This is a genomic window from Pedobacter sp. BS3, assembly GCF_008274585.1.
Lineage (GTDB): Bacteria > Bacteroidota > Bacteroidia > Sphingobacteriales > Sphingobacteriaceae > Hufsiella_A.
Map to the genome: position 1 here is coordinate 922,743 of NZ_VTRT01000001.1, position 57,671 is coordinate 980,413.

General features: G+C 44.0%; 45 protein-coding genes (2 of these 45 cut by a window edge). 14 read left to right on the forward strand and 31 right to left on the reverse strand.

Annotation, left to right across the window (positions count from 1 at the left end):
* The 5 genes from FW774_RS04015 to FW774_RS04035 all read left to right on the forward strand — a co-directional run.
* On the forward strand, nt 1-849 hold the 3' portion of the coding sequence (locus FW774_RS04015; RefSeq protein WP_149346839.1) for a formimidoylglutamase. 333 nt of this gene lie to the left of the window's left edge; the window shows 849 of its 1,182 coding nt (coding positions 334-1,182); its start codon lies beyond the left edge, outside the window; its stop codon occupies nt 847-849.
* 1 nt (nt 850) lies between these two features.
* The gene (locus FW774_RS04020; protein ID WP_149346840.1) at nt 851-1,966 is read left to right on the forward strand and encodes a TlpA disulfide reductase family protein; all 1,116 of its coding nucleotides are present in this window, start codon (nt 851-853) and stop codon (nt 1,964-1,966) included.
* 415 nt (nt 1,967-2,381) lie between these two features.
* The gene (gene ileS, locus FW774_RS04025; protein WP_149346841.1) at nt 2,382-5,861 is read left to right on the forward strand and encodes an isoleucine--tRNA ligase; all 3,480 of its coding nucleotides are present in this window, start codon (nt 2,382-2,384) and stop codon (nt 5,859-5,861) included.
* Nucleotides 5,862-5,870: 9 nt separating this feature from the next.
* On the forward strand, nt 5,871-6,257 hold the full coding sequence (locus tag FW774_RS04030; RefSeq protein ID WP_149346842.1) for a TraR/DksA family transcriptional regulator: 387 nt from the start codon (nt 5,871-5,873) through the stop codon (nt 6,255-6,257).
* Nucleotides 6,257-6,907 carry a lipoprotein signal peptidase gene (locus tag FW774_RS04035; RefSeq protein ID WP_149346843.1) on the forward strand — a complete coding sequence of 217 codons (651 nt, stop codon included), beginning with the start codon at nt 6,257-6,259 and terminating at the stop codon, nt 6,905-6,907. Before FW774_RS04030 ends, FW774_RS04035 begins: the two co-directional genes overlap by 1 nt.
* A gap of 214 nt (nt 6,908-7,121) precedes the next feature.
* Here the strand turns inward: FW774_RS04035 and FW774_RS04040 are convergent, their stop codons facing one another.
* The gene (locus FW774_RS04040; RefSeq protein ID WP_149346844.1) at nt 7,122-7,532 is read right to left on the reverse strand and encodes a BrxA/BrxB family bacilliredoxin; all 411 of its coding nucleotides are present in this window, start codon (nt 7,530-7,532) and stop codon (nt 7,122-7,124) included.
* Between the two features lie 179 nt (nt 7,533-7,711).
* Between FW774_RS04040 and FW774_RS20785 the strand changes: the two genes are divergently transcribed.
* Both FW774_RS20785 and FW774_RS04050 read left to right on the forward strand, forming a co-directional pair.
* Nucleotides 7,712-8,557 carry a M23 family metallopeptidase gene (locus FW774_RS20785; RefSeq protein WP_149346845.1) on the forward strand — a complete coding sequence of 282 codons (846 nt, stop codon included), beginning with the start codon at nt 7,712-7,714 and terminating at the stop codon, nt 8,555-8,557.
* An 82-nt stretch (nt 8,558-8,639) separates the two neighbouring features.
* A complete protein-coding gene (locus FW774_RS04050) occupies nt 8,640-9,044 on the forward strand; it encodes a polymer-forming cytoskeletal protein (RefSeq protein ID WP_149346846.1) in 405 nt (134 codons plus the stop codon).
* Nucleotides 9,045-9,098: 54 nt separating this feature from the next.
* On the opposite strand, the gene FW774_RS04055 is transcribed toward FW774_RS04050, so the two are convergent.
* Complete coding sequence (locus tag FW774_RS04055; RefSeq protein ID WP_242457709.1) at nt 9,099-9,521, reverse strand: DUF2442 domain-containing protein; 423 nt, start codon at nt 9,519-9,521, stop codon at nt 9,099-9,101.
* 228 nt (nt 9,522-9,749) lie between these two features.
* Nucleotides 9,750-9,905, reverse strand: coding sequence for a DUF4160 domain-containing protein (locus tag FW774_RS04065; protein ID WP_242457711.1), 156 nt, complete (start codon nt 9,903-9,905; stop codon nt 9,750-9,752).
* 192 nt (nt 9,906-10,097) lie between these two features.
* On the opposite strand from FW774_RS04065, the gene ahcY reads away from it, so the two are divergent.
* On the forward strand, nt 10,098-11,414 hold the full coding sequence (gene ahcY / locus FW774_RS04070) for an adenosylhomocysteinase (RefSeq protein WP_149346847.1): 1,317 nt from the start codon (nt 10,098-10,100) through the stop codon (nt 11,412-11,414).
* A 717-nt stretch (nt 11,415-12,131) separates the two neighbouring features.
* Here ahcY and FW774_RS04075 read toward each other — a convergent pair.
* The 5 genes from FW774_RS04075 to FW774_RS04095 form a co-directional block, all read right to left on the reverse strand.
* A complete protein-coding gene (locus FW774_RS04075) occupies nt 12,132-13,199 on the reverse strand; it encodes a branched-chain amino acid aminotransferase (RefSeq protein ID WP_149346848.1) in 1,068 nt (355 codons plus the stop codon).
* A 137-nt stretch (nt 13,200-13,336) separates the two neighbouring features.
* On the reverse strand, nt 13,337-13,807 hold the full coding sequence (locus tag FW774_RS04080) for a gliding motility lipoprotein GldH (RefSeq protein ID WP_149346849.1): 471 nt from the start codon (nt 13,805-13,807) through the stop codon (nt 13,337-13,339).
* A complete protein-coding gene (locus FW774_RS04085) occupies nt 13,800-15,119 on the reverse strand; it encodes a stage 0 sporulation family protein (protein ID WP_149346850.1) in 1,320 nt (439 codons plus the stop codon). Before FW774_RS04085 ends, FW774_RS04080 begins: the two co-directional genes overlap by 8 nt.
* 2 nt (nt 15,120-15,121) lie before the next feature.
* The gene (locus FW774_RS04090) at nt 15,122-16,273 is read right to left on the reverse strand and encodes an ATP-binding protein (RefSeq protein ID WP_149346851.1); all 1,152 of its coding nucleotides are present in this window, start codon (nt 16,271-16,273) and stop codon (nt 15,122-15,124) included.
* 288 nt (nt 16,274-16,561) lie between these two features.
* The gene (locus tag FW774_RS04095; RefSeq protein ID WP_242457713.1) at nt 16,562-17,476 is read right to left on the reverse strand and encodes an Rpn family recombination-promoting nuclease/putative transposase; all 915 of its coding nucleotides are present in this window, start codon (nt 17,474-17,476) and stop codon (nt 16,562-16,564) included.
* A 308-nt stretch (nt 17,477-17,784) separates the two neighbouring features.
* Here FW774_RS04095 and ruvX point away from each other — a divergent pair, with 308 nt between their 5' ends.
* Nucleotides 17,785-18,201, forward strand: a complete 417-nt coding sequence (ruvX, locus tag FW774_RS04100) for a Holliday junction resolvase RuvX (RefSeq protein WP_149346852.1) — start codon at nt 17,785-17,787, stop codon at nt 18,199-18,201.
* A 171-nt stretch (nt 18,202-18,372) separates the two neighbouring features.
* Here ruvX and FW774_RS04105 read toward each other — a convergent pair whose 3' ends face one another.
* The 3 genes from FW774_RS04105 to FW774_RS04115 all read right to left on the reverse strand — a co-directional run bounded on the left by FW774_RS04105 (nt 18,373) and on the right by FW774_RS04115 (nt 21,150).
* A complete protein-coding gene (locus FW774_RS04105) occupies nt 18,373-18,597 on the reverse strand; it encodes a hypothetical protein (protein WP_149346853.1) in 225 nt (74 codons plus the stop codon).
* Between the two features lie 308 nt (nt 18,598-18,905).
* Nucleotides 18,906-19,964, reverse strand: a complete 1,059-nt coding sequence (locus FW774_RS04110; protein ID WP_149346854.1) for a response regulator — start codon at nt 19,962-19,964, stop codon at nt 18,906-18,908.
* Nucleotides 19,939-21,150 (reverse strand): PAS domain-containing sensor histidine kinase, encoded by a 1,212-nt coding sequence (locus FW774_RS04115; RefSeq protein ID WP_149346855.1) that lies wholly within the window; start codon nt 21,148-21,150, stop codon nt 19,939-19,941. Before FW774_RS04115 ends, FW774_RS04110 begins: the two co-directional genes overlap by 26 nt.
* Before the next feature lie 345 nt (nt 21,151-21,495).
* On the opposite strand from FW774_RS04115, the gene FW774_RS04120 reads away from it, so the two are divergent.
* Nucleotides 21,496-22,770: an acetyl-CoA hydrolase/transferase family protein gene (locus FW774_RS04120; protein ID WP_149346856.1), complete on the forward strand. Its 1,275-nt coding sequence runs from the start codon at nt 21,496-21,498 to the stop codon at nt 22,768-22,770.
* A gap of 21 nt (nt 22,771-22,791) precedes the next feature.
* Nucleotides 22,792-24,582 carry a hypothetical protein gene (locus FW774_RS04125; protein WP_149346857.1) on the forward strand — a complete coding sequence of 597 codons (1,791 nt, stop codon included), beginning with the start codon at nt 22,792-22,794 and terminating at the stop codon, nt 24,580-24,582.
* Nucleotides 24,583-24,914: 332 nt separating this feature from the next.
* Here the strand turns inward: FW774_RS04125 and FW774_RS04130 are convergent, their stop codons facing one another.
* The 3 genes from FW774_RS04130 to FW774_RS04140 form a co-directional block, all read right to left on the reverse strand.
* The gene (locus tag FW774_RS04130; protein ID WP_149346858.1) at nt 24,915-25,514 is read right to left on the reverse strand and encodes a YceI family protein; all 600 of its coding nucleotides are present in this window, start codon (nt 25,512-25,514) and stop codon (nt 24,915-24,917) included.
* Nucleotides 25,515-25,583: 69 nt separating this feature from the next.
* The gene (locus FW774_RS04135; protein WP_149346859.1) at nt 25,584-26,930 is read right to left on the reverse strand and encodes a hypothetical protein; all 1,347 of its coding nucleotides are present in this window, start codon (nt 26,928-26,930) and stop codon (nt 25,584-25,586) included.
* 30 nt (nt 26,931-26,960) lie between these two features.
* Nucleotides 26,961-27,545, reverse strand: coding sequence for a YceI family protein (locus tag FW774_RS04140; RefSeq protein ID WP_149346860.1), 585 nt, complete (start codon nt 27,543-27,545; stop codon nt 26,961-26,963).
* 489 nt (nt 27,546-28,034) lie between these two features.
* Between FW774_RS04140 and radA the strand changes: the two genes are divergently transcribed.
* Nucleotides 28,035-29,420 carry a DNA repair protein RadA gene (radA, locus tag FW774_RS04145; protein ID WP_149346861.1) on the forward strand — a complete coding sequence of 462 codons (1,386 nt, stop codon included), beginning with the start codon at nt 28,035-28,037 and terminating at the stop codon, nt 29,418-29,420.
* A gap of 549 nt (nt 29,421-29,969) precedes the next feature.
* Entirely contained in the window at nt 29,970-30,977 is a 1,008-nt protein-coding gene (locus FW774_RS04150) for an IS110 family transposase (RefSeq protein WP_149346862.1), read from the forward strand.
* Nucleotides 30,978-31,216: 239 nt separating this feature from the next.
* Here FW774_RS04150 and FW774_RS04155 read toward each other — a convergent pair whose 3' ends face one another.
* The 13 genes from FW774_RS04155 to FW774_RS04215 form a co-directional block, all read right to left on the reverse strand.
* Nucleotides 31,217-33,211, reverse strand: coding sequence for a right-handed parallel beta-helix repeat-containing protein (locus FW774_RS04155; RefSeq protein WP_149346863.1), 1,995 nt, complete (start codon nt 33,209-33,211; stop codon nt 31,217-31,219).
* Nucleotides 33,212-33,261: 50 nt separating this feature from the next.
* Entirely contained in the window at nt 33,262-34,521 is a 1,260-nt protein-coding gene (locus tag FW774_RS04160; RefSeq protein ID WP_149346864.1) for a BACON domain-containing protein, read from the reverse strand.
* 26 nt (nt 34,522-34,547) lie between these two features.
* Nucleotides 34,548-35,378 carry a class I fructose-bisphosphate aldolase gene (locus tag FW774_RS04165; protein ID WP_149346865.1) on the reverse strand — a complete coding sequence of 277 codons (831 nt, stop codon included), beginning with the start codon at nt 35,376-35,378 and terminating at the stop codon, nt 34,548-34,550.
* A gap of 7 nt (nt 35,379-35,385) precedes the next feature.
* A complete protein-coding gene (locus tag FW774_RS04170) occupies nt 35,386-36,183 on the reverse strand; it encodes a hypothetical protein (protein WP_149346866.1) in 798 nt (265 codons plus the stop codon).
* Between the two features lie 33 nt (nt 36,184-36,216).
* Entirely contained in the window at nt 36,217-37,953 is a 1,737-nt protein-coding gene (locus FW774_RS04175) for a RagB/SusD family nutrient uptake outer membrane protein (protein ID WP_149346867.1), read from the reverse strand.
* Between the two features lie 11 nt (nt 37,954-37,964).
* Nucleotides 37,965-41,285 carry a SusC/RagA family TonB-linked outer membrane protein gene (locus FW774_RS04180; protein ID WP_149346868.1) on the reverse strand — a complete coding sequence of 1,107 codons (3,321 nt, stop codon included), beginning with the start codon at nt 41,283-41,285 and terminating at the stop codon, nt 37,965-37,967.
* A gap of 176 nt (nt 41,286-41,461) precedes the next feature.
* On the reverse strand, nt 41,462-42,601 hold the full coding sequence (locus tag FW774_RS04185) for a glycerate kinase (protein WP_149346869.1): 1,140 nt from the start codon (nt 42,599-42,601) through the stop codon (nt 41,462-41,464).
* A 1-nt stretch (nt 42,602) separates the two neighbouring features.
* Complete coding sequence (locus FW774_RS04190) at nt 42,603-44,015, reverse strand: GH39 family glycosyl hydrolase (RefSeq protein WP_149346870.1); 1,413 nt, start codon at nt 44,013-44,015, stop codon at nt 42,603-42,605.
* 12 nt (nt 44,016-44,027) lie between these two features.
* Nucleotides 44,028-45,461, reverse strand: coding sequence for a hypothetical protein (locus tag FW774_RS04195; RefSeq protein WP_149346871.1), 1,434 nt, complete (start codon nt 45,459-45,461; stop codon nt 44,028-44,030).
* Between the two features lie 11 nt (nt 45,462-45,472).
* Nucleotides 45,473-46,735 (reverse strand): aspartate aminotransferase family protein, encoded by a 1,263-nt coding sequence (locus FW774_RS04200; protein ID WP_187774803.1) that lies wholly within the window; start codon nt 46,733-46,735, stop codon nt 45,473-45,475.
* A 141-nt stretch (nt 46,736-46,876) separates the two neighbouring features.
* A complete protein-coding gene (locus FW774_RS04205) occupies nt 46,877-48,004 on the reverse strand; it encodes a carbohydrate kinase family protein (RefSeq protein ID WP_149346873.1) in 1,128 nt (375 codons plus the stop codon).
* A 7-nt stretch (nt 48,005-48,011) separates the two neighbouring features.
* Nucleotides 48,012-49,379, reverse strand: coding sequence for a hypothetical protein (locus FW774_RS04210; RefSeq protein WP_149346874.1), 1,368 nt, complete (start codon nt 49,377-49,379; stop codon nt 48,012-48,014).
* A gap of 6 nt (nt 49,380-49,385) precedes the next feature.
* On the reverse strand, nt 49,386-50,744 hold the full coding sequence (locus FW774_RS04215) for a sugar porter family MFS transporter (RefSeq protein WP_149346875.1): 1,359 nt from the start codon (nt 50,742-50,744) through the stop codon (nt 49,386-49,388).
* Nucleotides 50,745-50,981: 237 nt separating this feature from the next.
* Here FW774_RS04215 and FW774_RS04220 point away from each other — a divergent pair, with 237 nt between their 5' ends.
* Nucleotides 50,982-51,851: an AraC family transcriptional regulator gene (locus FW774_RS04220; RefSeq protein ID WP_149346876.1), complete on the forward strand. Its 870-nt coding sequence runs from the start codon at nt 50,982-50,984 to the stop codon at nt 51,849-51,851.
* Nucleotides 51,852-52,256: 405 nt separating this feature from the next.
* On the opposite strand, the gene purD is transcribed toward FW774_RS04220, so the two are convergent.
* The 4 genes from purD to FW774_RS04240 all read right to left on the reverse strand — a co-directional run.
* Nucleotides 52,257-53,531, reverse strand: coding sequence for a phosphoribosylamine--glycine ligase (gene purD / locus FW774_RS04225; protein WP_149346877.1), 1,275 nt, complete (start codon nt 53,529-53,531; stop codon nt 52,257-52,259).
* Between the two features lie 100 nt (nt 53,532-53,631).
* Nucleotides 53,632-56,145, reverse strand: a complete 2,514-nt coding sequence (locus tag FW774_RS04230) for a DEAD/DEAH box helicase (protein WP_149346878.1) — start codon at nt 56,143-56,145, stop codon at nt 53,632-53,634.
* An 89-nt stretch (nt 56,146-56,234) separates the two neighbouring features.
* Nucleotides 56,235-56,663, reverse strand: a complete 429-nt coding sequence (locus FW774_RS04235; RefSeq protein WP_149346879.1) for a GxxExxY protein — start codon at nt 56,661-56,663, stop codon at nt 56,235-56,237.
* Between the two features lie 30 nt (nt 56,664-56,693).
* A protein-coding gene (locus tag FW774_RS04240; RefSeq protein WP_149346880.1) for a site-specific DNA-methyltransferase crosses the window boundary here: on the reverse strand, nt 56,694-57,671 show its 3' portion. 702 nt of this gene lie beyond the right edge of the window; the window shows 978 of its 1,680 coding nt (coding positions 703-1,680); its start codon lies beyond the right edge, outside the window — the gene reads right to left on this strand; it ends in the stop codon at nt 56,694-56,696.

Sequence of the window (57,671 nt, forward strand, 5' to 3'; positions counted from 1 at the left end):
GAGCTGGTAAAAAAGAATATCCTGCCGGTAATTTTAGGTGGGGGACAGGATATTACGTATGCTCAATATATGGCTTACGAAGAACTGGAGCAAAAGGTTGATCTGGTAGTTATCGATTCACATTTTGACCTGGATGAATCCGAAGAAAATACCGTTGCTACAAAGTCTACCGCCTATCTTAACAAGATATTTTTGCACGAACCCAACTACCTGTTTAACTTCAGCAATATAGGTTATCAAACCTATTTTGTAAGCCAGGATAGCCTGCGGGTGATGGAAAAGCTCTATTTTGACGTGAATCGCCTGGGCGATTTCACGGGTAATATGAGCGTTGCCGAACCCATTATCCGGAATGCCAACATGATCAGCTTTGACATTTCGGCCATACGCTCTGCCGATGCCTGCGCCAACGGTAATGCCACTCCCAACGGGTTTTACGGCGAAGAAGCCTGCCAGCTTTGCCGTTATGCCGGTATGAACGATAAGCTGACATCCATAGGCTTTTACGAGTTTAATCCGGCGTATGATCAGAATGGGCAGACGGCGGTACTGCTCAGCCAGATGCTCTGGTATTTTGTAGATGGCTTTTATAACCGGAAAAAAGATTTTCCGTTACAGCCTAAATCGCAATACCTTATTTACCGGGCATCGTTAAAAGATAATACACATGAGCTTATCTTCGTTAAAAGTAAAAAAACAGACCGTTGGTGGATGCAGGTTCCTTATCCTTCGGGCTTATCCGGTAATGAGCGTTATCATTTAGTGCCCTGCCGTTACGAGGATTACCAGGTGGCTGTTGCCGGCGAAATGCCCGATCTATGGTGGAAAACCTATCAGAAACTGAGCTAACATGAAGAAATACCTTATTTTGTCTTTTTTATTATCCCAGGCTTGCTTCGTGTTAGCGCAGGATAAGTTCACCGTGAACGGAAAAATAGAGAATACCGCGGGTCACGATAAGCTGTATGTTATACGCACTTCCCTGAGCAACGGCGAAGAAAAAAGGGACAGTATGGCCGTTAAGCCCCGGTTCAGCTTTAGCGGAACGCTGGCCGAGCCCGAGCAATGTATTATAGCCTGGACAGCAAATCCGCAGAAAGAGAAAGACGATTACTGTATGTTTTTCCTCGATAAAGGAATCATAACTGTAGTCGTTAAGAACAAATTGAGCGATGCTCTTGTAAGCGGCTCAAAGGCCGATGTTGCGTTTAAGGCATACAATAAAAATGCAGCCGCGTTATACAATAAAGCCGGCCAGATTGTAGCAGATTTTAACAAGCTGAAAGGTACATCGGCCAATCTCGATTCGGCAGCGCAGGCGGCACAGCATAATTATGAGCTTGTTTTAACGCAGCTCGAAGAGTTGCAGAAGAAAACCATCTTATCACAACGCGATGAGTTCTTAAGCCTGCTGCTCATCTCGCAGCTGGCCCAGCATAGCGGCAATTATGTGCAGGCCGATAGCCTGTTCGGAACGCTGAGCAATAACATCAGGCAAATGCCTACGGCTGCAGTGATAAAGAAAAAGATCGGTGAAGAAAAGAAATTTTCTGTGGGAGCCGTCGCTCCCGATTTCAGTTTGCCCGATACAACATCCACACCGGTAAAATTATCATCCCTGCGGGGAAAATATGTACTGCTGGACTTCTGGGCATCGTGGTGCGGCCCCTGTCGCCAGGAAAATCCAACCGTGGTTGAGGCTTACAACAAATATAAATCAAAAGGCTTTACCGTGTTAGGCGTGTCGTTAGACCGCGACCGTAAAAACTGGTTGCAGGCTATAAAAGACGATCACCTTACCTGGACACATATCTCAGACCTCAAATTCTGGAACAGCGAGGCCGCACGATTGTATAATGTTACTTCAATTCCGCACAATTTTTTGCTCAGTCCCGAAGGTAAGATCATTGCGAAAAACCTGCGTGGCCAGGAGCTGCTGGATAAGCTGGGGAAATTGCTGGATTAATCCGGAAAGGCGTTTGTAGCCTTATTTAAGAGGCTATCTAAGAAGCTGGAAACCATGTTACCCTATTCATTGCTACGGGCTTTAGTTTGGCCGGGTCATTTAACACCATATATTGATGTGCCCGTTTGCAAACAGGCGCAGGCAGACTATTAACCATGAACCCATCTATTCCACTGTCCACTGTCCACTCTCCATTATCCATTATCAGCCGTCCACTGTCCACTCTCCACTGTCCACTCTCCATTATCCATTATCCATTATCCATTGTCCATTCTCCATTATCCATTATCCATTATCCATTGTCCATTGTCCATTCTCCACTCTCCACTCTCCACTGTCCATTATCCCCCCTCTACCTTTATTACCTTAAAATTGCTAACTTTGCAGCCTCAAAAATTTTTGGTTTAAAGCGCTGATGTACAAAGAATATAAGCAACTTAATTTATCGCAAACAGGAAAAGAAATACTTAATTACTGGAAATCGAACAGGATTTTCGAAAAAAGTATTACAAACCGTCCTGAGTCAAAGCCATACACCTTTTACGAAGGTCCGCCATCGGCTAACGGAATGCCCGGCATTCACCACGTCATGGCACGGACTATTAAAGATATTTTTTGCCGTTACAAAACCCTGAAAGGCTATCGCGTAAAGCGCAAAGGAGGCTGGGATACCCACGGTTTGCCCATTGAGCTTGCGGTAGAAAAAACATTAGGCATCACCAAAGACGATATCGGTAAAAAGATCTCGGTAGAGGCATACAACGCCGCCTGCCGCAAAGAGGTTATGAAATACACCGACGTGTGGAACGACCTGACCGAGAAAATGGGCTATTGGGTAGACCTCGATCATCCCTATATTACCTACGAAAACAATTACATAGAAAGCCTCTGGTGGATATTAAAACAACTGTATAACAAAGGTTTCCTGTATAAAGGCTACACCATACAGCCCTATTCGCCCGCTGCCGGAACCGGCTTAAGCTCGCACGAGCTGAACCAGCCGGGAACCTACCGCGATGTAAGCGACACCACCATTGTGGCACAGTTTAAAAGCCTCCTAACCCCCAAAGGGGGAACTGAAAATTCCATATTGAAGGCTTTTAACTCGCCTCCTTTGGAGGGGTCGGGGGAGGCTTTTTTCCTGGCATGGACAACCACCCCGTGGACACTTCCGAGCAATACCGCATTAACCGTTGGCCCCAAAATAGATTATGTATTGGTAAAAACTTTTAACCAATATACTTTTGAGCCAATTAATGTAGTATTGGCAAAAAATTTAGTTGGCAAAATCTTCGATAAAAAGTTTAAACAAACGGATAACGACGAAGATTTTAAAACTCCCCCCTCGGGGGCTGGGGGGCTTCCTTATCAAATCTTAGCAGAATGTAAAGGCGAAGATTTAGTTGGCATAAAATATGAGCAGTTGCTGCCGCTGGCATTACCCTATCAAAACCCCGAAAACGCGTTCAGGGTAATTGCCGGCGATTTTGTTACCACCGAAGACGGTACCGGTATCGTGCACACGGCACCCACCTTTGGCGCCGACGACGCCCGTGTAGCAAAAGCCGCGAAACCGGAAGTACCGCCCATGCTGGTACTGGATGAGCAGGGCAACCCGGTTCCCCTGGTTGATCTGCAGGGAAAATTCATCGCGTCCTTAGGCGGTGGTCTGGGCGGCAAGTATGTTAAAAACGAATACTATGCCCAGGATGCACCCGAAAAATCGGTAGACGTAGAAATCGCCATCCGGCTGAAAGAAGAAAATAAAGCCTTTAAAGTTGAAAAATACGTGCACAGCTATCCGCACTGCTGGCGCACCGATAAACCGGTACTTTACTATCCCTTAGATAGCTGGTTCATCCGCACAACGGCAGTAAAAGACAAGCTGGTTGAGCTTAACAAAACCATTAACTGGAAACCCGAAGCCACCGGAACAGGCCGCTTTGGCAACTGGCTGGAGAACCTGGTGGACTGGAACCTGTCACGTTCCCGGTACTGGGGCACACCGCTACCCATCTGGCGTACCGAAGACGGTTCCGAAGAAATCTGCATCGGTTCCATTCAGGAGCTCAAAGCCGGACTGGAAAAATCGCTGGCAGGCAATTCGCTGAGCGAGGCCGAGAAAGAAAAAAACCGGGCGTTCGCCGAATCGTTGGGCAGCGACACGTTCGACTTACACCGCCCGTATGTAGATGACATTACCCTGGTATCGCCGGCAGGCAAAAAAATGTTCCGCGAACCCGACCTCATCGATGTATGGTTTGATTCCGGCTCTATGCCGTATGCCCAGTGGCATTTCCCGTTCGAGAATAAAGACGAATTTGCACACGCTTACCCGGCCGATTTCATTGCCGAAGGGGTTGACCAGACACGAGGCTGGTTTTTCACGCTTCACGCCATAGCCGTTATGCTGAGCGAAGCCAGCGACGACATTAAAGCCGTTAACCAACAGGTAGGCAATGCCGGCATCGCGTTTAAAAACGTGGTATCAAACGGGCTGGTGCTCGATAAAAACGGCAACAAAATGTCCAAACGCCTGGGCAATGCCGTCGACCCGTTCGAGACCATCGAGCAATACAGCGCCGATGCCACCCGCTGGTACATGATCAGCAACGCGGCGCCCTGGGACAACCTGAAATTCAACATCGAAGGTCTGGACGAAGTGCGGCGTAAGTTCTTCGGTACGTTGTATAACACCTACGCATTTTTTGCACTGTATGCCAACATCGATAAATTCTCGTATGCCGAGCCCGAAATTGCCATCGCCAGCCGTCCCGAAATTGACCGCTGGATCATCTCGCTGCTCAATTCTTTAAGCAAAGAGGTAGACGGATATTACGCCGACTTTGAGCCCACCAAAGCTACGAGGGCCATACAAAACTTTGTGGATGAGCATCTGAGCAACTGGTATGTACGCCTGTGCCGTCGCCGTTTCTGGAAAGGCGATTATACTGAAGACAAAATTTCGGCTTACCAAACGCTGTACACCTGCCTGGTTACGGTAGCCAAGCTGATGTCGCCGGTGGCGCCGTTCTTCAGCGAACGTCTGTTCCTTGATTTAAATGCCGCTACCGGCAAAGAGCAGGTTGAATCTGTGCATTTAGCCGATTTTCCCGCCTATCAGCCGCAACTGGTAGATAAAGTATTGGAAGAACGGATGGCTTTGGCCCAGGATATTTCATCGCTGGTATTGTCCCTGCGGAAAAAAACCGGGCTCAATGTAAGGCAGCCGCTGAATAAGATCCTGCTTCCGGTATTGGACGCATCGTTTCAGCAGCAGGTAGAAACGGTAAAAGACCTGATACTCTCCGAAACCAACATCAAAACCATTGAATACATTACCGATACGGCCGGAATCATCAAGAAGAAGGTAAAGCCCAACTTTAAGGCCCTGGGAGCCAAGGTAGGAAAAGATATGAAAGCCGTTGCCGCCGCCATAACCGCGTTCGGTCAGCAGGACATCAGCCGTATTGAAGCTGATGGGCAGCTGCAAATTACCGTACAGCATAGCGGACAGGAGGTATCGTACACCATTCTGGATACCGACGTGGAAATCATTGCCGAAGATGTACCTGGCTGGCAGGTTGCTTCGTTAGGCCGCCTGACCGTTGCGCTCGATGTAACCGTAACACCGGAGCTCAAGCAGGAAGGCATTTCCCGCGAAGTTGTAAACCGTATTCAAACATTACGCAAGGAAATGGGTTTAGAGGTTACTGATAAGATTAACGTACAACTCTCAGGCAGCCCGTTGATAGCTGAATCTGTGGAAAATAATTTATCTTATATTTGCGCCGAAATTCTGGCACAGTCGTTAGCATTTAACAACGATCTGTCCGGAGGCCAAACGGTAGAAGTAGACGAAACCGAATTGAAAATAGTGATAACTAAAGCATAATATCGTAAAATGGAAAATACTAACGAAAAGACCCGTTATTCTGATGCGGAATTACAGGAGTTCAAAGAGATCATCCTCGATAAATTACGCAGTGCCCGCGAAGAGCTGGCCTCGTTAACACAAGCGCTCAGCAGCCCTAACTCCAACGGCACCGACGATACCGCCGGAACCTATAAAACGCTGGAAGATGGTTCGGCAACGCTCGAAAAAGAGCAAACCAACCAGTTGGCTGCCCGTCAGAAAAAGTTTATTGAAAACCTCGAAGCCGCTTTGGTGCGCATTGAAAATAAAACGTATGGCATTTGCCGCGAAACCGGTAAACTCATCCAGAAGGAACGCCTGCGTGCCGTGCCGCACACTACGCTGAGTATGGAAGCTAAACTGAAGCAGTCCTGATGAAAGCTTATACCAAGCCGGTACTGGCTGTTTTCTTGATCCTGCTGGCCGACCAGGTGCTCAAGTTCTGGATCAAGCTGCACATGACCCTGGGTCAGGAATATAACATTGCAGGGAAGTGGTTTATCATCCATTTTACCGAAAACAACGGGATGGCGTTCGGGATGGAATTTGGCGGTGAGGCCGGCAAGCTGTTTCTCACCCTGTTCCGTATCGCGGCCGTGTGTGCCATTGGTTACGGCGTAATTTACCTGATCAAAAAGAAATACCACCGTGGCCTTATCCTGAACGTATCGCTGATTTTTGCCGGCGCTTTAGGCAATATTATCGATTCAACCTTTTACGGGATGATATTCAGCGAAAGCACCTATTTCGCTCCCGCAAAGCTGTTTCCGCCGGGCGGTGGCTATGCCAGCCTGTTTCATGGACGCGTGGTAGACATGTTCTACTTTCCGCTTATCGAGGGCATTTTTCCCCAATGGGTTCCCGTATGGGGCGGCCAGGATTTTGTATTCTTCCGGCCGGTGTTCAACATTGCCGATGCGGCCATTTCGGTAGGCGTTATCCTGATACTGGTTTTCCAGAAACATTATTTTAAAGAAGAAAAAAAGGAGATCAGTAACCCGAACAGCGAGGTGGTAGAAGAGTAAAAGGCTTTAACACCCGAAGATATACACAAAACCCCGTAGTTAATTGAAGCTACGGGGTTTTGTATTATAATCCTTTTTCATGCTGATCCCGAGTAATTCGGGAGAAGCATCTCATCATATTCTGGCTGATGCATAGTTTAATAGCTCAACACTTTACAGAGATGCTTCACTTCTCCGCCAGTTGGCGGATCAGCATAACAGCATTTCAACTTAATTAACAATACTGCTCAAAAGCAGCAGTTAAGTTATCAGCGATCATCTGTGCACCACGGCCTTCTATCTGGTGACGCTCGATCATGTGCACCAGCCTGCCATCTTTGAACAGGGCCATTGACGGTGATGATGGCGGATAAGGCAGCATGTACGAACGGGCTTTATCAACCGCAGCTTTTTCCATACCGGCAAATACAGTAACCAGTCTGTCGGGACGCTTCTCATGCGATGCAGCTATCTTAGCAGCCGGACGGGCATTGGCTGCTGCACAGCCACAAACAGAATTTACTACAACAAATACAGTTCCCTCGCTGCTAATGGCGGCATCTACTTCCTCAGGGGTTTTTAACTCTTCAAAACCGGCGCCGGTTAAATCCTTGCGCATGGGCTCTACCAAATATTCCGGATACATAATTTAAAATCTTTGAATAATTTCAGCACAAAAATAATAAATCGCCAAAGTATTTGTTTTAATATCTGGAATATAACATTTAACTGACTATGCAGATTATCAGCTAAATATCTTGTTTATTCCGCAAGGAGTATTATATTTACACTCCCGTTTGAGTTTAGAAACCTTATCTTATTATTATGAGCAAAAGTAAACGTGATATCAGCACGGTTATAATTGTGAGCAGGGATCAACAGCAAAGCCGGTCTTTACGTATTCCCACAAAACACATATACCGGCTAAAGCATTACATAGCGTTTGTTGTACTGCTTATTGTTTCATTAAGCTGTGCGGTGTTTTACCTGCACCGGCAAAACCAGCACCATGAAGAGGAACGGCAAAGATTGTTACGGCAGGTATTATCGTTAAAGCAGCAGATACCCGAGCCGGATACGGTGAACAGGGCACAGGTTTATATTCAGGGCATTGAAGCGAAGCTGAAAAAAATAAACAGCTATCTAACTAAACGTGGATTAAAAGGATTTTCCGTTAAATCGGTAGGTGGAGTGGCCGCAGATACCTCACTTTCAGAGGAAGAATTATACTCATCGTACGATGATTACCTGGCCCGGGTATTAACCGGCGTTGCGTTTACGCCAATGGGCTATCCAAAAGTAAGCGATCTGACCTCTTTCTTCGGTTATCGCGGCGATCCGTTCGATTCCGGCCGGGGTGAGTTTCACCCGGGTATTGATTTCAGGGGACACCGTGGCGATAAGGTAACCTGCACCGCTAACGGAACAGTAATCAGCGCCGGTTGGATGGGCGGCTACGGGAACTGTATCCGTATACGGCACGCCAATAATTACGAGACCTTATACGGGCATCTTTCAAAAATCAATGTTAAAGTAGGGCAGAAAGTAAAGGTAGGCGATAAGATCGGGGCAATTGGCTCAACAGGTCGCTCTACCGGTAACCACCTGCATTACGAGGTAAGGAAAAACGGTAAAGCGGTTAACCCGATAAGCTATTTGCGGTTAAATTAATCTGATGGCAAACTTTAAACCCCGAACAATCGGGGTTTCACTATGTTCAACTTTTCACCTTCAACCTTAACTTAACAACGTTATGTTTCAGAAATCGCGAAAAATGAATCTTGATGAACAGAAAATAACCTCGCTGATCAGCGAAGGTTGCGTTCTGGACGGGCAATTAAAAGCGCCCGGGTTTATCCGTATTGACGGTACGGTGCATGGCAACGTAACGGTTGAGCAAGGGCTGATATTGGGCGAAAAGGCATCGGTTAACGGCGACGTGGTTACTAAAGACATGATAGTTTACGGTACGGTAAATGGCAATATCAGTGCCCAGATATTAGAAATTAAACAAACCGGCAAGGTAAATGGCGATATCTCTACCCGCCAGCTACAGGTTGAACTGGGAGCCGTATATAATGGCAAGCTGAATATGTCGTACAAAAATACACCGGAGCTGCTGCCTAAAGCAACGGAAAAGGATGCTGCATTAGTATAAATATAGTATCACAAAAACCTAACTCCAGCTTCAACATCCGCCTTTTAACGGTACTTAGAAAGAGATTTCTATAAGTTCTTGTCCGATACGGTGTAACTCCTTTTCTATCTCTTTTTTGCGTTTTTCACCTGGTGATTTACTTCCATTTAGATAAGCTGCCATTAATGGCTGAGATATGCCTAATCTTCTTGCAAAAGCAGAAATATTTAATTCGTGCAACTTTCTGAACGTTTTTACTATTTCCGTTGGTTCAGGTTTCGGTCTAAAAAATCCTCCAAAGCTTAAATCTTCATCCAAATCTGGCCAATGTATTCCGAATGGAGATGTAATATATTTTTCTCTTTGTCCGGGAGTTGCATTTTTGAGACTTGGATAATCAGTAAAATACTCTTTCCCTGTTTTTCCGTCTTTGGTTTCTATACATACAGCTTCATCTGTAAGCCATATTCTTTTAATGTTTTCTATTGTAAGTTCCATATCACTTATTGTTAAAAAATTCTACCCACCTTTCTACAATTACTTCTTTATTTTCTTCTATTATGGTTTCTATTATCCTTATTTCAGATTTCTTAAAGCCATAATTTCTTACCAATTTTATATTGCGGAACAAAGGGTGCAACTTCAAATTGTCGCCGGTTGGTGGAGACACCAACCGGGGCGGAAGCCGTGGGCGGTGTCCCCACCGCCCACACGAAGCAAGTAATGCTACAATTTGAAATGCACCCGGAACAAATTGAATTTAGCGTGAGAACCATCTTTGTCGATGTGGATGTGTATAGGCTCATGGTCATTAGCAAAGAAATAAAATCTGAACCCTAAAAATATAACACCGTTGGCATTGCTTTGATTGTTGCTACACAAATATAGGTTATAAAATTATAACCAAAAAATTTCAAGTAGCTATTTCACCTGCTGCCTAAAGCAACGGAAAAGGATGCAGTAGCTATCTGATCTCGGCCCCTTCTCTTCTAATCCTTTTGTCATTACAGTGGCAGCCCTTGCTATTCACCGGGTAATGCGGTAATTTTGCATCTCATTAAAAAACAAAAATTTATGTCATCAGTAGAGACAACCTATGTGCCTTACAAAGTTAAGGACATTTCACTGGCGGAATGGGGCCGCAAAGAGATCCAATTGGCAGAGGCCGAGATGCCCGGCTTAATGTCGTTACGCAAAGAATTTGGACCGTCAAAACCCCTTAAAGGCGCACGTATTGCAGGCTGCCTGCACATGACCATTCAGACGGCAGTGCTGATCGAGACGCTGATTGAGCTGGGAGCCGAAGTTACCTGGTCGTCATGTAACATTTTCTCAACCCAGGATCATGCCGCTGCTGCTATTGCTGCTGCAGGTATTTCAGTATATGCCTGGAAAGGTATGAACGCCGAAGAGTTTGACTGGTGTATCGAGCAAACCTTGTTCTTCGGTGAAGAACGGAAACCGTTAAATATGATTTTAGATGATGGCGGCGACCTGACCAATATGGTATTTGATAAATTCCCCGAATTAATTGCAGGTATTAAAGGTTTATCTGAAGAAACCACTACCGGCGTGCATCGCTTGTACGAGCGTATGAAAAACGGAACCTTGCATTTACCGGCCATCAACGTCAACGATTCGGTTACCAAATCAAAATTTGATAATAAATATGGCTGCCGCGAATCGCTGGTTGATGCCATTCGTCGTGCTACCGATTTAATGCTGGCTGGTAAAGTTGCCGTTGTTGCGGGGTATGGCGATGTGGGCAAAGGTTCGGCAGAATCATTAAGTAGCGCCGGTGTACGTGTAATTGTTACCGAAATTGACCCGATCTGTGCCTTACAGGCTGCTATGGAAGGTTACGAAGTGAAAAAGTTTGCCAACGCCGTAAAGGAGGCTGATATTATTGTGACCACCACCGGTAACTGTGATATTGTACGTGCCGAGCACTTCAAAACAATGAAGGATAAAGCCGTGGTATGTAACATCGGGCATTTTGATAACGAAATTGACGTAGCCTGGCTGAACAACAACTACGGACATACCAAAATAGAGATCAAACCACAGGTTGATAAATACACTATTGACGGTAAAGATATTATCCTGCTGGCCGAAGGTCGTTTAGTAAACTTAGGATGCGCTACAGGTCACCCAAGTTTTGTAATGAGCAACTCGTTTACCAACCAGACACTGGCGCAAATAGAGCTTTGGACGAACTCGGATAAATACGAGAATAAAGTATACACTTTGCCCAAGCACCTGGACGAAAAAGTTGCCCGTTTACACCTGGAAAAGATCGGTGTAGAACTGGATGTTTTAGATCCGCATCAGGCCGAATATATCGGCGTACCGGTAGATGGCCCCTATAAACCGGAACATTATCGCTATTAATAGTTTCGATAAAAGGTTATAAAAAAAGCGCTGGATCAGTACTGATCCAGTGCTTTTTTTATCTTTCTATATAAGCCAGAGGCTTTAGAGTCTACAGGCGAAGCCGGAGCTTCGCCCGATCAGCTCGTTGATAAAGCATCAGGAAAATGTGCCGTAGGCACAACCGCTTTGTAAAAATACCTGCAAACGATATTTTGCTCCGTAGGAGCAACCCACGATAAAGATGGCGTACGGTCACGCTTATCTGTATACTCCGGCCTGTTTACAAAGCGCCTGTCCCGATGGGACAAAAAGGATGTTGTTTGAAGTATCGATCGGGTAGACCCCAGCTTCGTCCGAATTATTTTTATGAAGATACGAAGCCCGGCCTGGTGGTTGCGGCGTTACAAACGCCGGACAGTAATGCACTCGTTTCGCAAACGAGCGCAAGCAGGTTCCAGCGCTTTTTTTATCTTTCTATATAAGCCAGAGGCTTTAGAGTCTACAGGCGAAGCTCCAGCTTCGCCCGATCAGCTCGTTGATTAAAGCATCAGGAAAATGTGCCGTAGGCACAACCGCTTTGTAAAAATACCTGCAAACGATATTTTGCTCCGTAGGAGCAACCCACGATAAAGATGGCGTACGGTCACGCTTATCTGTATACTCCGGCCTGTTTACAAAGCGCCTGTCCCGATTGGGACAAAAAAGACGTTGTTGGTTGAAGTGCCGATCGGTACATTAACCAACGATATAATTCCAGCCGAATTCATCCGGAATGACACCATAGCGGATATCATTCAGCGTTTTTAACGTTTTGTTTGAAAATTCGCGGGTCGATGGGTCGCTGAGCTGGTATAGTTGACCTTCGTGACCAATTTCTGTAATAGGCGCTATAGTAGCGGCCGTACCTACACCAAAAGCCTCGGTAAGCTGCCCGTTTTTGATAGCTTGAATAATTTCAGCTACAGCCACGCGGCGCTCTTCAACTTCTATGCCCCAATGTTTGGCCAACGCAATTACAGTATCGCGGGTAACGCCTTTTAAAATGGTATCGCGGGTTGAAGGGGTGATCAGCCTGCCGTTAATGATAAACATGATATTAGCGGCACCCAACTCCTCGATATATTCGTGATTTTTGGCATCAGTCCAGATAAGCTGGTCAAAGCCTTCTTTCATTGCTTCAGCAGATGGCAGCAGCGAACCGGCATAATTACCGGCAGCCTTGGCATAGCCGAACCCACCTTCGCAGGAGCGGGAATAATTTGTTTCGATTTTTACCTTCAGGTTTTTAGAAAAATAAGCGCCTACCGGGCCGGTTAGTACCATAAACTTATACGTTGATGATGGCTGTACACCCAGGGCGGCATCGGTGGCAAACATAAATGGCCTGATATACAGCGAATGATTTGCTTTATCAGGAACCCAGTTGCGGTCAAGGTCTACCAATGCGGCAATACTTTGCACAAAGATATCTTCGGGAATGGCGGGCATGCTTAACCGTTGTGCCGAGTGATTTGCCCGCTCAGCATTTTTGTAGGGCCTGAAAATACCGACGTTTCCATTGACGTGCTTATACGCTTTTAATCCTTCAAAAAAAGTTTGTCCGTAATGTAAGGCAGAAATTGCCGGACTTAAAGAAAGGTTGCCATAAGGCACAATGCGTAAGTTTTTCCATTCGCCGCCTTCGTAATCGGCAATAAACATGTGGTCGGCAAAATGCTTCCCAAACGGCAGGTTATTAAAATCTGTTTCTGATAACCTTGAAGCCGTTGTTTTAGTGATTTGGATGTCAATAGTCGCTGTCACGGGTATTCAAGTTTGGAATATATAGATACAAAGAAACGCTTTTTGTTTCAATGTTGAAATGTAATTGGCAAATAAAAGCCTAAGGATCTACGGTTTATTGCCGCTACCTGACATTTGTAGTTTCCTTGCTGCCCTGTTTATTCTACCGGCTCAACCCTTAATCCAACGTCGCTGATTTCTTTCAGCGGATTGTCACGCATATTCTGCTCTAACTCAAAGATATATTTTCCCTTTTCGGGGAACTTATATCCCGTTTTAACGGGAAGCTGGTAACTGTATAAATTCCCCGAACCGCTGCCCAGCCATTCACCATCGGGATAAGCCAGTTGAAATTCTTTGCGGACGGTATCCAGCTTACCGTCGGGGTTACGCTGCCGGATAAGCACAAACAGGTTTGAATATTTATAATCGGCCGTATGGCGCAAATTCATGTAAATATTATAGCGTTTGCCGGCATCGGTTATGGTTACAGGAACCGTAATTTTTTTGATATAGCTCCAGTTGCGATGAGGAACCGGCTGATTTACATCTACTATTGCCGTATCGGAGCAGGCCTGCAAACCCAAAACAAAAAGCAATCCTGCAACAACACTTATCCACTTACCCATTATCAGAATTTTTAGGCCTGTTACCTTTAAAGCGCCGCTTATTTTTGTTCCTGTTCTGCTGTCCGTTCTGCGGAGCACTTTCTTTTTGCTCGCTGCCTTTAGCGGTTGGCGGGGTGCTATTAGCCAGGCCCTGCTGCTGGCGATTATTGTTTTGCTGCTTATGCTCGCCGTTGTTCTTATTCCGGTTGCGGTTGTTGCGGTTTTTCTTCCTCGACCGTTCGTCCAGCCGGGTAATGCTATCCTGGCCAACCACGTTCTCATAATCCAGGATCTTATCAATAACCGGTGGCGCAATTTCGGCGGCAATTTCTTTCAGGTCGCCGGGTTTTACGCCCTGTTTATTGAGCTGCTGAATTTCCTTTACACGGTCTATCTCCAGCGGGATCCAGGTATCATCGTTCGGATAACTGAACCACATCAGCTTTTTAAAGATGTCTGTTTTTTGCAGCCGGGCTATACCGCGTTCGGTTTCAAGCTGCTCAACGTTATCGGGGATGTCTTTTAATGCATCCATATAGGTATCCAACTCATAATTGAGGCAGCATTTCAGCTTGCCGCATTGGCCGGCCAGCTTCAGCGTATTCAGTGATAAGTTTTGATAACGTGCGGCCGATGTAGAAACGGTTTTGAAATCGGTTAACCAGGTTGAACAGCACAATTCACGTCCGCATGAGCCAATTCCTCCTAAGCGGCTGGCTTCCTGCCGCATTCCGATCTGCCGCATTTCAATACGGATACGGAAAGCTTCCGCCATCCGTTTAATCAGCTCGCGAAAGTCAACACGTCCTTCGGCCGTATAGTAAAACGTGGCTTTGGTTTTATCGCCCTGGTAATCCACATCGCTCAGCTTCATAGACAGGCCAAGCTCCAGCGCCAGCTTACGGGCCCGGTGCATGGTTTCCCATTCCAGATCTTTGGCTGCCTTCCACCGCTCTACATCGGCAGGATTGGCTTTCCGGTATATCTTTTTGGTAACATCATCTACGGTAAGGTGCTTTTTTTGCAGCTGCATCCGCACCAGTTCGCCGGTTAGCGAAACGTGGCCAATGTCATATCCGCCGGTAGCGGTTTCTACAGCAACCAGTTCGCCGGCTTCCAGGTAGATATTTTCGTGGTTAATGTAAAAATCCTTGCGTGAGCCTTTAAACTTTACCTCGACAATGTTAAACGGTTTATAATTGGATGGCATATCCATATCAGACAGCCAGTCGTAAACATCTAATTTGCTGCACCCGTTGGTAAGGCATGTGCCGTTACTTTTGCAGCCGGCAGGTGCGCATCCGCCACCTGTTGAACAACTTCCACAACCCATAATTATTGTAATATGATAGAGTCCGCCGTTTGGCGGAGCGTATTAAACTTTAATATCTTTATAAGTTGTAAAGATACATCTAAAAATAAAATTTTAGGGTTTGCATTTCTTTCAATATGATAATGCGCCTTTTCCAACTCGCTGATGATAGCATCGGCCTGGTTCAGCTTTAACACCTTGGCCGAAAAATTTATGGCAACCTCACGCTCGGCCGAGGGTAAACGTACCAGCTTTTCAGCTCCTGATAGTATCAAAATACATTCGCGGATGAAATGAATACCGTAACGAAGAAAATCTTTCTGGTTCTCACGACCCATTTTTGCCAGTGTTTCTACGTAATCGGTAAGCTGCGATACTTTATTACCGAAACACAGCCTGAGCCAGTTGGAAAAAAGCTCAAAATTATTGTTGGCGTCCTCGCGATACAGGTTACGGGCGGTTTGCAGGTTGCCATCGCTTAAATAAGCGATCTGCATGGCTCTACCGGCATCAACATGATGCGTCTTTACCAGGTAATCGCGAATATCCTCGTCTGTTAACCGGTTAACTTTTACCAGCTGTGTCCGCGACAAAATAGTATTCAGAATCTGATCCTGGTTTTGAGCAACCAGCAGGAAAAGTGTTTTTTGCGGCGGCTCTTCGATGATTTTCAGCAGCGTGTTACCTTCTTTGTCCAGGTATTCCGGCAGCCACATAATCAGCACCTTGTACTCGGACTCAAATGGTTTTAAACTTAGCTTCTGGATAATCTGATGACATTCCGCTATGTTGATATTGGCCTGTTTGTTTTCTGCGTCAAGCTGGCTGCGCCATTCATCCAGGCCCAGGTATGGGTTAGCTAAAAAAGCCTCACGCCAGGCATTGAGAAATGTAAGCGCCGTATCTTCTTTATGTTTAGCGAAAAAAGGATATGAAAAATGCAGGTCGGGATGGATCAGCTTCTGGTATTTACGGCACGATGCACATTCGCCGCAACTGTCATCGACCTGACGGTTCTGGCACGAGATGTATTGTGCATACGCCAGGGCAATGGGCAGACTGCCGCTGCCTTCAGGCCCCAGGAACAGCTGGGCATGACTTATCCGGTTTTCCTGCACGGTTCTGAGCAGATGTTTTTTTACTTCGTTCTGGCCAACAATATCTCTAAACTGCATGGTTTGCAAATTAATGAATTAATGGCAAGTAGCAATAAGTTAAAAGTGGAAAGTTGAAAGTGAAAAGTTGGGCTCCGTATCCCGAATCGTTCCTCTCGGGACAGGCTGTACGGGAAAATCCCGGCCTTTCGGGTTAAAATTAAAAAGGCCACAGACATGGGCCAACTTGTATAGCTGTCAGTCTCCACATTTTTCAAACCGTTGAAGTTATTAAAAAGCCGGAGGCTTTAAGGTAACGGAACGAAGCAGGGGCTTCGCTCTATCTGAATCTAACGGATACCTGGCTGTCTATTTTCTCTTTTTTAGGGAGGCTCTAACTTTCTGCACAAAATCAACAGGTACTTCGGCAACTTCTGCCGCCTTGCTATCCGAAAGGCCAAGTTTGGTTATCAGGTTGCCGACTACCTCGGCTTTCCCTTCAGCCTTTCCTCTTTCCATACCTCTTTCCATACCTCTTTCTTCAGCGGTTTTTAGCACCGAGTAGGTATCCCATTTGTCCATAAGGCTTTTCTCGTACAGCATATACTCCTCCTTTTTTAAATTGGATATTTCTGATATCCGGAACAGTTTCTGAAATATTTTCTTATGCAAAATTACGGGAATTTTTTTCAATTTTCCCATATTGCGCAGTACATAGAACCAGCGATCCAGGTCTGTTTGTATCTCCTTTTCTTCAAGGTTAAAGTTTGGCAATTCTAAAAATATAAAACCCAGCTTGTGGTAAAAGGTCTCTCCTGTTTCTTCCTCAGCCAACCGAACCCGGTGCAGGTATTTATCAGGAGCTGTGTTATCAAAATTAAAATCCATCAACCCGATGAAATACACTTCTTTTAACGCATAATCCCAATCTTTTCTACCTTTTGGGCCTTGCTCATGCAGCTTGCTGGCGGTATAAAATATTGCCCTATCTGTAAAATACTTTTGTTCAGCTCTTTGCACCTCAACAATAAAGGTCTCTCCGTCCGCACCTGTGCAGGTCAGGTCGAAAATAGTTTTCCGGTATCCTTTTAAAGGGCCGTTGTTTTCCTGTGGATTATAGACCAGATCACGTATTATTTTGCGACCCTGGAACAACTCGTTAAGGATTGCAATGAGCAGGTCTTTGTTTGGCTCGGAGCCGAATATCCTCTTGAACCCAAAATCAGTGAGTGGGTCTATATAACGCCCTATCAAAGGCGGCATGTATCTTGCGGTTTTTGCCATGATTAAAGATAAGCTATTTTGTAATAAATTAAATATCAGTACTGTGATACGCCGATCCGGTTTAGGCGGATTTTTTGCTACGTTTATAGGTTTTCCCTAATGTGGCGCAAGATTAAGCAGTTGGGCCGTAGAAGGCCTATCTTGTGCCCTACTTGCAGCGCAAAGTGCCATATAAGAAATGTTGACTGTGTTGAAGTTATTAAAGCCGGAGGCTTTAAGGTAACAGAACGAAGCAGGAGCTTCGCTCTATTTGATAAAATGGTTTAAATTATCAATATGCTTATGTACTTTTACCGATATTCTTATCTATGCCTCGCATTATAGCCTTTGATTATGGAACCAAACGCCTGGGTATTGCGGTTACAGACCCTTTACAGATCATCGCCACGGCACTTACCACCATACACCCGAAAGACAGCATTGATTTCCTGAAAAAATACCTGCAAACCGAATCCGTAGAATGTTTTGTAGTAGGCATGCCCCGGCAAATGGACGGCACGGAATCGCAGTCGGCGCAACATATACGTGGATTTATGACTATCCTGAAGAAGAACTTCCCGGATATACCGATAGCACAGGTGGATGAACGCTTTACCTCGAAAATGGCCTCGGCAAGCATCGCTCAAAGCGGATTGAAAAAATCTGACCGGCAGAACAAAGCGCTGATTGACCAGGTTTCTGCTACGCTGATCTTACAAACTTACCTCACGATGAGTCAAAAGTGAAAAGTCAAAAGTTGAGTGAAACGAAATCCCCGGGTAATTTGGGGTTCAGGGTCAAAAGCCCGGCAAGCGTTCATTGGCTCCTTAATAAAAAATTAAGAACATATCATGGGGGGCCAGACAACAGGCCAGCTGTATTTTTGAACATAACCGCATTTGTTATAGGCTAAACAGTCAGGTAACTACAACATCTTTTTGGTGTACATATCCCATGCCGTTATGCTCCCATTCCAGTAAAAGTTTCCAGGGGCCTTTTTTAAATTTATCCATGCAAACCTCCAGCAGGTTATCTGTGCCGGTATTGAATGTTTTTACCCGGTTAAGCTTTTTGTTTGAAGGATGCAGGAATTTGATTTTTCCCTGAACCGGATGGCAAAAGTTAAATCGTAATGTTTTCATGATAAACCTCTCCTTCTAAAACATAAAGGTCTGAATATTAACCCGTACAGGTAATGAGTTGCCGCACCGTTTTAGGTGAGCAATATCACTTTTGGGTAGAACCGGCCGATGGCTGATAGTTTTCCGGATTTTTACTACTCAATTCGATAAATAATTCCGCTATAAATAGGGGATTGCTTCATCATACCTCCTCGTCCTGAGGCTTCGGGAAAAGGGAAAGAAGTGTGCGTTGGAATGTCCCAAGGACTCCTGTGGAGAAGCAATCTGTCAATAATCAGCTGAAAAATTACCGATTCCATGGTTTATTGCTAATTTTTCATCCGCTGTAGCCGGACTACATCAAGCAGCTCTATCTGGCTTCCCTGTTTGCTGATAAGGCCTTCTTCCTTAAAATCACTTAATGTACGGCTTACCGTTTCTGTTGCCATACCGGCCATGGCGGCCAGGTCTTCGCGTGAGATCCGTATGGATGAACTGCCGCCTGTTTCACTGCCTTTTTGCCTGGAAAGCCTCAGCAACACTTCGGCCATGCGTTTTCTTACAGAATGATAAGCTAACTGCAGTAACTGTTCCTCCTTTTCACGGAGATTGTTTGATAGTATATTGATGAATTTTTGCCCTATATCAGAGTATGTGTGCAATAATTGCCTTACCACATCTTTGGATAAAAGGCATACCGTGGTATCTTCAATGGCTTCGGTGGTTTCGTTGTATGCTTCGTTCAAGATAAGCGCATGAATGCCGAAATATTCTTCGGGTTCGTATATCCCGGTAACCAGCTCACGTCCATCTTCGCTTAGCTTAAACGCTTTTACACGGCCTGAAATTACCAGGTATATTCCCTGCACCGGGTCGCCTTCGTAATAAATAACCTGCTTTTTGCGAATGTGTCTGACTTTGCGCTCAGAAACCAGCTTTTGCAATTCGGCCAGACCGCCATGCTGCGCCAGCTGCTGCAGATTTTCCAGCGATCTGCTGTAAAAAGCCTGTTGCTGCTTACGCTTTGAAAGCCGGCTCTCAATGGCGTTCATCAGCTCTATTTCATCAAATGGTTTGGTCAGGTAATCATCGGCGCCCATTTCCATACCCTTGCGCATATCTACCCGTTCTGTTTTTGCCGTTAAAAAAATAAAGGGAATGGTTGCCGTTTCCGGATTTTTATTGAGCAGGTATAACACGCCGTAGCCATCCAGCTCGGGCATCATAATATCGCAAAGTATCAGATCGGGCAGGTGAGCCTGCGCCAGCTCAACGCCTTTTTTACCGTTTTCGGCTTTTAATACGGTATAACCTGCCAGCTCGAGAATTTCTGCGGTACTTTCGCGGATATCCTCATTATCTTCAATAATCAGTAGCGTTGTTTGCATTGTTTAATGGAAAAGTTAGCGTAAATATGGTCCCTTTATTAATGTCACTTTCAAATGAAACAGTTCCGTTCATAAGTTGTGCGTAACGTTTCACAATGTGTAAACCCAGGCCTGTTCCGGGAATATTACCGGTATTATGCGCCCTGAAAAATGGCTCGAACAGGTTTTTATGGTCTGTTTGAGGGATGCCTATGCCGTTATCTTTAACCGTTATAATGCATTCGGCCGGAGTGATCTGGGTATTAAATTCTATAAATGTATTTTCGCCCGAATATTTAATGGCATTGGTTATCAGGTTGATAATACAATTTTTTAGTAAGTTCTGGTCAAGCGATACCATGCGGTCAAAACCGGTATGCTGGTAAATAATAGATTGATTGTCACGCGAAATCATTTGCAACTCCTCGGTAATTTCTTCGGCAAATTTTACCAGGTCTATGGGCTTAAATACGGGTTGAATATTACCCGCCTCAAGACGCTCGTGCGAAAGAAAATCGCTGAGGATAGACATCAGGTTGTTCACCGCATTTTTAATTTTAGTAACATGCTTGGTGATATTGGCTTTATCTGATAGCTGCGAGTATTTTTCAATTAACGATGCCGATAGCTGGATAGAGCTTAAGGGCGTACGGAACTCATGCGAAGCCATAGACACAAAGCGGCTTTTCAACTGGTTAAGCTCTTTTTCTTTTTCAAGCGATAAGCTCACTTCCTCCTTGGCGGTTTCAAGCGCCTCAACCATGTTGCGTAACGATGATGTCCGCTCTTCAACCAGTTGTTCCAGCTCTGAGGCATAGTTGCGTATGCGCTCTTCGGCCTCTTTTTCTTTGGTCAGATCATGAATAAAGCCGGTATATATTTTTCTGCCCGAGTATTGTACCTCGCTTACTCCCAAACGGAAAGGAAAAACGCTGCCGTCTTTTTTCAGCCCCTGAACCTCGCGGCCAATGCCAATAATATGTGCTTTCCCGGTGCGCTGGTAACGGGCAATATACTCGTCGTGCTGCTCACTGTAGGGGCTGGGCATTAGCATGGAAATGTTCCGGCCGATAACTTCATCAGGCTGATAACCAAACAGTTTGCAGGCAGAAGGATTGATGGATTCTACCAGGCCCTTGTCATCAATGGTAATAATTCCATCAATGGCATTTTCAATAATGGCTTTAAGTAAGGCTGAATTATCCATTAGCTAAAAATAACGAAATATATTGGCCCAAATAAACGAAATATTCTCCTACTGCGAAGTGAAAAGTTTTACGTTGCAGGCAGGAGGCCGGAGGATTGGAGGTAGCCTATAGCTAATGGTTCATAGTTCATGGCCTGTAGTCCGGAAGTCGGGAAGGTCAGAAAAGACCGGAAGCTTACTCCCTCCCTTGCGCTACCGCTAAAGCTAAGGCGGCACGCGGTTGGTAGTGGGTTTCCAGGTTCCGTGAAATGATTTAAGTCACAAAAGCGGTTGCGGCGTATCATTTTACAGCCAGCAACTGTAGCAGAACTTTGTATTACCAAATAAATGGGTTGTTTTAATAACATGAGAAACTATGTTACCGTCGAAGAGGCAGTCAAAAAAATACAACCGGGCAGCCGGGTTTTTATCCATGGCAGTGCGGCCACACCTGTGCACCTGGTTAAAGCATTACAAAACAGGCATTCAGAGCTAAACAATGTAGAGCTGGTAAGCATAACCACATTAGGTGATGTTAACTTTAACGATCCGGTTTACCGTAAAAGCTTTTTCTTTAATTCTTTATTTGTTTCGGCAGCTACGCGTGCAGTTGCCAACAGCAGTTATGGCGATTATGTACCGGTATTTCTGAGCCAGATACCACAACTTTTCAGGGAGCGGGTGCTTGCCGTAGATGTTGCGCTCATACAGGTTTCGGTGCCCGATGCGCATGGTTACTGCTCGCTGGGTACATCGGTTGATATTGCCCGGGCAGCTATTGATACGGCTGCTTATGTTATAGCGCAGGTAAACCCGGATATGCCGCGTACACATGGCGATGGGTTTATTCATATCAGTAAAATTAATGCTATGGTATGGCACCAGGCCGGTTTGCCCGAGGTTGATTATTCGGCCAAAGTGAATGAAACAACGGCAGCTATTGGCCGCAACGTAGCCTCGCTGGTTGAAGATGGCGCCACCCTGCAACTGGGCATTGGCAGCATACCCGACCAGGTTCTGAAAAACCTGGGCAATCATAAAAACCTGGGCTTGCACACCGAAATGCTTTCAGATGGTGTGATCCCGCTCATTGAGAGTGGCGTGATCAATAACAGCCAGAAAAAGCTAAACCGCGGAAAATCGGTAACCGCTTTTATGGTGGGTACGCGTAAGCTATATGATTTTGTAAACGATAATCCGGCCTTCCGGGTAATGGATATTTCGTATGTGAACGATACCAGTGTGATACGCCAGAACCCGCGGGTTGCTGCCATCAATTCGGCGGTTGAGATTGACCTTACCGGCCAGGTTTGTGCCGATTCTATTGGCACTTACCAATATTCGGGCATTGGCGGACAAATGGACTTTATCCACGGAGCGTCCCTGTCGCCGGGCGGAAAACCTATTATTGCATTATCTTCGGTAACATCATCGGGAGCATCTAAAATAGTGCCTTTTTTACAGGAAGGCGCAGGCGTGGTAACTACCCGCGGCCATGTGCATTGGGTGGTTACCGAGTACGGTATAACCGACCTGTTCGGCAAAAGCCTGAAACAGCGGGCTAAAGCGCTGATAGAGATAGCGCACCCCGATCATCGCGAAAAGTTAGAAGAAGCCTTTTATAACCGGTTTAAACAGTAATTGTAAATTCAATAAACGCTTATGAGCCATACCTTCCATATCCCTGTAATGGGCCTGGGATTTTCTATTGATACCCCCTTGAAAGTAGCCAAATACGGGATATCTTCTGTAATTTCTGTAGTTGATGATATGCTTACCGAGCGCATGCGGGAGTTTTACAGCCGGAGCCGGCAGCAAACATTTATCCCGATAGACAGCCGCGAGGCGGATAGCCGTGCAAGGCGGATAACGGCTTACCTCAACCTGGTGAATGAAATGGTACAGCAGCAATTTGCAGAGCTGAAAACACAACCATTTGAACCCTTGGCCGATATTACCCGGTATTTTCAGCTGCTGCCCGAAACATCGCCCTTGAAGGCAAAATACCATCGGATGCTTAGAGAAACTGATGCCGGGGCAAAGCTGCAATTGCAGCAGGAGCTGAGAGCAGAGATGGTTTGCGGCTCAATTGACGTAAATATCATGGCAAAGGTAGATAAGCTGAACTTTGCTCCGGGACATAAACCGTTGGGCGAAGAGTACAGCGATGCCTTATCGTCCCTGCGGGGATTTGTTAACAGTAACCTGCAATCATCGCTGGTATTATCGGCAGGAATGAATCCCCGGTTATACAGTTACCTGGAACATTTTCCTGATTTTTTCCCCGACAGCAATGGCCGCTTTACGAAAAAGATCATCCTGAAGGTCAGTGATTTTCGTTCTGCTTTGATACAGGCAAAATTCCTGGCAAAAAAGGGTTTGTGGGTATCAGAGTTCAGAATTGAATCGGGACTGAATTGCGGCGGTCACGCCTTTGCCACCGAAGGTTATTTGCTTGGCCCCATACTGGAAGAGTTTAAGCAGAAACGGCAGGAATTGCTTCACGAGCTGTATGAGCTGTATCAGAAAGGCTTACAGGCCAAAGGACTGACCGTGCCGGCCAGGCCTGCGTTGCGCATCAGCGTGCAGGGCGGTATTGGTACTGCCGAAGAGAATAGTTTCCTGCTTAACTATTATGAGATAGACAGCACGGGCTGGGGAAGTCCGTTTTTGCTGGTTCCCGAAGTTACTAATGTAGACAATGAAACCTTACAGCGATTGGTTTCTGCCCAAAAAGAAGATTTTTATATCAGCAATGCATCGCCGCTGGGTGTTCCTTTCAATAATTTCAGGCACAGCTCTATCGAGCTGCAACGCCGTCAGCGTATAGAACGGGGACGGCCGGGAAGCCCCTGTACAAAAAAGTACCTGGTATCTAATACTGAATTTACTGCCGAGCCGATATGTACCGCTTCACGCGAATATCAGCATCTGAAAATAAAAGAATTACAGGCTTCGGGACTTTCGAAAGCCGATTACCAGGAACAATATAACCGCATTACCGAAAAGATCTGTTTATGCGAAGGACTTGTTGCTTCCGTATACCGTAAAAATAACATTCTGAAGCCAAAAGAAAGTTCGGCAGTAGCTATTTGCCCGGGACCAAACCTGGCTTATTTTTCACGTATTTACTCGTTAGACGAGCTGGTGAAACATATTTATGGTAAGCTTAACCTGCTGTATGGCGTAAAGCGTCCGCACATGTTTATTAATGAGCTTACCTTATATATTGATTATCTTAAAAAGGATATCGGTAATCATATCCATGATCTTAACGAGAAAAAATCACGGTATTTTGCAACTTTTAAGAGCCGGTTACAGCAGGGAATTGAGTATTATAAAGAGCTGCTTCTTGAAATTCATAACCAAACGGATGAATATCTTGGCAAAATGTACCAGGAGCTTTGTGATGCAGAGCTGAGGCTGCTGGAAATCAATTTTTCGAAGGCTTAAACGGCATAAAGACCAGTCAATAAATACCTGAATAGTACTGTTTAAAACCGTTAAAACGGTTTGTTTTTGTGGTGATCCTTTAGCCCCGCTATCTAAGCTGTGGGCTAAGGGATTTTTTATAATGGTATCTAACCATCTTTCGGTTATATGCCTTAACCTGGTAGGCGGTACCGGATTACTCCAGATCTGCATGTATCTTATAATCCAACTTACAGCTATAAAGGTATAGTCCACTAAATAAGCGTTGTGTACATGGATGTTAGGGGTAAAAAAACTAATTACATAGTTACTATTTGCTGTAATTCAGATCGAGAGGTATATACTATTCTTCATTATTCTATCGCTTTCATCCGTAAATGAAATTCGATATGCAGACGGTTCTCGGTGCGTATCATTCCGCCCAGCTTTTGCGGAGGGGTGAGGTTAAAATCAGAAAAGTTAATATCGCGTGAGCCGATGAGGTGAATAACGCCATTGCTATCCATAGAGATGCTGTACGGAACATCAAAGCTGCGGGTAACGCCGGCCAGCTCTATGTTTACATTGCCGGTAACTTTGTCCGGTTTTTGCAGCTCAGGGAAACGGCTCAGGCTGATAAATTCGATATTCAGTTTGGGGAATTGTTTTTGTTTCAGCGTTTTCCGAAGATCGCTTGTCATAACCGCATTGTGGCAGTCAAATCGCTCTACATCAAGGCTGATACGGCCTTTTACAGGTACATTGCCTTTATCGTTTTTACGGATCAGTAAGGTATCGGGCTTGCCATAGTTGGCAATTTCGCAATTGAATTTGTTGACATTGGTATTGCCCTCAACACGCAGGGAGCAGCCCTGCATAATTACCCATTTTGCAGTTCCGTAATAATTTTCGGGAACGAATGCTGTTAACAGGATAAACAGCATAGAATATAAGGGAAGGGGCGAGGTGCGCATGATCACTATAGGGATTTAAAAAAGGCCGGGCTTATCATGCTGCCCGGCCCCTGAGTTAACTATTGGCAGTTAGAATCCAACAACGGCCTGGATAACGTAGCCATTAAATTTTCCGCTGTTCCTTTGATCGGTAGCAGGAAAATCTTTGTATTTCTGTACCACATATTCGCCTTTAAGCAGGATATTGCGTGTAATGAACCAGCCTGCAGAAAAGGCAACCCGGTCAATATTAACATCCTCGGTGTACACAATGGCCGGAATAGCGGGGGTAGTGCCGGTTGCCGGAATAGCCGCAACATTGGCTGGTCTGGCACTAACAGCATTATAGCGCAAGCCTACAAACAGGTCTTCGTTCTGGCCAAAGCGGTACACACCGTCAATAGCATACTGATCAGCATCCCGTGCAGCTGTTTCGGATTTGGAGCGGCCTTTGGCTGCTTCGTATGTTCCGAATAATTCCAGTCCGGATACTTTCAGGAACCCGTTCAACTGGTAAGCAGTGATCTTGTAGGTAAAACCGGGATTGAACCGTCCTGAAAAGGCGTTGGTAGCATAGGTTACACCGCTGCCGGCTTTTTCCATTACCATGAAATAATTAGATCCGGTACGGTCGCCTCCGTATAGCGTATTGCTGCCAGAGCTGCCGTTATGATATACTGAGCCGGATACCCGTACCCGTATTTTTTCGACAAGCTGTTTATCATAACCGAGTTTACCATAAACAGAAGGAGATTTGTGTTCTGGTGATACATCTTCAATATTACCTTTGATCATCCCGTTAGAAACACCTAACATACCAAATACACTATTTTTTTGCAGGTAAACTTCGCCGCCAATTTCGGTGGTAAAGGCATCCATGATATAGTTCTCAACAAATGGATTGTAGAGGGTATGGCCTCCGTCAGAACGGCGGAAGTGCGCATCGCCATAGTTTATTTCCATGTGTCCCACTTTAATGGTGGCAATCTCCATCAGGTCTTGCCAGAACTGTCCTTTAAAAGGGAGCTTATCAAACTGGATATACCCGCCTTTAACCCAGGTTTCGTTATGGTGACGTGAAGACAGGTAGCTGGTCACGTTTAACCGGATACCGTCGGCAAGCTGCACATCCATGTATAAATTGGCATTAGCAGTGTTAAAGCCGGGCGATATGGCATACAGCTTATTGGTGGGAACGCTGGCGCCGTTATTTTCATGTTTCAATCCCTGGAATGATTGGGTAAAGCCCGCACCGAAACGAAGCTTTAACCCGTTGAAGGCAGCTGTATCTTTAGGAGTTTCAAAAACATTTATGCCGCTTTGATCATAAGGCCTCAGGTTAGCTATTTTACCGGTTTGCGCTTGTAAGGCAAACGGACTTGTTAAAGCAAGAAGTATTACTAAACTTCTTAAGCTGGTAAAAATCTGTGTTTTCATGTTTATTTTTTAATTAGAGGGTTGTAAATTTTATTTATTAAACTTTAGTGCAAATTCAATGGTAACTTCGTCGCCGGTTTTCAGGGCGCCCATCATAAACGTGGGCGGCTCGATCTTAAAATCGGTCATTTTTATTTTCTTTGACCCGGTGCAGGTAACGCTTCCGTCGGCATTAACCCGTGCGGTGGCGTTCAGGGCAATGTTTTTTGTAACACCGGCAATGGTAAGGTTGCCGGTAGCCTTTATGGTTTGTCCGGAAACATCAGCGGTATTCAGCTTAAAGCTTATTTTGTTAAACTGCTCGGCTTTAAGCGCCTTGTAGGCCCGGCCATCCATACTTGTTTCTTTGCTTTTCAGGTTTTTAACCGGCAGGGTAAAATCAAGCTGGCTGATGTCGCTCAGTTCGCCGGCCTTAAACGTAAACTGGGCATCGCAGGTAAACGTCTGTGCCTTCATATCCCAGTCGTGCAGGTTAGAAGTTCCCAGAACTTTGATCTCGCCGCCTGCTTTATAAGCAACGCCTTGGCCAAAAGTTAACTGTGCTGCAGATAAGATTATCACAAGTAAGGCAAATAGTCTGCGACTTCCTTGCCTGTTGGTTTGATTACTTTTCATTGTTTTGTTGTTTTTTAATTGTCGGTTCAAAACTACTTACGGCAGCCTGGTTGCTACATGATTGCTATCAGGATGTGAAATGATCTTTCTCATTTTCAGTAATGGTGAATTTTAAGTGGAAAGCTGGTGGTTCACAGTCCCGGAAAGTCAGAAAAGGCCGAAAGCAAGTTTTCATAATTGACAGTGGACAATTGACAGTGGACAATTGACAGTGGACAATTGACAGTGGACAATTGACAGTGGACAATTGACAGTGCCTGTATGGTTTGTACCGGGGCAGAAATGTGTTATAAGCTACAAGCTGTGGTTGCGAGGCCCGTAACACGCAACTCATAACAGGCAACAATTAATCAATTAAAGTCTCTCCTCCGGATGAATCCTTCAGGCACGTCTGTACATTCATTATGCACTATCCCATACAGTTTTTTGACTTTTCATTTTGACTTTTACCATAGCATTGATACCTTCGGAACAAGAACAGGAAGAGAATTGGCCAAGACAAAAACAGCATATTTCTGCCAGAGCTGCGGATATGAATCGCCTAAATGGCTGGGTAAATGCCCGGCCTGTCAGCAATGGAATACCTTTGTTGAAGAGCTGCTGGAACAGGATAAAAACAATCATCCCACATGGAAAAGCACAGGCGGAGCCCAGCAATCCAGAATTAGCAAACCGGCCCTGGTACAGGAGATCATTTACAGCGAAGAACAGCGTTTGCTTACGCCCGATAAAGAACTTAACCGGGTGCTGGGTGGCGGCATAGTCAGCGGATCGCTGGTGCTGATCGGCGGTGAGCCCGGTATTGGTAAGTCAACGCTGATGTTACAAATTGCATTAACCCTTCCGCAGCAAAAAGTGCTGTATGTATCGGGCGAAGAAAGCGAGCAGCAGATCAAAATGCGGGCCGAGCGCCTGCTTCCCGGTTTTGCAACCGGTGAGACCTATATCCTTACCGAAACATCCACTCAAAATATTTTCAAGCAAATTGAGCAGCTGGAGCCCAACCTGGTTATTATTGATTCCATACAAACGCTTCATTCGGCACATATCGAATCTTCACCGGGAAGCGTTTCGCAGGTACGCGAATGTACGGCAGAGCTGTTGCGCTTTGCCAAAGAGTCGGGCACTCCGGTTTTTATCATCGGTCACATTACTAAAGATGGTATGATAGCAGGCCCCAAGATTCTGGAGCACATGGTAGATACGGTGCTGCAGTTTGAGGGCGACCGGCATCACGTTTACCGCATATTGCGGGCCGTGAAAAACCGCTTCGGCTCCTCATCAGAGCTGGGTATTTACGAGATGCAGGGAACCGGCTTACGCGAAGTCTCCAATCCATCAGAAATATTGCTGTCGCAACGCGATGAACCGCTGAGCGGCGTAACCATATCGGCCACCATGGAGGGAATGCGCCCCATGCTCATTGAAACGCAGGCGCTGGTAAGCACATCGCCTTATGGTACGCCGCAGCGTTCTTCCACGGGCTTTGATACCAAACGTATGAATATGCTGCTGGCCGTGCTCGAAAAACGGTGCGGGTTCCGCTTAGGCGCAAAAGACGTGTTCCTGAATATTGCCGGCGGCATCCGGGTAGAAGATCCCAGCATTGACCTGGGCCTTGTTGCCGCTATCATTTCCTCACACGAGGATATTCCCATATCCTATAAAACCTGCTTTGCCGCCGAAGTCGGGCTTTCGGGCGAAATACGTGCCGTTACCCGGATAGAGCAACGCATTGCCGAGGCCGAAAAACTGGGCTTTGAACGGATATTTATCTCCAAATACAACATTAAAAACCTGGATACGTCGCGTTACCACATCAAGCTGGAAACCGTTGCCAAAATAGAGGAAGTATTTACGGTTTTGTTTGGGTAGGGGAGAGGTAGAGGAGGTTTAGGGTTGACGGTGTAAGGTTTGGGGTAAGATAGCTCAGCCTGATTTGTACAAGCAGACGTAGCGGCTAATTTTTGGAAAAGCAGGGCTTGCATAACATCGGTTCCTGCGGTCCGGCTTTACGCTTATACGCCTGCAGGCATTCCACACAGGCCGGTATTCGCTACAATCCGGTTTAGCTAACATTTGCCAATGCTGCTATTTATATTGTTATTCCGCTCTGTTCATTGTACCTTCCAGACTTCCCTTTAGATTAGCTTCAACAAGAATTAACGGGTTGTTATTATTGTTGAAGCTTTCTTTTTGCTTCTTTTTCTTTGTTGACAACTCCGATTTTTGTTGAAAAGATTAAACACTGACAGGGGCACATTAAAAGACTTGCCAGGCTCAAGGCCTATACTTCGATTCAATCCCCCTGTCAGTTTGTTTAAACAAGCATCAAATAGAAATTAGAGTTCCAGGCTCATTAGTAAGGTATTGATTGTGTTTAAACAGTTTAATCTCGATTATTAACAATCAAAAAGCAAAGTTATGGAATTCACTTATTTCATCGGCATCGACGTCTCAAAAAACGAACTGGATTTTGCAGTAATGCGTTTAAACACGCTCTTGTTCCACAGGGAGATTGCCAATACGGAGCAGGCCATCGGTATCCTAATCAAAGAGCTGGCCAAACAACCTGGATTCGATTGGCCAAACGCTGTTTTTTGCATGGAGCATACCGGAATCTACAACAATCATCTATTGGCTTTCCTGCATAAAAAGAAAGCGAACATCTGGTTAGAGTCTGCCATCCAGATCAAGCGGTCATCAGGAAAGATAAGGGGCAAGAATGATAAAGTGGATGCGATAAGAATAGCCGACTATGCCTATACCAAAAGGGCTAAGGTACGCTTATGGATACCTAAAAGGGAAGTTGTCCAACAACTGGCCAACCTTACGGTTACCCGTACCCGTTTAATAGAAGCAAAAAAGATGTTAGGGACACCGCTCCAAGAACAAGACAGCTTCACTGGGAAAGGTATCACAAAACAGAGCACGGCGGTTTGCAGCCATACCCTGAAAGCAATAGATGCCGATCTTGAGCGGGCTGATAATGCGATAGATGGACTGATTGATAAAGACCCGGAGTTAAAGCGATTGTTTGGTTTGGTGACATCGGTAACGGGCATTGGTAAGGTAACCGCTACACAGATATTGGTCACCACTAATGAATTCAAGGACATAAGTGCCCCAAAACAATACGCATGTTACGCCGGAGTAGCTCCTTTTGTGGAAGAGTCGGGAATTTTCAAAGGCAGGGGCAGGGTATCACACATGGCAAATAAAAAAGTGAAAACACTCCTGCACATGTCGGCTATGGTCGCCATACAACACAACAGGGATCTTAAACAATATTACCAGCGAAAAGTAAACGAGCAAAAAAAGAATAAAATGAGCGTGATCAACGCAATCAGAAACAAACTCATACTAAGAATATTTGCCTGCGTTAATCACAACTCTCCCTATGAAAATAATTATCAAAAATTTCTTGCTTAAATCATAGAAATCGAAGTTTCTCTGCTGTTTGTAAATCAAACTTCGTAAGTCTATTTTTTGAAGGCTAAGCAGCTCAGATAAGCTTGTCTTACTTTTAGTGATTTTGAAAGGTTCGAACATTCCTGATTGGTAAATCCGGCATCATCTATACTATTACAATAAATCAAAACCAATATCCTTACGGAAGCAGACACGAACTTTGACAACTTTCTAAAATTGTCAAAGTTCGTGTAAGTAAGCTACAATTTTACCAGTTTTGCCTTTACCACACTGTTTCCGTGGCTAAGATACAGCACATATACGCCAGCCGGTGCAGTTGTTGCAATGGAAACATTTGAACTGCCGTAGTTTACACTACCCTGTTGTACAGTTGCTCCGGCCTCGTTCACCAATTTATAACTATAATTTCCAGTAGTGTAACCATTTAACGCCATATTAATTACATTTCCCTTTACCGGGTTTGGATAAATCAGTATGCTCTCTATGGCAAGCGAGGTTACTTTTACCGTTTGTATATCTTTATATCTGGCAGTAGTGCCATCATTATCTACGGTTACCAAACGATAGTAGTTAACACCCAATTGCGGGCTGGCATCTGTTGTGTTGTACGAAGCCGAACCATTGGCACTTACGGTGGCCACGTTTACAAAATCAATGCCGTTTTGCGAACGTTCTATTTCGTAGCGCTTTACATTGTTCTCTGTACCTACGCTCCATTTTAATTGAGTACGGTTGTTAACCAAGCTGGCAGTAAAAGCACTCACGGTAACCGGTAAAACACTCTGATACTCGTAAGCCCCCATATCTACTCTAACACCATTATATATACGTGGGTTTATGCCTGTTATATCGAAATCGTAGCCAGATATAGCACTGTTTAGCCCCTTGTCTATTACACTGCCGCTATTGCTACCTAAAGTATAATCGCCTGTGGTAAAAGGTGCACCGACAAATGCGGGCGAGTTGCTAAACATAGGGTCTGCATTGATGTTGCCTGTACCGCTGCTATAATTTGTTTCATTGGCTACTCCGGCGTATTGCACATCGCTATAGGTAACGGTGGCAGTAGCCCCGTTGGTAGCATTGTTCCATATACCGTGGTTATTACCGTAAATTATACAATTGATAATTACGGGATTAGTACCAGAGCCAGCCGCACCTGTGTTACACATTGCACCACCAATACTGGCGGCATTATTGCCGGCAATGGTACAGTTGATAAAAGCTGGTGTACAGGTTTTACCGGCGGCACTAAAATTATACACCCCACCACCGGCATTGGCGCCCTTATTGCCCGAAAAAAGGCAGTTGATAAACTTGGCGGTAGTAGTGTTTAAGTTTAACACCCCTCCACCGCTAGCACCAGAACCAACACTTGCCTCATTACCTCTAAAAGTACAATTAGTAACAATAGGGTTAGTGTTCTCATTGGTCAAGCCACCACCGCTATAAGTAGCCCTTGTTGATTTATTACGGATAAACGTACAATTGGTAATGGTAATGGTAGTTGGGTTGGCAACATCCATATAGGTGTACAAACCGCCGCCATAACCCGGTGCAGTATTGCTATCAAATGTGCAGCTGGTAATGTCGGCATTAGACGCCGAAGAGATAATTACCGCTCCGCCACTGCCTGCCGATGTATTGCCATAAAACATACAGTTTGTTATGGTAATGGGACCGCCAGCACTATATAACGCACCACCGTTGCCGCTGGTTGTTGTTTTGTTGCCTTTAAAAATACAATTGGTAACAATAGCATTGGCATTGAAGTTATTCATGCCGCCACCACCACTAGCGTCCACACTACCATCCTTAATGGTAAAACCATCATACGTTATGGGTTTGGTAAAAGGTGTTACGGTACCAGCATTTGCAATCACCCTACTGCCATTGCCTACAAAATTGGTGCTGTCGGCTGCGGTAGTGCCAAATACCCTGTCACCCAACGAGGTTTCTGTCCCGGCAAAGCCGCCATATAGTTTTACGCCGCTTTTGGTTCCGGTCAGGTCAATAAGAGGTAGGCCACTTGCGGCAGTGTAAGTACCTTTCTTTACAAAAATCATGTCGCCATCAGTTGCAGCACTAATGGCGGCCGCAAGGGTTTTGGCATTATCCCAGTCTGCACCGCTGTTACCGGCAACCCCGTCTGTTGTTACAAAGTAGATGGTGGTCTGTGCTTTTAGCATGCTTATTGCTAAACATAGCAACAAGGTAAAATAATACTTTTTCATAATTGAAATTAATTTTAGATTAACTATTTTGTTATTTAATTGATTGTTTTTTATCTTTCTTTCAAAACCTGAATATTATCCAATAAAAACACCGGATTAACTACATTATTTTTTGCGCTGAATCTAATAGATGTAGCAGACGTTGCCCCCTCTACAACCAGTTCTCTATTATCCCATTGCAGGTATAGAGGATTAAGTTCTTTGCTGGTACTGCCATCATCAAAAGTGCCGGCACCCAAAACATCCACAATTACGTACGTATCATTATTGTTCGCTTTTGCCATCGAAAACGTTACCTTAACCGCTACCTTACCCTGAATTTGGGACAACGCAGGTGTAGTAATATATCCTCCGTTTCTTGCACTGGTATTTAACTTGATATGACCGGGGCGTTCGTACACATCCAAACCCGTCCACCCTGTCAAGCCTCTTAATGCCAGATAGGCAGGATGAACAAACCTGAAATAATCCTGGCTTCCATCGGCATAAGAAACTACGGTTTTATATTGGGGATTTGCCGGAAGCATATCTTTCAACACGCCGTTATCATCCAATTTATCCCAAGCCACCAATGCTATACCTGGTGTATTGGCAATCTGATCTCCCCCAAACTCCAGCAAATTAAAATCCTGCGACAGATAAACCATTCCTACCGGATCATCGTTCCCTTCTACGACAGCGTTCACCACTACCTCTTCTCCCAACAAGCTCAAGGTAAATTGTATTTCTCCCTTTTTGGCCGGTACCCCGCTCAATGGGATACGGATTGTACCGGTCTCTTCGGTAAGATCTGCTTGAACATCCGCAACAACCACTCCCTCACTGCCTGTGCCACTAACCCGGGTAGTTACCAATACAGGATCTGGAACACCGCCTCTGGAATAAGGCAATACAAGGTAAATCCCGTCCAGGCTGTACGTAGGCATGAGGGGTTCTGTGAAAGATGGCGTACCGAAGGTGATCTTACCTCTTTCCTGTTCGACCATCATCACGCTTTGTTGCGTAGCCGTAATTATTTTGAGCGCTGCTTCCCGCTCATCTCCCGTGTTTCGCTCCACTGTAATGGTAATCACCTGAGACTGGTCTTTATCCCCCTGTCCGTTCATTTTATCCACAGTAATCCAATCCGCCCCGCCAAGATCAACAGACCATGCCTCGTTCGTCTTTAACGTAAACATTCTCTTTGCCCCTTTATAATCAAACATCAGCTTCTCCGGATCTTGCTTTAAAAATGGTTCCAAATGCTCTTTTGAGCATGAGAAAAAAGTTAGCAACAACGATGCTATACTTAAGTTGATAATTTTTTTCATGGTTTTATAATTTATAGTTAAAAATCCTAACTCAAAAAATCGACAACGTTTTCCGGCTTCGCCTTTTTATGAACGATATCCATCAGTGCCCTGGTTATGCCCCGGGGATTACGATGCTGGATCACATTTCGTCCATATACGATTCCCCTCACGCCTTGCTGCATTAGATTATACGTCCTTTCAAGGATATCCTGATCACTTGTTTTCCCTCCGCCTCTGACAAGAACAGGGATTTCACCTGCTATTTCCACTACTTTGTAATAGTCTTCAATCTGATCTGTTGGATCGGCTTTAATGATATCAGCACCCAATTCTACACCTTGCCTTACCAGGGGAAGTATCTTCGACAAGTCTCCATCTACCATGTATCCCCCTGCCTCGCTATTGGGCCTAAACACCAAAGGCTCTATCATCAGGGGCATACCATATCGCTCTGCTTCGGGTTTTATACGCAATATATTTTTGATGCAGTCCTCCATCACCTCAGGCTCATCGGGAATACTGAATAAATTTACCACCACACAGGCCGCATCCAATTTAAGCGCTTGCTCTACGGGGTTGTCTATCATCAAACTGAAAAGCTTTCTGGGCAGTTTTTTTCCATATACATTCGCCACATCAGTCCTTAAAACCAAAGACGGCTTTTCCCTCCCTGGAATACGCTGTAAATAATGGGCTTGCCCTACGGTCAGCTGAATGGCATCCGGCCGTGCCGATATCAAGGTATCTACTACCTTATTGATGTTTTCGATACTTTCCAGAAAAGGGTACTCATTGAAAAACCCATGGTCAATGGCCACATCAAAACAATTTCCAGACTGACTATTAAATAGCCTTTTTAACCTAAATTCTCTCATGGCTAATCTATTTTTTTATATAATCAATAGCTTCCCCTGCATACCCCAGATTATCGTTTCCCGAGTCTTTTCCAATCAGAAGCTCGCTGTCGGATATGCTGGCTATTCCAATAGAGGCATCAAAAGGCCCCCAACCCGCGATTTTAAAATCATTGGTCAGCCGTATAAGTCCGATATTGCCATAACAACCTACCCAAAACTCACCCCCATGATAATCTATGGTCTGTATACCGAGCGATGTATACCCGCTTTCAACGATATATCTCTTTTTGAAGTTGAAATCACTATCGTACTCATACACATAATTTTCAAAAATCTCTTCGGGCAATCCGCCTACTACATAGAAACTATCTCCTCGTTTCACTATTCCACCCGCTCCGTAAATCACCTCGGGAATATGATAGGTAGACAGACGCTCCAAGGTACCGGCATCATACACATACACCCAGGAATCTGCTAAGCCATTGATATTATTCCACGTTCCAAATCCAACGGCTACATATACTTTGCCCGAGACAACAGTCAAGTCTCCGTGATGGTATGGGACATCGATCTTCTTCAAAACTTTCCCGTGCATATCTGTCTTGACCAACTGATTGGTATAACACCAAAACATATTGTTCTCGTCACGGGCAATACCTTGCAGGTGCATAGGGTAAGTACCTTCGCAGGTTATGATCTCACGGGCTTCGTACCCTTCTAAAACCGGAGCATCCAGTTCCGCTTTTGTGGTATCTGTATCCTTTTTACAAGCTAATACGAAGCATAACCAAAAAAAAGATATGATCAACAATTTAATTTTCATCTTTTTATTTTTTAGTAAAACATTTATAGACTTTTACCATCCCTGGGTCTGTGTCAGATTTGTATTTAACTGTAGCTCTACAGTCGGAACAGGGTACAGATAGTCCCTGGTCTCGTTAAAACTCCTGTTGTTGAAAGTGGGATGCGGATCTTTAAGACCATTATTATCCAACACAAATTCACTGCTCAGATTGTAATACTGTACACCTGGCACCTGTGCCGGAGCACTGCCCGAATACAACACTACATCGGTTGTACCGTTGCCATCCATATCGTATGAACCTGCCCCCGGGAAATATATTCCACGAATAGGCTGTGTCAGTGTCTGACCCGACTTCCACCGCACAATATCATCCCAACGGAAATTCTCCATATAAAGCTCTATTCTTCTCTCCCGTCTTATCTCTAAAATGACCCCCTTATATGCTCCCTTTACATTGGGGTATTGAGCACCTATATACGGGCAGGGCGTAGCATTGGATAAGGCCAGGTTAAGATTGGGCATATTAACCCGATCACGTAACCGTTTTATCGACCGATCTATATCACCCTGCGTAATGGTTCCCAGCTCTGCCTTTGCTTCGGCATAGTTCAACAATACTTCGGCGTACCTAAAAAGCGGCAAATCATTAACCGATCGGTTATCTCCATCATATATAGGCTCTGTTACATACTTGGTTACCTGATAGCCTGTAACGGTTGCGCCCAGATTGGGTACTAACGCCTGCGTAGATCCCTTTCGGGTATAGCCAGGTGTACGTATGGTCTGGGACAGACGCAGATCTCTATTGGCCACCTCTTGCGTAAAGAAAATCCGGTTAAAATTCGGCTGATCTGTAAAACGGCTCCCATCACTTTTCAGGTAACTATTTACCATATCTTTAGGCATACCAGGCCTTACATTGGAAGTCGTCAGCGAATAATAGTTAGCGGCATGCCTAACAGCCAGGGCCTCATCGTATTGCCTGCTCAAAATAACCTCCTCCGTCTTTGCATCCAATGAATTGAAGAGCGTTGCATAATCCTCGTCGGGATGGCCCGTGGTATATATCCCATAGGGCGAATTGAGCATTAACTCGAGGGATGCTTCCGCACACTTCTCTAGATAAGGCTCATATCCCGAAATATTTCTATACTTCATGTAGGTACCCTCGTATAATGCTACGCGAGACTCCAGGGCCAATGCCGTATATTTGGTAATCGTATAGGGTTTTACCTCCTCGTTCAAATTCTGGATGGCCCAATCCAGGTCTTCCAGTATCTTGTCTACGATATACCGCCTCGGACTTCTCGATTTCCTTAAGCTTTGGACATCCGAAGGGTCAATAACATAATCGTACCATGGGACATCTCCAAAGCGTTTTAGCTTATCAAAATAGAAATAAGCCCTAAAAAACCGTGCAACCCCGCCATAGTGGCGTTTAGCGGCTTCATCGGGAACTTTTTCATAGTTTGCCAAAAAATAATTGATATCCCGCAAATATCCCCAGGTCCATCCTCCTCCCGATGTAGGTACGGTTCGCGTTCCCAACACTTCCTGTGAAAGCGTAAAGTGAACAACATTTGCCGCCCGGGCATCGCCGGAATATATGGTCACTCCATCCGGCAGCATCTGATAGAAACCGTTCGTAAACAATTCCAGATCTCGGGCTTTGTTAAAAAAGGTTTCTCCAGAAACTGACGCTACCGGAATCTTATCCAGATAACTATCCTTACATCCCATCAGTAAGACACATGACAGGATCGATATAATTTCCTTTTTACCTAACATAATCAATTCAATTAAAACTGTAATGAAATACCAAAAGAGTAACTTGCCATAAAAGGTGTAACCAGTGCGGCGCTTCGATAAGCTGATGCACTCACCTGATTAAAATTCACCGTACTACCCGCAGCTTCCGGATCAACGTACTTGGTAAGCTTTGTAAGTGTCAGCAAGTTCTCTCCACTAAAAAATAATCTTGCACGCTTCAACCCTCCCTTGATAATCCATTTTGAGGGCAAGGTGTATCCTATGGTAAGGTTCTTCAGCCTCAGATAAGAAATATCCTGCAAATATCTGTCGTTGACGGTAGAAAGTGTAGCGTTATCATTGAATGCGATGAAGCCCCAAAGACGGGGGAAATAAGCATTTGGATTTTCGGGAGACCACATATCATTAAGCATATCCTTGCGTATAAATGAAGAATACGATTGTGAATACACATTCCAGAAAATGCGGGCATTGGTATGCGGATACCAATCTTGCTTGCCTACTCCATTGAAAAAAGCCGATACATCTATACCGTTCCATGAAGCCTCCAGACGGAGTCCATACAGATATTGTGGAACACTATTACCTATAATCCTGCGGTCGCCCGGATTATCTACCGTATTAGCTCCCGGGCTGATCCGCATATCACCGTCCAGGTCGGCATATTTTACATCTCCCGGCTGTAGCCCTCCGGTATTAATCTGTCTTGCTGCCACCAATTGTTGATTGGCATGATTCGCTATATCTTCCGGCGATTGGAACAAACCTTCTATATGATAGCCCCATATTTCGCCGATAGTCATACCTGTGTAGTAGTCCAACAGGCTTTTTGCAGGGTTATCAAAATGGGTAATCTTAGTCTTTGTATTGGACAGATTAGCGGATAAGCCAAAGTGAAACGGTTTTCCGCCCAGATTAAATTGATCCTTATAGCCCAAAGAAATTTCAAAGCCATTCGTACGCAGATCGGCAGCATTGGCCAGAGGTGAGCTTGTCCCTAACACACTTGGCAGCATGGCACTCTGTGTCAGCATACCTTTGGTGTCTCTCCTGAACAGATCGCCATTGATACTGAGCCTGTCCTTGAAAAACGACAAATCCAGGCCTACATTGGAAGTGGTCACTTTCTCCCACGTGATATCCAGAGGCGTAAGTGCCGGCGATCCTACGTAATCCAGGTGTTGCCCGTCAAGTGCGTACCCCGTATTGACGCCTTTGGCAAGCAAGGAGTAATACACATAATTGCCAATATTCTGATTGCCCAACGATCCATAGGATCCTCTGATCTTGAACAGGCTGAGCCAATCTGATGCTCCTTCCATAAAATGTTCTTTGCTTACAACCCATCCCGCAGAGGTTGACGGGAAAAACCCCCACCTTGAATTTTTGGGAAACCTGGACGTACCATCATACCTCCCGTTCAGTTCGAGAAGATACTTGCCCATATAGTCATAAGACAAGCGATAGAAAATTCCCCGCAAAGCCCACTCTCCTCCATCTCCCGAATTCTCAGGCACGCCACTGGCCAGATTCAGTGAATTCAGATCATCAGAAATGTTGTCCTGCTTGCTCGCACTGATATTTTTCGTGGAAAATTGCTCCTGATTGAATCCCAAAAGCCCTTTTAAATTGTGCTTGTGCAGAGTGACCGTATAATCTGCATATAGGTTGACCGCATTATAATTGCTCGTTGTACGATACTCGGAAAGTTCATCTACACCCACATAGTCAATCTCTCCCGGATACAGTGAGTACGGGATTTTCGTTGATCTCTGAAAAGATTCATTATGATTTTGGCGAAATGAATAACTCCCTGTCACCTTAAAACCTTTGAATGGCGACACATCTGCCGTCAGGAAATTCGAATATTCAGACTCATCCGTCTGGCCAATGGCTTTGCCATATAATGCCGATGCGTATCTTCCGCCTGAAATGGTATATTGATTTAAGCCTGTCTTATAGAAAGCTGTGCCATCAGGATTGACAGGCATATAAAACGGCGGGGCCATGGTCGATCCCCAGCCGATGATATCGTTGTCGCCACCCCACGTTCCATCATCCGCTCCTCTATGGATCAAATCCTTTGAAGAGAAATATTGGGAATTGTTTGTAAATTTTAACCAGTTATTGACCTTAATTTCGAACTTCCCTCTTAAATTATCCCGCTGATAGGTATCATCCTGTACCTTAAGGATACCCAGTGAATTGAAGTGCTGAAAAGAAAAAAAACTTTTAAGCTGTTCGTTTCCACCTGAAACAGAACCACTGTATTGTTGAGAAGGAGACCATTTACGGTTAAAATAGTCCCACCAATCGGTATGTCCATAATGAACCCATTGATCCCTGCCATTACGATTAGCTATGATAACCCTGGCCAAATAAGGTTTTTCAGAAACCTCTTTCAAAGCCTCATAGTCAGCATCTGTGTATTGGCTAAATGTAGCTCCAGTGGCTGTTTTATGGGCTTCGTCAATCAACTGAATCGCCTGGTAAGGATCCGTAAGAAAATCCGTATTAACCGTAGGCGTATTCAAGGAGCTTGAAATATTAACATCTATGGCCATCTTGCCTTGTTGTGCATTTTTCGTAGTAATCAAAATAACCCCATAGGCTCCTCTTGCTCCATATATAGCGGATGCACCTGCATCTTTCAACACACTAATTGTAGCAATATCATTGACATTCAGATTATTGATATCCCCCTCAAATCCATCTATGATGACCAGAGGAGAACCACCGTTAATGGAGGTAAATCCCCGGATATTGATCCGTGCATCTGCACCGATTTTACCTGTAGAACGTACAATATTCAAACCAGGACTTACTCCCTGCAACAGGGATCCCGCATCAACCAGCGGACGTTCTTGCAGAGAAGAAACATCTATGCTTGCGATAGCACCTACCAGGCTTTCCTTTTTCGCCCGTCCAAACCCTACTACCACAACCTCTTTTAATCCTGTAGCCTCATCTTCTTCCAATACAAAATTTAATTGTACCGCCTTATCTCCTACTACTATATTTGACTTCAAGGCTTTTTGATAGGACACATAACTTACCTCGACCGAATAAGTCCCATGGGGAACTTTTATTTCAAAATAACCATTTATATTCGAGCTCGTGGATAGGTTCAATTCCTTTATGCGGATACTGGCGCCCACCAGTTTTTCATTTTTGACATCAGTAATATATCCCATTATTTTCCCATCCCGCTGAAAAAACAAAGTATTACGGTTAGAAATATTATCTTTGCTATATAAAGTAGTCGTACAGAATTGAAACACAAGTAATGTCAAGCCGATGACATTGTGTTTTGATTGAATACACTTTATTACTTTATCTAAGATTTTCATTATTTAAGTTTTTGATTTACAATTCACTTAAGTTTTTGATTTACAATTCACTGCCTTAGTTTTTGTACAGAATTTCGGGCAGTATTTTTATCGACCTTATCATCCTGGATGATAGGGTTTATTTTTTCCTATACTGTCATTTTTTATTAGAACACACTCTTTTGATGGTTTAACATTCAGTTTTTTATCGCTAATAGATTTCCTATTTGTTTGGAAGTCCTTATTAAATTTTCCCGTGTATTTTTCAGCGCTTCTTCCCTGCATTCGGGCTCGTTCCCAATACTGAATAGTCCATCAAAGACCTCTTGTAACTCTTCTACAACGGTTCGTGTTACCTTCCCGGCCAAACCTATGACAGGTACATGCTTGCTTTTTGCTATTCGTGCAACAACAACCGGAGCCTTTCCGCCCAAAGACTGCATATCAATACACCCCTCTCCTGTAATCAATATATTAGCTGTTGAGATAGCTTCGCATAATTTCACCATCTCGCAAAAATATTGTGCACCATAAAGCAGTTCGGCCTGTAGATATACCTTACATGCCGCTGCAACACCTCCCGCCGCCCCGCCGCATTCGTGGTCTGCCAACGATTCGCCCATACATTTGAGCGTATCCTCATTAAATTTCTCCAGAAACTTTTCCAAAAAAATTACCTCTTCCTGAGTGGCTCCTTTTTGTGGTCCAAATACAGGAGCTGCTCCCAATTCTCCCAACAGTGTGTTGTTAACATCACATAAAACCCGGATCTTACAATGACGCATTCTCCGGTGTAAGCATGTCACATCTAAACGGTCTACTTCAAAATAGTTGACCGGCCTTGGAGCAATCTCTCTACCACTACGACCCCAAAAAGAGACACCTAACTCGGCCAACATCCCCACACCACCGTCCACTGTAGCTGACCCACCCAAGCATAAGATCATATCAGAAATACCCAAGGACAGAACATGGTTTATGAGTTCCCCCAGCCCCTTGGTGGACGCTTCTAAAGGCGTTATTTTCACGCCTCCTCGTATTGTTCCAAATCCCGATGTCTCTGCAATCTCCAGTACGGCTGTTTGCCCATCATCGATCAATCCGTACCACGCATTCACCATCTCACCGTATGCACCCGTCACCCGAAAAGAGCAATGCCTGCCCTTGAAAAAATCGGTCAATAATCTCCCCGTATAATCTCCCCCGTCGCCAATCGGAATAACGTGACTCACATGGTCCAGCACGCTTTCGGACAATCCTTGCTGAATAGCGTATGCCACTTCATCTGCAGGCAGCCCCTCTTTAAAACTATTGGGTGCAATGATGATCTTATACATTTTATTTCTGGCTCTCTTTTTTCAATTCTATCAGCAAGACAGACATACCGTCGATATTAAGATCCAGTACATCACCGGCTTTAAATCCTTTCACGGCGGACACAGGCTGCATATTTTTATCTTGATCGGTAGCATACACCTCTACATCATACCTGATATTATTCTGGAGGTTTTCAAACCTGATCTGCCTTTTTATTTTTGAACCCCGACTATTTGTCAACAGCACGCCAACCGAAGAACTGTCTGCATTTTTACCTGCACATATCGTTACTGTACGATCCGGTTCACTACTCTTGCAGCCTACACGATTGTGATACATAAACAAGGTATTGAATTGCTTAAAGGCGTAATACACCTTTGATGGCACACCATAATAACTGAACATGCTCAAAGGGTTATAATCTGCTGCAAAAAAATTGGCTACATCGACAGGGCTATCCTGTAGCTTCATCAACACGTTTGCAGAAAAAACAGCTCCTTCGGGCCCTTTCATCAAATCATATTCGTTTTGGAGATTATCGTAAATCGCTCTTGTAGAAGAGGCTCCCGGAAAAATATATTGCCACCCCGATCTTAAATAATGCCATTCATTTAAGTGACTTTCTGTCTTGTTATAGCCGTACTTATCCAACAAGTTTCTGGCAATCTGTGCATCCCGGACAAGCGAATCCGTTTTTGCATAATAGGCATGCCAGCTGAAAAAATCAAGCGGTACCTGGTTTTGCTGGCAGTACTTCAGAAACGGTATAACCCATGACGAATTAATATTCGTAAAAGCCGGACCTCCTATCTTCAATTTCGCATTGTATTTTTTCAGGCCTTTGGCTGCAACTTTAAAAAAGTCGAAGAACTCATCTTGTGTACCCGTCCAGCACGGTTTGTTATCAGGTTCATTGTATATCTCCCAATACCTGATATTGTAATGAAAACCATCTGCCCATCCTTCATTGTAATGCCTGATGATTTGCGTACAGACCCGTACCCATTTGGCATAATCTGACGGAGGCGACAAATGATATTTGGTTACGTGCTCTATGCTTACGCCGAGCCTGAATATAATCTCAGATTTGTTTTTTAGGATAGGTTGCAGATAATCATCCGTTTTTTTGAAATAGTAATTTTTCGGGTCATTAGGATTGGCGTCAAAATCCGGAAAGATGGCAGGCACATCCACGACATCAGGATGAGGCCAGTTGGCATCATGAAGCCGTGTATAAGGAAACCCTGCCCCCTTATGATATTCCGCTATGGGCTCCTGATGCCTGCTATAATAAAAAGGACCGCCATTCACTCCGTGCAAGGGCTTGATCTTTCCGATGTTTTCCTGCAAATCAATCGTCCAGACAGTATCTTTTCCAATCGCCCAAACAGAAAAAGGAAGCAGATATAAAAACAAGTAGATAAAAATCTTCATATATAGTTCCTCCTATCTAAATAATTCATTTATAATCCTGACAGTATTGTTTACCAGCACCTTCCCCCCATCATCACCGACCATAGTAGCCATCGCACTATACCCCCCTCCTGCCAAAGCTCTCTTTGTAGGAAGATAATCTGCATAATCACCGCACAACTGAACGACAAATATTTGCTTTGATGCACCTCTTCCTTTAATCATAAAGCCATAATCCACAAACAGCTCGAAAGGATTTGTAGCAAATACAATATCGCCCAGCCTAAGCACGTGGATTTCAGCTTTATAGATTTTCTGTATAGGATGGATTTTGTATTGTTCTACTTCCAACTCTTTCTTCCGAAGAATAGCATAGTCACTTTTTTTATTATCCCATGGCCCATGTCGTTTTACCTTTTCGTTAGACTTGATTTCTGCCAGGAACCTGTTCCATGCTGTTCCGGGAGAATTCTTGTCTTCGGGTTCCCTGGATTTGATTTCCCTGACGATGGACAGTGATTCGGCATAGGCTTCGGGAGATATGCTACGCAAGGGAATATCCAATGTGCAGACGATATGTTTAAAAACGATAGCCTCCCGTTCACGCTTGCCTAAGTTGGAATAGGCTTCAAAAATCACATCTCCGATTCTTTTTCCCAACGCTACAGTTCCTTCCGCTTCCCACATATTCGGTTCATCGGCCTTATAGCCTCTTGTCAAATCGCGGGGAGAGAGATCACCAGCTGCACCACATTGCGCCAGCACATACAACGCTTTGGAGAATCGCTCTCGCAACACCTTCCGCACCTCATGCCAGTAGTCTGCCGATATGTAGTCTTTGGCTTCCGTTACCTGCGCCGGACATGGAATATTTACAATGATACCTTCCAAATCTCCCTTACTATCCCTACAGAACAGCAAGTCCATAGAAGAATCACCCGGTCCTTCAATGCCTATATAATCTTCCCGATTCACTTCTCCATACATCTCGGTAGATCCATCTGCATACTGTACCCGTCTATTGTGCCCAACCGGCACATAAGTCAGACAGGATTGGAGACCTCCACTTGCCGTCCGGTTGTGCCATGCCGTAACAGCGGCCTCGGTCAGCTTGTCTATCAGCATGGTACCATATTCACTTTTTGCATCCGGCTCAGGCCCCGAATGTGTATGGGTAGCGAAAATGAGCAACTTATTGGCATCAAACCCCTCCAGCCTATCCGCAACCTGTTTCCGCACACAACATTGAATTTCGGCGGTACACCACAACAGGTCGATCGAAATCATGATCGCCTGCTCTTTAGCGCCGTCTACGGCGATAGATTCTAAAGCCAGAGCCGTAGCTGTCAGATTGCTCTGAACATATTTAGATAAGCGTTCGTAATACTGTCCAAACAAAGGGACAGCCCTCTCAGGCGTGATGTCGATCTCACTCCATCCGGTATATATTTTACCTGTTGTAAACATCGTACACATCGTTAGTATCCATATTCTTTTTCTACTTCGGATATGGCCTCCTCTATGATCTCCAGTCCCATCATGGCATAGGCCTCATCCGTTATCAAAGGTGGCGACATCCTTAAAATATGTCCTGCAGGTATCCAGGCAAGCCCTTTACGAAAAGCCTTTTGGTACACCAGTTCTCCGGCCTTTGCAAAAGGTTCTTTCGTCTTTTTGTCTTTCACGAGCTCAATGCCCAAAAGAAAGCCTTTACCTTTCACATCGCCTATAATAGGATGCCTGTCCATCATTTCACGCATACGCACCATCATCTTGGCACTAACATTTCTCACATTTTCCAAAAGACCTTCCTCTTCGATGACTTCTAGCGAGGCCAGGGCGGCGGCACAGGCCATAGGGTTGCCTCCATAACTTGATGAGCCTGATATCTTATCCATAGCCTCCGCATATTCGTCTTTGACAACGAGTGCAGTTACAGGGAATCCGTTTCCAAATGATTTTCCGAAAGTGACAATATCAGGTACTACATTCCAATGGTTCATCGTCAGCCATTCCCCTGTTCTTCCCATACCGGCAAGCACTTCGTCATCAAACAAGAGCACTCCCAATCTATCACATAGCTGTCTAAGTTTCGGAAAAAAATCATCCGGCGGAAAAATAGACCCGGCCCACCCTTGTGCCGGCTCAAGTACAAATGCGGCCAAATTGCCTACCGTTGCTTCCTGAATAAACTGCTCATAGAACCTGATATAAGCGTCCGTATCCAGGCTACCATCTGCTTTTGTCCAGATAGGTCTATACGGATCAGGACGGGGCACCATATAGAACCCGGGAGCTCTGGTCGGCCCATAACTGTGTACATCGCCTCTAATCATCTGCCCGCAGCTTACGGCTGCCATTGTTTTGCCATGGAAATCACGGAAACATGATATAAATTCATGCTTGCCCGTAATGGCACGAGCCGCCCGAATACCGGCTTCTACCGCCGTAGCTCCGTCACTGAACAGTTGGATAGACGTCAATCCTTTAGGCAGGATAGCTGCCATCTTTTCCATCAATTTTTCCTTTACAGGTGTGGTGAAATCATGCATGTTCATCAAGCGGTTTGCCCAATGGGCTATCGCTTCTGAAATTTTGGGATGACAGTGGCCCAGGGAAGTTACATAGATCCCCGAAGAAAAATCCAGGTAACGATTACCGTCCGAATCGATCAGAGAGATACCATGCCCGCTTTCAAAACACACGGGGAATAAATTTACCTGACCGCTTAGTCCTCTCATGTACTTTGCCGTGTTCGCATGCATCCGCTTCGAAACCGGCCCAGGAGGGGCCTGAACAATCTGAGGTATCTGACGGGCACTTTCTCTCCACCAATCTTTGTTTACTTCTAAAGTCTTCATCATATTGAATTAAATGTCTTTTTATAAGGTTATTACTGTATTTTCTAATGCTACCTGCTGCTCAATATTATTTAGATCTGGGAATTCATCACTTAGATCCAGGCAATACAGGCTTTCTTTTCCTGCCATGGCCGCCAGTTTGAGAGCCTCTAATGGTTTTTTTCGATGGAGCAATGCTGCTAAAAATACCGCTACGGCCGAATCTCCTGCTCCGGAGGCATTCACAAAGCGTGTATCCTCAACAGCGTATGCTTTACAAAATATCTCCTGATCTGTCCATTCTTCTCCCAAATCCAGTATATCTTGCGCATCTCCTGTAACCATATATATGCCTTTATGGGCCAGCTTGATCATGACAATTTTTGCACCGAAGCCCAACAGTTGCCGTCCGATTTCCTGCACTGTTTCATTAGGGATAAAGTCTATTAAATTGCTTCCACCATACATAGCAACCAATTCCTGATACAAGTCAGGCATCAGCATGTATAAAATCTCTTCGATGCTTGGGGCGATAATGTCTGTATATGGCAGGACATTGTGCAAAATATCTCTCCATCTTATTTCTCCCGATCCCACGTGCTCATCCGGTAAACATAAATCCATAGAAGTCACTGTACCGTGCTGCCGGGCATAGTCCAGCAGCTTGATCAGATCTTCTCCTCCATTTCTGTAAAATTTCTGCATAAGCGGTAAGTAGCCGAAATGAAGTATTTTGCTCTTGGCTACCTGCTGAAAATTGACACAATCAAGATCAAAAAGATGACTACATCCGGGATATTCCAAGAACATCCTGTCATTACCCGGAGGAGAAAGCACCAGACCAAAGGAAGTTCCTGCATACTGGATTTTCTTCATGTCGCTCTCAATCTGTATTTCATTCAGACGGGCAGTCAGAAACTGGCCTAAATGATCGTCACCTACCACACCATTCAAAACAACCTTCTTCCCGATTCTATGCAAAACCAGCCCCGTATTGCCCACAACACCACCTACTGTAAAAGCCATTCCGTCCAATTCCACCAGCATTCCTGGTCTGAAAAACTCCTTTGGAGGCGTAGGGATACGGTATGTTTTTTTGAATACAGGCAACATATCCACACAGATATACCCACACACAAAGACATCAAAAGATTCACTGTTGTCCATCATATCTTGATTAGTGTAATACCACAGCTATATCATTCAACTCACAGAAATCAACAAACTGGTTTCTGTAATCCCCATAGGCCAAAATATAATGCTGGCCTGAGATATGTTTTACAAATTGTTCGACCGGAGTTTCCAGTTTCACGAGCAGGCTTGGCAACTGCGGCGCAGGTTGCGTCCAACCAGCCTCTTCCCAGGAACAACGCTCACCCTGTCCATAGGCGATGTGCATTGTATAGTCAGAACCCGTATTAGAAATTCTCGCAATCGTCAGCCCGCCCTCTTTCATGGCAGAAACATTGAGTAACCCTCCACTTATCTGGCCAAACGCGGCAGGCAGCACCCGTATGCCGCCCTCTACAACCTCCTGTGGAACATAATCAGGAACGCCCATCAGCACGCTATCTTCAAAGTATTCGTAAAACTCCAGGTAAGCCGCACATTGCCCTGTAAGCTGTTTGACGACAAGCTGTGTCACAGCTCCCATCACATCATTCTCAGGAATAGTACAAAAACCGGCCTCGTCGGCAAGCAGCATAAAGACAAAAGCCGGAGGAAACCCCAATATCTTTTTCATACCATCCACATCTTTCAAAGAAATCGCATCCAGACCCCTTTCGTCTGCGATCTGCTTAATAGCCAGATAATAAGTTATACCTCGTTTTAAAAAATCTTTATCCATTTCCCCTAAAAACTCCCAGGCCGATTTTATCTTATCCAAGACAACCTGAACCTCATCTGCGTTTATTTTTTCGCTTAGCGAAACCACTTCCAGCATTTCAAAAAATTCAACTTCAATCCCCAGATTCTTTTTAAGGGATATTCCTTCATACAACGTATTATAGAGTCTCATATCCCTGAACCCCATCATTCCTATTCTAGAGTCTCGCAGGTTTTTACCGGCAAAAGCTGCTGTGATAAAACTTTCTATTTTTGATAGCGGCGAAGGGCTGCCAATGATATTGTACAGATAAATAAACTTGTAACCTAAATCCTGAAATACTTTACGCAACGCCGAAGTACCTGCCTGAGCGGCGGTAGTTACAATATGCCCGTTTGGCTTTTCTCCGGCAAGCCCCCACAGCACGATTGGCAGATGTCTGTATTTGTCCGTGATCGAAATGACAGTATGTGAGGGTATCCATCCACTCAAACATATAATCAGCACATCAAATTTCTCCTGTGCTAACTCCTCCTGTGCCCGCAATACATCTTCTCCTCGTTCATCATCTGTCACCAGACCTGTTGTAACAATCTGATACCCAAGGCTATGGATCCCCCGCAGAGCCTTGTCAGACATCTCAGCAATGAGTTTTTTGGGTGAATTAACCTCTCCAAAGGATACAAAACCAACTTTTCTATCAATTTTACCTATCATTATTTTTTATTTGTTTTTACTATTTCTATTTCTCCAGAATTCACTGATATTTTCCAGGCTGACACCTTTTGTCTCCGGCACCTTGAGCCAGCAAAAAAGAGCCCCTAAAAGGCATATTATCGCAAACATCCAATATACACCGGCTCTGTTTCCGTATAGATCATTAAACCATTGATTAAGCATAGGAAAGAATTGCGCTGTAATAAATGAAGACAAATACAGAAAGAAACAAACAACGGCAGTTGCCTTAGCCCGTATTCGGTTCGGAAAGATCTCCGAAATAATAATCCAGCCCAAAGGAGCCAATCCCAATGTAAATGCACTAGTCCCGATAAGCATAGGAATCAACGTATACATAGGCGGCCAGCCCTGTTGGAAATTTAACGCCATCACGATATGGCCGATCCCCATAAAAACCACACTCCAGATCAGTAACGTGCGCCTGTTCAAAACCTTGATAAGAGGAAACGAAATCAACGTACTGATAAGAATAAATACATACACTGGGAGCGAACTCAAAATAGCGTGTGAGCCCACGGTCACACCGGCACTCGCCATGATAGTAGGTGCGTAAAGCAACAGCATATTGACACCATTGATTTGCTGAAGAATCATCAAAAGGATAGCGACTATCAGGGCACTTTTGATACCGGGCGATAAAAGATCCTTGAAATTTCCTTTTTCCTCAGACATACTTTCGGTGATCCGCTGTATTTCGACAGTAGCCATCTCCTGCCCATTGATTTTGGATAGTATTTTTTCGGCCAATTTCAATTTACCGTTCATCACCAGCCAGCGTGGGCTCTCAGGAATACTGAGCAGCCCAATAATCAAAAACATAGCAGGAACAATCTGTGACATCATCATCCAGCGCCAGCCCCATCCATCAAAGGAGAAAAAATAACAGGAAACCGCGGCAATATTGATCCCAATGACATTAGATAATTGATTGACGTTCACCAGTACACCCCGCAAATGAGCCGGGGCCAATTCGGCTATATATATCGGTGACGAAATCATAGCCAGACCGATACCTAATCCCCCAAAGAAACGATAACAAGAAAAATCCCAGATACCCAGAGAAAATGTACAGCCAATCGTACTTATCACAAAAAGTACTCCGGCAAACATCAGCGTCTTCTTTCGTCCCCAACGATCGGCAAACCATAACCCTCCCAGGGGGCCAACTATGCAGCCTAAAATCGCACTACTTACAGCCAGGCCTTGCAATGCTTCAGGCAGTTCAAATTCAGCCGTTAGAAAGGGTAATGCACCGGAGATAATGACCAGATCAAAGCCAAAAAGAAATCCACCCACTGATGCGACCAAAGCCACCCTTAAAATATACCATAAATTGATTTTCATATAGAGTTATATCATAATTTATCGCACAAAAACTGTTTATATATAGCACTAGTTACAATAAGATATTATTTTACCTCAAAGACTGTCAGGGTACACCCTATCCTGTCTTTCTTATTTTAGTATACCCAAAATTATTGCAGATTGTCACGGCAAGAAACCACCATAATTCAAAAAAATAACACTATATTTGCAATATACAATCCAATACCATTGGTTTAATAGCAATTTAGTATTTAATTGGAACCCAAACTAGAAAAAATATCTCCGAATCTGCTTTCCTCTCTCGCCGTAAAAAGAGAGGTGACACCTTATATGGATTATCCCCTCCACTATCATCCAGAATATGAGATAATCTTTGTAGAAAAAAGCAAAGGATTGAGAATAATGGGAAATCATGTAGATCAGTTTTCCGATGGCGATCTGGCGTTCATCAGTTCTTATCTACCCCATGTGTGGAAAAACGACAAAGAATATTACGAAGGAAACAAAGAGTTATATGTAGATGTATACGTTATTCATTTCCTGGAAGATTGTTTTGGAAAAGATTTTTTCAAATTGCCTGAATTAAATCATATAGCACAATTATTTGAATTAGGCAGACAAGGTATATCCATATTAGGCAAGGAGCACAGCAAGATATCCCAGATGATCAAAGCTGTCTATCATTCCAACGGATACGAACGGCTAATAAATTTTCTAAATCTGCTCGATACCATAGCAACAGCAAAGGATATCAAATTACTTTCTACGCCACTATATGTTCAAAATATAAATAAAATAGAAACGGACCGGCTAAACATAGTGATCGACTTTATGATGAAAAACTATCGTGACGATATCTATCTGGATCAATTGGCCGCTATCATCAACATGAACAAAGCTTCATTTTGCCGATACTTTAAAACCAGAACCCACAAAACATGTACAGAGTTCCTCAATGAAATAAGGATTTCCCAAGCCTGTAAACTACTCTTAAATAAGAGCTTAAGTATTTCAGAAATCTGCTACAAGGTAGGTTATAACAACATCTCTTATTTTAACAGACAATTCAAAAAAATAACCAGAATGAGTGCCAAAATGTATAGAAAACAACTTGTCTCTATTTAATAGGTAGCTACCTGGGCTGCCATGACAATCAACATCGTTGCCGTTTCAGGCATGACAATTGCAGAAACGCTGCACTATGCCACTAAAAGGATAAAGCTATAATTTCCGGCTATGAAAGTTTGACCAGCGACACTAATGGTAACGAATTGAAAAGCAAACATTTTGACATCAAAGTAGTATTGGTTCCGGCCGGGTCCGTTACTAAGCTTTCGTCGGTTAATATCAAAAACCTTAAACTGGTAGAAGGGGCTTTGGAATTATAAATGAATATGGACTTACGAAGTTTTGGAAACTTCGTAAGTCTTAAAAACAGATTGCTTCACTGCCTGATTTCTCCGCTCATCGGGATTTGTAATCCCGATGCTCATAACCTCCGGATTTATAATCCGGCATCACCTAATACTATTACAATAAATCAAAACCAATATCCTTACGGAAGTAGAACGCGTCGAAGTAAATGCGTCCGGCATCGGCGGTAGCCTGTTGCACGGCGTCGAACAGGTTATCCCGTAAGGCGGTAACCGCTAAAACACGTCCGCCGGATGATTTAATTACACCGCCATCCAGCTCTGTTCCGGCATGAAAAACCCGGGATTCGCGAACATTTTCTATCCCGGATATAACCTTGCCTTTCAGGTATTCGCCGGGATAACCACCGGCTACAATTACAATGGTTGCGGCAGTTTTCGGAGAGATTTTCAGCTCAACCTTATCAAGCGTTTGATTGCCCACTGCTTCCAGCAGATCAACCAGATCAGTTTCTATGCGGGAAAGCACACTTTGCGTTTCCGGATCGCCCATGCGTACATTGTATTCAATAACGTAAGGCTCGCCGTTTACATTCATCAGCCCGATGAAAATAAATCCTTTATACGGAATATTGTCCTGCTTCAGCCCGTTAATGGTTGGGATCACAATGCGTTGTTCCACTTTGCCCATAAAGGTTTTATCGGCAAACGGTACAGGAGAAATAGAACCCATACCACCGGTATTTAAACCGGTATCGCCCTCGCCAATACGTTTGTAATCTTTGGCGGAAGGTAAAATTTTATAATGCTTACCATCGGTTAATACAAAAACCGAAAGCTCAATGCCTCTTAAAAACTGTTCAACAACCACGGTGCTGCTGGCTTCGCCAAATTTGGCGTCCTGCAGCATGGCCTTTAATTCCGCTTTGGCCGATTCGAGTGTTTCGCATATCAGCACACCTTTACCGGCTGCCAGGCCATCCGCCTTTAATACAATTGGTAAGGTTTGGGTTTCCAGGTATTGCAACCCTTCTTCAAGCGTTGCAAGCGTAAAGGTTTTTGATGCCGCGGTTGGTATACAATGTCGCTGCATAAACTGCTTGGAGAAATCCTTGCTTCCCTCTAATTGTGCACCTTGTTTTTGCGGACCAATTACCGGAATATGGGCCAGCTCTTCCTGCTCCAGGAAATAATCGTGAATACCTTTTACTAATGGCTCTTCGGGGCCAACCACAACCATACTGATGTTATTATCGATAGCAAACCGACCAACAGCTTCAAAATCGGTAGGTTTTATAGCCACATTTTTGCCATAAGCGCCTGTGCCGGCATTACCCGGCGCAATAAATAATTGTGTACACTTTTTGCTTTGCGCTATTTTCCAGGCAAATGTGCTTTCCCTACCACCGGAACCAAGTAAAAGAATATTCATAGCGGCAAAGATAAAAAAAGCGGTTTAGTTTCAGACCGGAAGTTATACGACTAATGTACAGTTGACAAAATGCAAATATGCTACTATAGCATTGGCTATCCTACCGCATTAATTCATTTATTTTATTCTGCCATTCGTCCTCAAACACTACTTGAAATTCAAAGTCGTGGTCGGGAAATTCGTCAAACAATTCTTTCCAAGCCTTTTTCGCTCCTAATTCGTTGCATAATGCAAACACGTCTTGTTTGTATTTTGTGTCCTCGTTTTTCAAATGAATACCTTTTGTTTCTAACACATAAACCGTTCCGTAGTCGTCCTTGCTTTCTTGCTTGTCTGCGAGAAGAAAGTCGGGATAAATCTTGTTAGGTTTCCAACCTTGAATATGATAATCTTGTCGGCTCATATTGCGATACCACCACAATAGTTTCTCTTGTTCATCAAGGTAAATGGCAACCGATTTTTCAAGGTCATTGATGTTTTCTTCGGGAACGTAGTCAAACAAGGATTTCTGAATTGGCGTGTTGTCGTTACGGACTAACTGTTTGTTGCTTTTCACTTTTATTCTTGATGGCAACACAAATCCACCTTTGTTTTCAATCAAGAAAAAACAAAGTTTTTTGTCGGTAATCATTTTTCTGAAAACTTGTTCTGATAAGCGGTTACGCTCTTTGTCTAAAACCTTTTTTAGTTCTTCTATGATGAAAACAAAATTGGTTGCAACCGTTTCACGGTCATATTTCGTTTGTAATAAATCAATCGCTTTTTTGCCAATCTGGAAACAATACCAAGGGTTAGGAACTATTTCAGTTATCTGTCTTGTCAGAAAAACTTCGTCTATTTCTAATGTTCCTGTTTTTTCTGCTCTGCCTGTTTCTCTTAGCAATTCCTGTTCTTCGTTGCTCAAACCCAAAACAATTTCTTGTTCTTTGCTCAACTTGTTTTGCAACGAAAGATTTTGAATTTCATCAATGTTAATGTCTTCCCAATCAATCTCACTTAAAATATCAATTTCAAAATTCAGATTTCTCCAACTTTCTGTTTCTTGTACAACAAATTTTGGTAAATAAATTTTCCCCTCGAACTTCTTAAAGCCCGAACGATACTGCATTTCACGGTCTTTTAAACTTCCTGTGTCCATTCCTGCTTCATCGCTTACAATTCTTCCTGCAATGTCGCCCAATCCTTCATCTTCTAATCCTTTTTTGATGTCGCTAACCAACGATTTTGCATTTTGTCGGAATGTAAAAACATAACATTCGTCCAAATCCTGTATTTTGGTTTTTCGTGCAAACGGCTGTCTTAAAATACGACCAACTAATTGCGTTATTCCTGTTGCTGAACTTGGGTTTGTAAGCACGGTTAGCACATACGCAAACGAACAATCCCAACCCTCTTGCAAGGCTTGTTTGGTAATGATGTAGCGAATTTCGCAATCATTGGCAAACAAATCAATTCCCTCAATATCGTCTTTTTCGCTTGATTTGATAGCAATATGACTTTCGGGAACATTACATTTTTTGATTAAATATTCTTTCGCATCTTCTGCGTGAATAAACTTTTTATCTCGTTGGTCTTTCCCTGTTCGTTCAACTTGTATCAAACAAATCGGACGAATATATTCGCCTGTATTGGCTTCGTACTCTTTGGCTTTTTTCTCTAAATCGTTTCGCTTTTCAAAACTTGCCAAAAGTGTGTCCTGCCAATCCAAACTTGTTTTGTTGGTTAAGTGAATATCCAACTTTATCATTTCTTCTTCGTGCAATTCACGACCTGTAATTTTTACCAACTCATTGCTGTTTGGCGGTGGTGTTGCCGAAAGTTCAAGTATAAATGACGGATTGAAATTGCGTATTGTATTCCTCGCATTTTCGCCATAAGCACGATGTCCTTCATCAATCACAACAAGTGGACGTAAAACTTTCAAAGTATTACCCAATGATGTTTTTATTTGCGTTCCGAAAACTTCCATTTCGGTTGTGAAACAATCTAAATTTGGAAGTAATTCTTTTAGTTTTTTATGTCCTTCAAAATCATCTTCTCTTGGAAAAAAATCGGTAAATCCGCCTTGGTCACGGAATACTTTTAGCGTTTCTTTGTTTTGACGGTTTGCAGACGGCAACATTAAAAGTAACACGACTAAATGTTCTTCCACATCAAGACGGTTAAACATTTCTGTCTTTTCTTTTATCAAAGTTCTGCCACCGCTCGAAATATCTAAAACCTGTCTGTATGGGTGATTTCTGTCTTTTAATGCTTTTATGGTTTGGCGATAAATTTGTGTGGACGGCACAACCCAAAGTACCAAACCTGTTTGTTTTTTGAGATACGTTTTTTGGATACTGTCAATAGCGTGGCAAGCCAATAAAGTTTTACCGCCACCTGTCGGCACTTTCAGATAAATGTCGGGTACAGGTTCGTCCAAGCCGTTTGTTTTGGAACTGTAAACAATACGTCCTGTCGATTTTTCCCAAGCCTCTTTCGGGAAATTAATATGTTTTGCTAAATGCGGTTTGAGTTCGGCAATTTCTTCAAACTCTTTTTTCGCATCAGCCAAAGCACCCAAATAATCTTTGAGTTCCTTTAAAACTTTATCCTGATAGTGCTTTAATTTCATTGTCTGAACCGTTGATTTATTTGATTATCAGATTTCGCTGATTTTTTTACTGTCTTTTTTATAATCATATCATCATTTAATCAAACGAATCAGCCGTCTGATTTTTTGATTTGTTGTTTTGCCAACTTCCTTTCATTGGTTACTCGTTTAAATTCTAAACTTTTTGAACCAAAATTGATTAATAACCCTGTTTCTAATTTATATGCCTCCAAATAATTTAATGCTTGTGCCAAATGAACATCTTCCAATTTTGTGAGCGCTTTTAATTCTACCATTATCGTGTCAGCGACTAAAAAATCAACTCGTCTTGTACCAACATCAATTCCTTCATAATGAATAGTCATTTCCAATTCTCTTGCAAAGCCTAAACCTTGCTTTTGCATTTCAATAGCCAAACAACGCTGATAAATCACTTCTTGAAAACCATTTCCCAAAGTACTATGGACTTTCATTGCACAACCGATTATCTTTCCTGTCAAATCAGAATGCCTATATTTATCATTTACAATTTCTTTCATAATCAACGACATCATTTAATCATTAAAAAATCATCGGTTCAGACGGTAAATTTCGTAAGGTAATTGGCAAAAATCAATTCGGTATTCTAAACAAGTGTAATCGTCCACATATTTGGCAGGTGCAAATACCAAACGTTGTTTGCCTTTGAATTTTGGCAAAGATTTACAACGCTCCAAAGTCAAAGCGTTTGTTTTCAGCCATTCAATGTCTGCATTGTAAAACAAATACACTTCATAGTTTTTGCTTTCGCCTATAAAACCTGTTTGGGTGTCAATGTTTTTTTCGTTAAATTCTTCGCCTGTGGCGGTGTAAAAAAGATAACGTGCAAATTCTGTGAAAGACGGCAGATTTTCGCCACTCAACAAACTTTCCATTTCTATGGTTTCGCCCAATTCAAAATAACTGAACGTTCCACCTGTGCCTTTTTTCAGCAATTCGCTTTTGGCGGTTGGTACGCCTTTGATTACTCGTCTTGCTCTTTCCGCCGTCAATTCATTTGCGTAATTTTCCATTTCTACTAAAATGAAATTTCGCTCAACTCCGCTTTCTTCATTTAGTTCTAAAACGGCTTGTGCCGTAGTTCCCGAACCTGCAAAACTGTCAAGAACAATATCGCCCTCGCTTGTCGCTAAGGATATACATTGCTTTACCAAAGATTTTGGTTTTGGAAAATCAAATTGATTTTCTAATCCCAATTCTCGTAATTCAATAGTTCCCGTTTCATTTAAAAATGAATTATCGTCCCAAATAGATTTGGGTTTAAATGTGGTTTTACGATACTTCTCATAAATTCCGTAAGAGCCGTCAGTTTTCTTTTTGGCAACTAAATTACTTGTAGTTGTTTTTGAAGATGTATTTTTTGTAACCTTATCTTTTCCCCACCTCCAACAACTTTCTTTCATTTGTGAATTGAATGGTTCTACCATTTCAGTAAAACCCTCGCTTTCGGTCAATGAAACTAAACAAAATCCGTCTTTATCTTCTGATTTTGGGTTTATGTAAATCGG

Excerpts from the sequence above, each read along its gene's own strand:
- FW774_RS04020 (WP_149346840.1), top strand. The coding sequence starts at position 851 with ATGAAGAAATACCTTATTTTGTCTTTTTTATTATCCCAGGCTTGCTTC.
- ileS (WP_149346841.1), top strand. The coding sequence starts at position 2,382 with ATGTACAAAGAATATAAGCAACTTAATTTATCGCAAACAGGAAAAGAA.
- FW774_RS04030 (WP_149346842.1), top strand. The coding sequence starts at position 5,871 with ATGGAAAATACTAACGAAAAGACCCGTTATTCTGATGCGGAATTACAG.
- FW774_RS04035 (WP_149346843.1), top strand. The coding sequence starts at position 6,257 with ATGAAAGCTTATACCAAGCCGGTACTGGCTGTTTTCTTGATCCTGCTG.
- FW774_RS04040 (WP_149346844.1), bottom strand. The coding sequence starts at position 7,532 with ATGTATCCGGAATATTTGGTAGAGCCCATGCGCAAGGATTTAACCGGC.
- FW774_RS20785 (WP_149346845.1), top strand. The coding sequence starts at position 7,712 with ATGAGCAAAAGTAAACGTGATATCAGCACGGTTATAATTGTGAGCAGG.
- FW774_RS04050 (WP_149346846.1), top strand. The coding sequence starts at position 8,640 with ATGTTTCAGAAATCGCGAAAAATGAATCTTGATGAACAGAAAATAACC.
- FW774_RS04055 (WP_242457709.1), bottom strand. The coding sequence starts at position 9,521 with ATGGAACTTACAATAGAAAACATTAAAAGAATATGGCTTACAGATGAA.
- ahcY (WP_149346847.1), top strand. The coding sequence starts at position 10,098 with ATGTCATCAGTAGAGACAACCTATGTGCCTTACAAAGTTAAGGACATT.
- FW774_RS04080 (WP_149346849.1), bottom strand. The coding sequence starts at position 13,807 with ATGGGTAAGTGGATAAGTGTTGTTGCAGGATTGCTTTTTGTTTTGGGT.
- FW774_RS04085 (WP_149346850.1), bottom strand. The coding sequence starts at position 15,119 with ATGGGTTGTGGAAGTTGTTCAACAGGTGGCGGATGCGCACCTGCCGGC.
- FW774_RS04090 (WP_149346851.1), bottom strand. The coding sequence starts at position 16,273 with ATGCAGTTTAGAGATATTGTTGGCCAGAACGAAGTAAAAAAACATCTG.
- FW774_RS04095 (WP_242457713.1), bottom strand. The coding sequence starts at position 17,476 with ATGGCAAAAACCGCAAGATACATGCCGCCTTTGATAGGGCGTTATATA.
- ruvX (WP_149346852.1), top strand. The coding sequence starts at position 17,785 with ATGCCTCGCATTATAGCCTTTGATTATGGAACCAAACGCCTGGGTATT.
- FW774_RS04105 (WP_149346853.1), bottom strand. The coding sequence starts at position 18,597 with ATGAAAACATTACGATTTAACTTTTGCCATCCGGTTCAGGGAAAAATC.
- FW774_RS04110 (WP_149346854.1), bottom strand. The coding sequence starts at position 19,964 with ATGCAAACAACGCTACTGATTATTGAAGATAATGAGGATATCCGCGAA.
- FW774_RS04115 (WP_149346855.1), bottom strand. The coding sequence starts at position 21,150 with ATGGATAATTCAGCCTTACTTAAAGCCATTATTGAAAATGCCATTGAT.
- FW774_RS04120 (WP_149346856.1), top strand. The coding sequence starts at position 21,496 with ATGAGAAACTATGTTACCGTCGAAGAGGCAGTCAAAAAAATACAACCG.
- FW774_RS04125 (WP_149346857.1), top strand. The coding sequence starts at position 22,792 with ATGAGCCATACCTTCCATATCCCTGTAATGGGCCTGGGATTTTCTATT.
- FW774_RS04130 (WP_149346858.1), bottom strand. The coding sequence starts at position 25,514 with ATGCGCACCTCGCCCCTTCCCTTATATTCTATGCTGTTTATCCTGTTA.
- FW774_RS04135 (WP_149346859.1), bottom strand. The coding sequence starts at position 26,930 with ATGAAAACACAGATTTTTACCAGCTTAAGAAGTTTAGTAATACTTCTT.
- FW774_RS04140 (WP_149346860.1), bottom strand. The coding sequence starts at position 27,545 with ATGAAAAGTAATCAAACCAACAGGCAAGGAAGTCGCAGACTATTTGCC.
- FW774_RS04150 (WP_149346862.1), top strand. The coding sequence starts at position 29,970 with ATGGAATTCACTTATTTCATCGGCATCGACGTCTCAAAAAACGAACTG.
- FW774_RS04155 (WP_149346863.1), bottom strand. The coding sequence starts at position 33,211 with ATGAAAAAGTATTATTTTACCTTGTTGCTATGTTTAGCAATAAGCATG.
- FW774_RS04160 (WP_149346864.1), bottom strand. The coding sequence starts at position 34,521 with ATGAAAAAAATTATCAACTTAAGTATAGCATCGTTGTTGCTAACTTTT.
- FW774_RS04165 (WP_149346865.1), bottom strand. The coding sequence starts at position 35,378 with ATGAGAGAATTTAGGTTAAAAAGGCTATTTAATAGTCAGTCTGGAAAT.
- FW774_RS04170 (WP_149346866.1), bottom strand. The coding sequence starts at position 36,183 with ATGAAAATTAAATTGTTGATCATATCTTTTTTTTGGTTATGCTTCGTA.
- FW774_RS04175 (WP_149346867.1), bottom strand. The coding sequence starts at position 37,953 with ATGTTAGGTAAAAAGGAAATTATATCGATCCTGTCATGTGTCTTACTG.
- FW774_RS04180 (WP_149346868.1), bottom strand. The coding sequence starts at position 41,285 with ATGAAAATCTTAGATAAAGTAATAAAGTGTATTCAATCAAAACACAAT.
- FW774_RS04185 (WP_149346869.1), bottom strand. The coding sequence starts at position 42,601 with ATGTATAAGATCATCATTGCACCCAATAGTTTTAAAGAGGGGCTGCCT.
- FW774_RS04190 (WP_149346870.1), bottom strand. The coding sequence starts at position 44,015 with ATGAAGATTTTTATCTACTTGTTTTTATATCTGCTTCCTTTTTCTGTT.
- FW774_RS04195 (WP_149346871.1), bottom strand. The coding sequence starts at position 45,461 with ATGTTTACAACAGGTAAAATATATACCGGATGGAGTGAGATCGACATC.
- FW774_RS04200 (WP_187774803.1), bottom strand. The coding sequence starts at position 46,735 with ATGAGAGGACTAAGCGGTCAGGTAAATTTATTCCCCGTGTGTTTTGAA.
- FW774_RS04205 (WP_149346873.1), bottom strand. The coding sequence starts at position 48,004 with ATGATGGACAACAGTGAATCTTTTGATGTCTTTGTGTGTGGGTATATC.
- FW774_RS04210 (WP_149346874.1), bottom strand. The coding sequence starts at position 49,379 with ATGATAGGTAAAATTGATAGAAAAGTTGGTTTTGTATCCTTTGGAGAG.
- FW774_RS04215 (WP_149346875.1), bottom strand. The coding sequence starts at position 50,744 with ATGAAAATCAATTTATGGTATATTTTAAGGGTGGCTTTGGTCGCATCA.
- purD (WP_149346877.1), bottom strand. The coding sequence starts at position 53,531 with ATGAATATTCTTTTACTTGGTTCCGGTGGTAGGGAAAGCACATTTGCC.
- FW774_RS04230 (WP_149346878.1), bottom strand. The coding sequence starts at position 56,145 with ATGAAATTAAAGCACTATCAGGATAAAGTTTTAAAGGAACTCAAAGAT.
- FW774_RS04235 (WP_149346879.1), bottom strand. The coding sequence starts at position 56,663 with ATGAAAGAAATTGTAAATGATAAATATAGGCATTCTGATTTGACAGGA.